Annotated in this window: 47 protein-coding genes (2 of these 47 only partly in view); 3 read left to right on the forward strand and 44 right to left on the reverse strand. The window is 43.9% G+C overall.

What is annotated here, in order from left to right:
* On the reverse strand, nucleotides 1-191 hold the start of the coding sequence (locus DW251_RS01900; RefSeq protein ID WP_021868949.1) for a LysR family transcriptional regulator. The gene continues 727 nt to the left of window position 1, outside the view; 191 of the gene's 918 nt are visible here — the first part of the coding sequence; its start codon is at nucleotides 189-191; its stop codon lies beyond the left edge, outside the window.
* A 426-nt stretch (nucleotides 192-617) separates the two neighbouring features.
* Nucleotides 618-1,964 (reverse strand): amino acid carrier protein, encoded by a 1,347-nt coding sequence (locus tag DW251_RS01905; RefSeq protein ID WP_118300050.1) that lies wholly within the window; start codon nucleotides 1,962-1,964, stop codon nucleotides 618-620.
* Between the two features lie 164 nt (nucleotides 1,965-2,128).
* Between DW251_RS01905 and DW251_RS01910 the strand changes: the two genes are divergently transcribed.
* Complete coding sequence (locus tag DW251_RS01910) at nucleotides 2,129-3,115, forward strand: zinc dependent phospholipase C family protein (RefSeq protein WP_118300051.1); 987 nt, start codon at nucleotides 2,129-2,131, stop codon at nucleotides 3,113-3,115.
* A 21-nt stretch (nucleotides 3,116-3,136) separates the two neighbouring features.
* Here the strand turns inward: DW251_RS01910 and DW251_RS01915 are convergent, their stop codons facing one another.
* The 11 genes from DW251_RS01915 to DW251_RS01965 all read right to left on the reverse strand — a co-directional run bounded on the left by DW251_RS01915 (nucleotide 3,137) and on the right by DW251_RS01965 (nucleotide 16,403).
* On the reverse strand, nucleotides 3,137-3,829 hold the full coding sequence (locus DW251_RS01915) for an L-ribulose-5-phosphate 4-epimerase (protein WP_021868946.1): 693 nt from the start codon (nucleotides 3,827-3,829) through the stop codon (nucleotides 3,137-3,139).
* Entirely contained in the window at nucleotides 3,830-5,437 is a 1,608-nt protein-coding gene (locus DW251_RS01920; RefSeq protein WP_118300052.1) for an FGGY-family carbohydrate kinase, read from the reverse strand.
* Nucleotides 5,438-5,457: 20 nt separating this feature from the next.
* The gene (araA, locus tag DW251_RS01925) at nucleotides 5,458-6,957 is read right to left on the reverse strand and encodes an L-arabinose isomerase (protein ID WP_347474607.1); all 1,500 of its coding nucleotides are present in this window, start codon (nucleotides 6,955-6,957) and stop codon (nucleotides 5,458-5,460) included.
* A gap of 46 nt (nucleotides 6,958-7,003) precedes the next feature.
* Nucleotides 7,004-8,017: a hypothetical protein gene (locus DW251_RS01930; RefSeq protein ID WP_021868943.1), complete on the reverse strand. Its 1,014-nt coding sequence runs from the start codon at nucleotides 8,015-8,017 to the stop codon at nucleotides 7,004-7,006.
* A gap of 1 nt (nucleotide 8,018) precedes the next feature.
* Nucleotides 8,019-9,074 (reverse strand): ABC transporter permease, encoded by a 1,056-nt coding sequence (locus DW251_RS01935; RefSeq protein ID WP_118300053.1) that lies wholly within the window; start codon nucleotides 9,072-9,074, stop codon nucleotides 8,019-8,021.
* 2 nt (nucleotides 9,075-9,076) lie between these two features.
* The gene (locus DW251_RS01940) at nucleotides 9,077-10,591 is read right to left on the reverse strand and encodes a sugar ABC transporter ATP-binding protein (RefSeq protein WP_021868941.1); all 1,515 of its coding nucleotides are present in this window, start codon (nucleotides 10,589-10,591) and stop codon (nucleotides 9,077-9,079) included.
* 104 nt (nucleotides 10,592-10,695) lie between these two features.
* Nucleotides 10,696-11,775, reverse strand: coding sequence for an ABC transporter substrate-binding protein (locus tag DW251_RS01945; RefSeq protein ID WP_021868940.1), 1,080 nt, complete (start codon nucleotides 11,773-11,775; stop codon nucleotides 10,696-10,698).
* A 148-nt stretch (nucleotides 11,776-11,923) separates the two neighbouring features.
* A complete protein-coding gene (locus DW251_RS01950) occupies nucleotides 11,924-13,423 on the reverse strand; it encodes a sensor histidine kinase (RefSeq protein WP_021868939.1) in 1,500 nt (499 codons plus the stop codon).
* 15 nt (nucleotides 13,424-13,438) lie between these two features.
* Entirely contained in the window at nucleotides 13,439-14,548 is a 1,110-nt protein-coding gene (locus tag DW251_RS01955) for a response regulator (protein WP_021868938.1), read from the reverse strand.
* Between the two features lie 221 nt (nucleotides 14,549-14,769).
* Nucleotides 14,770-15,843 (reverse strand): MBL fold metallo-hydrolase, encoded by a 1,074-nt coding sequence (locus DW251_RS01960; protein ID WP_118300054.1) that lies wholly within the window; start codon nucleotides 15,841-15,843, stop codon nucleotides 14,770-14,772.
* A gap of 11 nt (nucleotides 15,844-15,854) precedes the next feature.
* Nucleotides 15,855-16,403 (reverse strand): hypothetical protein, encoded by a 549-nt coding sequence (locus DW251_RS01965; RefSeq protein WP_118300055.1) that lies wholly within the window; start codon nucleotides 16,401-16,403, stop codon nucleotides 15,855-15,857.
* A 206-nt stretch (nucleotides 16,404-16,609) separates the two neighbouring features.
* On the opposite strand from DW251_RS01965, the gene DW251_RS01970 reads away from it, so the two are divergent.
* Nucleotides 16,610-18,142: a BCCT family transporter gene (locus DW251_RS01970; RefSeq protein ID WP_021868935.1), complete on the forward strand. Its 1,533-nt coding sequence runs from the start codon at nucleotides 16,610-16,612 to the stop codon at nucleotides 18,140-18,142.
* An 88-nt stretch (nucleotides 18,143-18,230) separates the two neighbouring features.
* Here DW251_RS01970 and DW251_RS01975 read toward each other — a convergent pair whose 3' ends face one another.
* From DW251_RS01975 to DW251_RS02110, 29 genes are all read right to left on the reverse strand, one after another.
* Nucleotides 18,231-18,488: a hypothetical protein gene (locus DW251_RS01975; protein ID WP_021868934.1), complete on the reverse strand. Its 258-nt coding sequence runs from the start codon at nucleotides 18,486-18,488 to the stop codon at nucleotides 18,231-18,233.
* Nucleotides 18,489-18,739: 251 nt separating this feature from the next.
* Nucleotides 18,740-19,966 (reverse strand): TolC family protein, encoded by a 1,227-nt coding sequence (locus DW251_RS01980; RefSeq protein ID WP_021868933.1) that lies wholly within the window; start codon nucleotides 19,964-19,966, stop codon nucleotides 18,740-18,742.
* Nucleotides 19,967-20,046: 80 nt separating this feature from the next.
* Entirely contained in the window at nucleotides 20,047-21,264 is a 1,218-nt protein-coding gene (locus DW251_RS01985; RefSeq protein WP_021868932.1) for a TolC family protein, read from the reverse strand.
* A gap of 21 nt (nucleotides 21,265-21,285) precedes the next feature.
* Entirely contained in the window at nucleotides 21,286-21,924 is a 639-nt protein-coding gene (locus DW251_RS01990; RefSeq protein ID WP_021868931.1) for a TetR/AcrR family transcriptional regulator, read from the reverse strand.
* A 623-nt stretch (nucleotides 21,925-22,547) separates the two neighbouring features.
* On the reverse strand, nucleotides 22,548-23,498 hold the full coding sequence (locus DW251_RS01995) for a glycosyltransferase family 2 protein (RefSeq protein ID WP_347474608.1): 951 nt from the start codon (nucleotides 23,496-23,498) through the stop codon (nucleotides 22,548-22,550).
* A gap of 44 nt (nucleotides 23,499-23,542) precedes the next feature.
* Nucleotides 23,543-24,490 carry a LicD family protein gene (locus tag DW251_RS02000; RefSeq protein ID WP_347474602.1) on the reverse strand — a complete coding sequence of 316 codons (948 nt, stop codon included), beginning with the start codon at nucleotides 24,488-24,490 and terminating at the stop codon, nucleotides 23,543-23,545.
* A 341-nt stretch (nucleotides 24,491-24,831) separates the two neighbouring features.
* Nucleotides 24,832-26,178, reverse strand: a complete 1,347-nt coding sequence (rfbH, locus tag DW251_RS02005) for a lipopolysaccharide biosynthesis protein RfbH (protein ID WP_118300057.1) — start codon at nucleotides 26,176-26,178, stop codon at nucleotides 24,832-24,834.
* 78 nt (nucleotides 26,179-26,256) lie between these two features.
* Nucleotides 26,257-27,321 carry a CDP-glucose 4,6-dehydratase gene (rfbG, locus tag DW251_RS02010; RefSeq protein WP_021868927.1) on the reverse strand — a complete coding sequence of 355 codons (1,065 nt, stop codon included), beginning with the start codon at nucleotides 27,319-27,321 and terminating at the stop codon, nucleotides 26,257-26,259.
* Nucleotides 27,322-27,330: 9 nt separating this feature from the next.
* Nucleotides 27,331-28,107 (reverse strand): glucose-1-phosphate cytidylyltransferase, encoded by a 777-nt coding sequence (gene rfbF / locus DW251_RS02015; protein WP_021868926.1) that lies wholly within the window; start codon nucleotides 28,105-28,107, stop codon nucleotides 27,331-27,333.
* Nucleotides 28,108-28,169: 62 nt separating this feature from the next.
* Entirely contained in the window at nucleotides 28,170-29,615 is a 1,446-nt protein-coding gene (locus DW251_RS02020) for a hypothetical protein (RefSeq protein WP_118300058.1), read from the reverse strand.
* 31 nt (nucleotides 29,616-29,646) lie between these two features.
* Nucleotides 29,647-31,509, reverse strand: coding sequence for a hypothetical protein (locus DW251_RS02025; RefSeq protein ID WP_118300059.1), 1,863 nt, complete (start codon nucleotides 31,507-31,509; stop codon nucleotides 29,647-29,649).
* Between the two features lie 17 nt (nucleotides 31,510-31,526).
* The gene (locus tag DW251_RS02030) at nucleotides 31,527-33,944 is read right to left on the reverse strand and encodes a hypothetical protein (RefSeq protein ID WP_118300060.1); all 2,418 of its coding nucleotides are present in this window, start codon (nucleotides 33,942-33,944) and stop codon (nucleotides 31,527-31,529) included.
* 23 nt (nucleotides 33,945-33,967) lie between these two features.
* The gene (locus DW251_RS02035) at nucleotides 33,968-34,753 is read right to left on the reverse strand and encodes a glycosyltransferase family A protein (RefSeq protein WP_118300061.1); all 786 of its coding nucleotides are present in this window, start codon (nucleotides 34,751-34,753) and stop codon (nucleotides 33,968-33,970) included.
* Complete coding sequence (locus tag DW251_RS02040) at nucleotides 34,743-35,384, reverse strand: SIS domain-containing protein (protein ID WP_021868921.1); 642 nt, start codon at nucleotides 35,382-35,384, stop codon at nucleotides 34,743-34,745. Before DW251_RS02040 ends, DW251_RS02035 begins: the two co-directional genes overlap by 11 nt.
* A 41-nt stretch (nucleotides 35,385-35,425) precedes the next feature.
* Nucleotides 35,426-36,010: a D-glycero-beta-D-manno-heptose 1,7-bisphosphate 7-phosphatase gene (gene gmhB, locus DW251_RS02045; RefSeq protein ID WP_021868920.1), complete on the reverse strand. Its 585-nt coding sequence runs from the start codon at nucleotides 36,008-36,010 to the stop codon at nucleotides 35,426-35,428.
* Nucleotides 36,011-36,047: 37 nt separating this feature from the next.
* Entirely contained in the window at nucleotides 36,048-37,121 is a 1,074-nt protein-coding gene (locus DW251_RS02050; protein WP_021868919.1) for a hypothetical protein, read from the reverse strand.
* Nucleotides 37,122-37,156: 35 nt separating this feature from the next.
* Nucleotides 37,157-37,864 carry a nucleotidyltransferase family protein gene (locus DW251_RS02055; RefSeq protein WP_021868918.1) on the reverse strand — a complete coding sequence of 236 codons (708 nt, stop codon included), beginning with the start codon at nucleotides 37,862-37,864 and terminating at the stop codon, nucleotides 37,157-37,159.
* A 166-nt stretch (nucleotides 37,865-38,030) separates the two neighbouring features.
* Nucleotides 38,031-41,945, reverse strand: coding sequence for a glycosyltransferase (locus DW251_RS02060; protein ID WP_021868917.1), 3,915 nt, complete (start codon nucleotides 41,943-41,945; stop codon nucleotides 38,031-38,033).
* Nucleotides 41,938-43,341, reverse strand: coding sequence for an ABC transporter ATP-binding protein (locus DW251_RS02065; RefSeq protein WP_021868916.1), 1,404 nt, complete (start codon nucleotides 43,339-43,341; stop codon nucleotides 41,938-41,940). The genes DW251_RS02060 and DW251_RS02065 overlap by 8 nt, the downstream gene beginning before the upstream one ends.
* A gap of 214 nt (nucleotides 43,342-43,555) precedes the next feature.
* The gene (locus tag DW251_RS02070; protein WP_118300063.1) at nucleotides 43,556-44,590 is read right to left on the reverse strand and encodes an aminotransferase class I/II-fold pyridoxal phosphate-dependent enzyme; all 1,035 of its coding nucleotides are present in this window, start codon (nucleotides 44,588-44,590) and stop codon (nucleotides 43,556-43,558) included.
* Between the two features lie 40 nt (nucleotides 44,591-44,630).
* Nucleotides 44,631-46,316 carry an AAA family ATPase gene (locus tag DW251_RS02075; protein ID WP_118300064.1) on the reverse strand — a complete coding sequence of 562 codons (1,686 nt, stop codon included), beginning with the start codon at nucleotides 46,314-46,316 and terminating at the stop codon, nucleotides 44,631-44,633.
* A gap of 165 nt (nucleotides 46,317-46,481) precedes the next feature.
* Nucleotides 46,482-47,630: an amidohydrolase gene (locus DW251_RS02080; protein ID WP_118300065.1), complete on the reverse strand. Its 1,149-nt coding sequence runs from the start codon at nucleotides 47,628-47,630 to the stop codon at nucleotides 46,482-46,484.
* A gap of 12 nt (nucleotides 47,631-47,642) precedes the next feature.
* The gene (locus tag DW251_RS02085) at nucleotides 47,643-48,998 is read right to left on the reverse strand and encodes an APC family permease (RefSeq protein ID WP_118300066.1); all 1,356 of its coding nucleotides are present in this window, start codon (nucleotides 48,996-48,998) and stop codon (nucleotides 47,643-47,645) included.
* Between the two features lie 62 nt (nucleotides 48,999-49,060).
* A complete protein-coding gene (locus DW251_RS02090; RefSeq protein WP_118300067.1) occupies nucleotides 49,061-50,083 on the reverse strand; it encodes a branched-chain amino acid aminotransferase in 1,023 nt (340 codons plus the stop codon).
* A 45-nt stretch (nucleotides 50,084-50,128) separates the two neighbouring features.
* On the reverse strand, nucleotides 50,129-51,139 hold the full coding sequence (locus DW251_RS02095) for an aminotransferase class I/II-fold pyridoxal phosphate-dependent enzyme (RefSeq protein WP_347474609.1): 1,011 nt from the start codon (nucleotides 51,137-51,139) through the stop codon (nucleotides 50,129-50,131).
* A 3-nt stretch (nucleotides 51,140-51,142) separates the two neighbouring features.
* Nucleotides 51,143-51,322: a hypothetical protein gene (locus tag DW251_RS18135; RefSeq protein WP_243034842.1), complete on the reverse strand. Its 180-nt coding sequence runs from the start codon at nucleotides 51,320-51,322 to the stop codon at nucleotides 51,143-51,145.
* A 47-nt stretch (nucleotides 51,323-51,369) separates the two neighbouring features.
* Nucleotides 51,370-52,590: a PatB family C-S lyase gene (locus tag DW251_RS02100; protein WP_118300173.1), complete on the reverse strand. Its 1,221-nt coding sequence runs from the start codon at nucleotides 52,588-52,590 to the stop codon at nucleotides 51,370-51,372.
* 373 nt (nucleotides 52,591-52,963) lie between these two features.
* A complete protein-coding gene (locus DW251_RS02105) occupies nucleotides 52,964-54,373 on the reverse strand; it encodes an AbgT family transporter (RefSeq protein WP_118300068.1) in 1,410 nt (469 codons plus the stop codon).
* Between the two features lie 51 nt (nucleotides 54,374-54,424).
* Complete coding sequence (locus tag DW251_RS02110; RefSeq protein ID WP_021868907.1) at nucleotides 54,425-55,609, reverse strand: amidohydrolase; 1,185 nt, start codon at nucleotides 55,607-55,609, stop codon at nucleotides 54,425-54,427.
* A 317-nt stretch (nucleotides 55,610-55,926) separates the two neighbouring features.
* On the opposite strand from DW251_RS02110, the gene DW251_RS02115 reads away from it, so the two are divergent.
* Nucleotides 55,927-56,634, forward strand: a complete 708-nt coding sequence (locus DW251_RS02115) for a helix-turn-helix transcriptional regulator (RefSeq protein ID WP_118300069.1) — start codon at nucleotides 55,927-55,929, stop codon at nucleotides 56,632-56,634.
* Here the strand turns inward: DW251_RS02115 and DW251_RS02120 are convergent.
* Together DW251_RS02120 and aguB are read right to left on the reverse strand one after the other, a co-directional pair.
* Nucleotides 56,631-57,026 (reverse strand): pyridoxamine 5'-phosphate oxidase family protein, encoded by a 396-nt coding sequence (locus DW251_RS02120; RefSeq protein WP_118300070.1) that lies wholly within the window; start codon nucleotides 57,024-57,026, stop codon nucleotides 56,631-56,633. The genes DW251_RS02115 and DW251_RS02120 overlap by 4 nt on opposite strands.
* Before the next feature lie 141 nt (nucleotides 57,027-57,167).
* Nucleotides 57,168-57,671, reverse strand: the 3' portion of a protein-coding gene (gene aguB / locus DW251_RS02125) for an N-carbamoylputrescine amidase (RefSeq protein ID WP_118300071.1). The gene runs 369 nt beyond the window's last position; the window shows 504 of its 873 coding nt (coding positions 370-873); its start codon lies beyond the right edge, outside the window — the gene reads right to left on this strand; its stop codon occupies nucleotides 57,168-57,170.

Below are 57,671 nucleotides of genomic sequence, written 5' to 3' on the forward strand. Positions count from 1 at the left end.
AATTCCTCTCCTTCCGGCGTCACAGTAATACCACGGTTGGTACGCTTAAAAAGCTCCACGCCAATCTCATTTTCCAGCTCTTTAATAGACGCGGAAAGACTTGGCTGTGTGATAAACAGGCTGCGGGCCGCTTCGTTCATGGATTTGGTATCTGCCACTGCAATGGCATATTTCATCTGCATTAAGGTCATTTGTGAAAAACTCCTTTATCATTCGGGATTTAACATTCATACTGCGCCACTTGTTTTTCTTTTGGACAAATTATAGGCTAATCAGGTAACGTTGTCAACGCTCCTGAAATTCTCATTTATGATACCGGATTGCTACGTGCTTTTGACACTTGTATCATTCACATTTCGTTCATAAATCATTCAAAAAAGTGTTACACAATGAACACGATTTCTTCATCTTTTCTTTTTATACTTTAGTCATAGATGAGAGACAGAGAAAACAAACAAAAACCTCATCTCCTGAAAATTTTTAATACCTAACTAAGCTTACAAGATTTTTTTCATAATACTCGAGCTGGTAAATTTTATCAGCTCTCCTCCCTTTTAATAATACTTTTTTCCGGAAAAGGCACCTCAAAACGAGGTGCTTTTTCTAGTCTGCTCTTCCTAAATATACCGATCCGGATATTCAACTTCCCCTGTTAAAAATAAAAGAGCCGTCAGATTAAAAAATGCCATCAGTCCATTCCACAGATCCGACAGCATCCATACTGCTTCCAGCCTGATACAGCCTCCTGCAAATACTGCTCCTAAAAATAAGACCGGATAGATTCTGGAAAAAAGAGACAGATCTTCTATTGCCTGCTGTCCCAGGTAATACCATGCGATCACAGTGGCAAAAGCAAATACCACCATGGAAATACTGATAAACCATTCTCCTATGACTCCCAGTTTTGCAGAAAAACAGGCAGCAGCCAGGGCCGCTCCTGTAAGAGAAAGTGTTTCCGTATCTCCCTGTGTGGTACACAAGATGACCAGTGCTGTAAGGCTGCACAAAACTACCGTATCAAAAAACACCTCAAACATAGCCCACATTCCCTGTTCTTCCGGGGATGTATGTTCTGCCGGTCCATGAAGGACTGCCAAAGTGCCAAGCCCTGCCTCATTGGAAAAAACGCCTCTGGATATACCATAACGGATACTTTTACTGATGCCAAAGCCCGCTATGCCGCCTGAAACCTGCCGGATCCCAAAAGCAGACTGAAAGATCCTTAAAAATGCATCTGGTATACGGTCTGCGCATAATAAAAGTACCAGCAGGGAAAATAAAATATAGATCCCGGAAGCCAGAGGCAACAGGTATTCTGCTGCTTTGCCGATCCGTTTTATCCCACCTAAGATAACGGCTCCCGTAAGCAGCGCCAGAATACCGCTTCCTAACACCGACGGGATCCCCCAGGTAAATTCCAGTGTCTCTGCTGCTGAATTTGCCTGTACCATACTTCCCATTCCAAGGGCACACAGAAAGCAGAAAAAGCTGTAACATGCTGCCATAAAAGGGATACCCAGCCCTTTTTTCATATAGACAAAGGGGCCGCAGATCCATTTTCCCCTGTTGTTCTTAAAACGGTACCGGACTCCCAGATAGGTTTCCCCATAAGCAGTGGCCATACCGATCAGTGCGGAGATCCACATCCAGAACACGGCTCCCGGACCACCGGATACAAGAGCGGCTGCCACACCTGCAATATTACCGGTCCCCACCGTTGCTGCAAGGGCGGTACAGACCGACTGGAACTGTGTAATTCCATGGTGGGCCCCGGCAGCACCTGTACTTTCATCGCCCTCACGTTCCTCTCCCCATAAGCTTCCGGCAGTTGCCTTCCACCAATATCGAAATCCCCGGATCTGAAAGAAACGGCAGCGCACCGATAACACCAGTCCCACAACCAGAAACACCCCCACCGTCCACGGCCCCCATATGATCCCATGCACCATTTCCAGAACTTTCATATGCGCCTTATTTATGCCTCACTGCAACCTTCTTATGAGGTTTTTATGCACTGTTTTTCCCTTCTATGCCTGCTTTATCCACAAAAATATGGTATAATGTAAAGAGCGCAGGAACCTGCGTGGCCCCACAACGCCATCAACACCCGAAAGGAGGCCCCACAACCATGCCCGGCTTCACCACCCACTACATTCTCGGTATGAAGGCATACAATGACATGCCTCAGAACAACTTAAAATTCATCATTGCAAAATACCGCTGGCTCTACCAGCTTGGTCTTCAGGGACCGGATATGTTTTTTTATAATCTGCCTGTTTTGCGCCACAGGGATCACCGCAACGTAGGCTCCTATATGCATGAACACCATGTAAATGACTTTTTCCGCTGTGCATTCACCCGTCTTTCAAAAATTGAGTCCCGGCAGCAGCGTGAGGAAGGCCTTGCTTTCTTATGCGGTTTCATCAGCCATTATATTGGCGACTCTATCTGCCACCCTTATGTATATGGCCGCATCCACTATGACGCGGAGCATCCAACAGCCGCCTGTCACGGTTTACATGCCAAGCTGGAAAATGACATTGATGCCCTGTTATTGATGAAATACAAAAAGAAAAAGCCGTCCCAGTTCAACCAGGCGGCTACCATCTGTTTAAATGGCATGGAAACACAGTTTATCTCCCGTTTCCTCTCCTCCTGCTTAAATGACGCCTTCTATCCTTTAAGCAGCAAAAATCATTATCAGGTATCCCCGGGAATGATCCACCGTTCTATCCTTGCCCTGCGTCTGGGCTGCCGGACACTTTCCGACCCAAACAGCCAGAAAAAGAACTGGATCGAATACGTAGAGTCCCTGTTTTTAAGAAATCCTTTAGCTTCCAGTAAAATGGTAACCGATGTGGTAGAAGACCCTGTATGGAGCCTGAACCTGCGCCATGAGACCTGGTGCAATCCCTGGGACAAGAGCATTGCTTCCCAGACCTCTTTCCCGGATCTGTTCCGCCAGTGCCTTGCAAAACATGCCACCATCTACTATATGATCAACACTTTGATGGAAGAAAATAATATTCGCCCAGCATCCTTTGACCGGATACTGGACGAACTTGGAAATTATTCTTATCACAGCGGGCTTCCCTGCAACGACGAGGAAGACTGACGCATCATAATTCTTATAGCATTACCGCTGTCCATAATAAGCGCCCGGGCCATGCTTGCGCAGATAATGTTTATCCTGCAGGCACTTAGGCGCTTCTTTTACGTCTGGATTTAAACGCTCACAGCGGGCTGCCATTTTAGCAACTTCTTCCAGTACTACTGCATTGTGTACTGCCTCTGCCGCATCTTTTCCCCAGGTAAAAGGACCATGATTTTTACACAGAACACAGGGAACTGCCACCGGATCCAGTTTTCTTTCTTCAAACAGATCCGCGATCAGAACTCCTGTATTTCTTTCATAATCCTTTAATTCTTCCTCTGTCAGGTTTCTGGCACAGGGAACTGCCCCGTAAATATAATCTGCATGGGTGGTTCCGTAACACGGGATGTCTCTTCCGGCCTGTGCCCAGGAAGTAGCCCATGGACTGTGGGTATGTACGATACCACCGATCATCGGAAAACGGTTGTACAGTACCAGATGGGTCTTTGTATCAGAAGACGGATTTAATTTTCCCTCTACCTGATTTCCCTCCAGGTCCATAACCACCATATCTTCCGGTTTCATTTTATCGTAATCTACCCCTGAAGGCTTGATCACAAACAGTCCCTTTTCCCTGTCAATAGCAGAAACATTTCCCCAGGTAAAAGTGACCAGACCATACTTTGGAAGCTGCATATTGGCTTCATATACTTTCTGTTTTAATTCTTCCAGCATTTATTTCCATCCTTCCACTGCGCCCTTTTCAGCTGCCAGTCCTTTGATATAATCCTTTATAAAGCTGTCAAAGCCCTTTACATCCTCTGCATCCGGCTCCATTACTTCTTCTTTGGCATCCGCAAATACATACTGGTTCAGATAATCAGAAAGGCTTTCCCCTTCTTTCTTATCTTTTCTGTAAGCTGCTAAAAGAGCAATGCCCCAGGCGCCGCCCTCTCCTGCTGTCTCCATAACAGCAACAGGTACATCTGCTGCAGCAGCCATAATGCGCTGTCCAACACCTTTTGTCTTAAAGAAACCGCCGTGTCCCATTAATTTGTCCAGAGACACATTCTCTTCTTTAAACATAATGTCCATGCCATATTTAAGGGTTGCAAGGGAACTGTATAAATGAGTCCTCATAAAGTTAGCCAGTGTCAGTTTGCTGTCCGGTTTTCTCATAAACAGAGGACGTCCTTCTTCAAAACCTGTGATCGGCTCTCCGGAAAGATAACCATAAGACATAAGGCCGCCGCAGTCAGCATCCCCTTCCAGGGCTTTTCTGTAAAGATTACCAAATAAAGTATTTTTATCCACTTTCTGGCCCATCATCTCATAAAACTGCTCAAACAGTCCTACCCAGGCATTCAGATCCGAAGTACAGTTGTTGCAGTGGACCATTCCTACCAGATGACCGTCAGGTGTAGTTACAAGGTCGATCTCCTCATGGACCTTCTTTAAGTTCTCTTCCAGGACTACCATGGCAAATACGGAAGTACCGGCAGATACATTTCCTGTACGGACAGCTACACTGTTTGTAGCAGTCATACCAGTTCCTGCGTCTCCCTCTGGCGGACAAAGTGGGATACCTGCCTGAATCATTCCGCTTTCATCTAAAAGGGCTGCTCCTTCTTCTGTAAGACTTCCCGCATCTTCTCCTGCAGTAAGGACCTGAGGCAGGATACCGGATAATTTCCAGGAATATCCTTCCGGCTCCATCAGTGTTTCAAACTTGCGGACCATTTCTTTCTCATACTGGCCATCTGCCGGATCGATTGGGAACATTCCTGAGGCATCTCCTACGCCTAAAACCTTCTTTCCTGTCAGCTTCCAGTGGATATATCCAGCCAGAGTGGTGAAGAAATCCAGCTTTGACAGATGTTCTTCTTTGTTTAACACTGCCTGGTATAAATGGGCAATGCTCCATCTTTGCGGAATATTATAATCAAACAGTTCGGTCAGTTTCTTTGCAGCTTCCCCTGTAATGGTATTTCTCCAGGTTCTAAATGGCACCAGCAGTTCTCCTGCTTCATCAAATGCCATATATCCGTGCATCATGGCACTGATACCCATAGAGCCGATCCGTGTAAGTCCCACTCCATACTGCTTTTTTACATCTGCTGCCAGATCCTGATAGCAGGAACGCAGGCCTTTCCAGATATCCTCCAGGGAATAGGTCCAGATCCCGTTTTCCAGGCGGTTTTCCCACTCGTAACTTCCCTGTGCAACAGGGGCGGTGGTACTGTCAACCAGTACCGCCTTGATCCTGGTAGAACCAAACTCGATCCCCAGAGATGTTCCCCCGTTTGTTATGTCATTTCTTATTTCTTCTACACTGCGACCCATAGCTCCTTCTTTCTTCCTGATCAGTGGAACTTGTAATAAGCCTCATTCCAGCGCAGTTCATTGCGCAGCTGACGGATATTTGTATCTTTGTCAATATAAACGGTTTCAATTCCCATTGCATTGGCCCAGTCTCCCATCTGCTCTGCAGTCAGGTCATAGGAAAAAGCAGTATGGTGCGCGCCGCCTGCATAGATCCATGCTGCAGCCCCTGTTTCAAGAGATGGCTCCGGAGTCCAGAATGCAGTTGCTACCGGAAGTTTCGGCATTGGTTTTTCTGCCTTCTTTACTTCCACATCATTGATGATCAGACGGAAGCGGTCTCCCAGGTCAATAAGGGAAGTTGCAATACCATGTCCTTCCTTTGCAGTAAATACCAGACGGGCCGGATCTTCCCTGTTGCCCATGGAAAGCGGGCACTCTTTAATGGAGATCTTTCCATCTGCGATGGTCGGGCAAACCTCTAACATATGAGCCTGAAGGATACCTTCTCTTCCTTTTACCAGATTGTATGTATAATCTTCAAAGAAGCTGGTTCCCTTTGCATCCTTTGTTCCTGCTGCCATGATCTTCATCAGACGTACCATTGCCGCTGTCTTCCAGTCACCTTCTGCGCCAAATCCATAGCCTTTTTCCATCAGTCGCTGGATCGCAAGTCCCGGAAGCTGCTTTAAGCCGCCCAGATCACCAAAATGGGTTACGATCGCCTGATAATTGTTGGCATCTAAGAACCGTTCAAAGCCCAGCTCGATCTGTGCCTGTACAGCTACATGACGGCGGAATTCCTTTTCATCCCTGCCTTCTAAGAGGATGTCATATTTATCATAATATTCTTCTACCAGGGCATCTGTATCTGCCTGTGAAACAGCGTCTACCGCTTCTACGATCTCATTTACAGGATAAGCATCTACTTCCCAGCCAAATTTGATCTGTGCCTCTACCTTATCACCGTCTGTAACTGCTACGTTGCGCATATTATCGGCAACACGCATTACACGGATATGGGAAGACTCCATTACTCCGATGGCTGTACGCATCCAGGAAGCCAGCTGATCCTGTACTTTTTCATCTGCCCAGTGGCCTACGATCACTTTTCTTTCAATCCCCATACGGGTCACAATATGTCCATATTCTCTTCCGCCGTGGGCAGACTGGTTTTCATTCATGAAATCCATATCAATGGACTCATAAGGGATCTCCTGGTTAAACTGGGTATGCAGATGGCATAAAGGCTTGTGATATTCCTGTAATCCCAGGATCCAGCTTTTAGCCGGTGAAAAAGTATGCATCCAGGTGATAACGCCTGCGCACTCCGGATCCTGATTTGCTTCGTTAAATGTCTTCCGGATCACTTCATTGGTGATCAGAGTCGGCTTCCATACAAGCTCAAATGGAAGTCTTCCGCTCTTATTCAACTCTTCTACTATGATCTGTGAATGTTTCGCTACATGAGCCAGACACTCATCTCCGTAAAGATCCTGTGAACCGGTGCAAAACCAAAATTTATATTTTTTCTCCGTCATCAGCATAGCAAACTTCTCCTTATTTTTCTACATTTTTCTATTTTTTCTACTTCTTTTTCTTCATCATGGCAAGAACAGACTGGAGTACAATGAAGAAGCATAACAGAGCTGCAATGGTAATACGTGTCCACCAGGAAGATAAGGTTCCCTGGAAGGTGATAAAGGCTTCGATGGTTGCCTTGATCAGTACACCAAATAAGGTTCCAAATACATTTCCCACACCACCGGTAAGAAGGGTTCCACCGATAACGGAAGAAGCAATGGCATCCATTTCAAAGCCCTTTGCCTGCTCTACGAAACCGCCCAGTGTGTTTAAGCAGAATAAAATACTTCCAACGCCGCAGAGGAAACCGTCTAATACATAGGCTTTTAATTTGACCCTGCGTACATTTAAGCCCATCATCAGGGCTGACTGCTCATTTCCGCCTACTGCATAAATGCTGCGTCCAAACTTGGTATATTTTAACATGATAAATGCCAGTACCAGAAATACCAGGGCGATCACAACGGTAGGATACATATAAGGATAGACCATAACGCCCTTTTTGTTCAGGTAGCCGCCAAATGGCAGATACAGCTTCATTTTTGCCCATGCCATAAAGGTCTCATTGGTAATACTGATCATATCTTTGGAAATGATGGCAGTCATACCTCTGGCAAAGAACATACCTGCCAGTGTTACGATAAATGGCTGGATGTCCATGTAGGCAACTAAAAATCCCTGGACCAGGCCAAATACAATGCCTGTCACCAGAACAATGATCACTGCAGGAACTGCACCAATACCGCCTTTTTCCATCATCCAGGCAAGCATCATACAGCCCATAGCCACGAAAGAACCAACGCTGATATCAATACCGCCGGTGATCATAACAACAGTCATGCCGATACCGATAACGATCAGTCCTGCATTGGATATAAACAGGTTTAAGAAGTTCTGTGTCTTGGAAAAGCCCTGTGCGTTAAACAGCACACAGCCGATCCCGTACATAATAAAGAACAGCAAAATGGTAACAAGCAGCAGGAAACTGTTCTGTTTTAATTTCATTTTACCTTTCATGTCATGCTGCCTCCTTTCCTGCTTTTATCTCTTTCTTCTGTAACAGAGATTTTCTCCATCTTGCAAAACCTGGAGACTGGAGAGCTACAATGATAACAACTACGATAGCCTTATAAACAGGCACCTGGTCAGAAGAAACATGCATTGCATACAGGGTAGTTGTAAGTGCCTGGATGGTAAATGCACCGATCACGGAACCTGCCAGTGAAAATTTTCCGCCGCCTAAGGAGTTTCCGCCAATGGCAACTGCCAGAATGGCATCCAGTTCCATGTTAAGACCAATGTTGTTGGCATCTGCAGAATAAATACGGCTGGAAGCGATCAGGCCTGCAAGGCCGGAACACAGGCCGCAGTACGCATATGTAAGGAAAATGATAAGAACGGATTTAATACCTACTAACTGGGATGCTCTCTTGTTGATACCTACAGACTGGATGTACATGCCCAGGGCTGTTTTCTTTAAAAGCAGCGAAGTAAGGGCAACTACCAGCACTGCCACGATAAACGGGGTAGGAACCGGAAATCCCGGGAAAGAAGCGCCCAGTACACGGTAACTGTCTACACGCACATAGGTGATCTGTCCGTCTGTGATCAGCTGTGCAATACCTCTGCCTGCTGTAAACATGATCAGAGTTGCCACCATAGGCTGGATATTTAACTTTGATACTAAAAATCCGTTAAAACAGCCAATGGCTGCGCCTACTACCAAAGCTGCTATAAAGCCAAGGATCAGTGGATTTGCATAAGCAGTAGCTGCTCTCTCTCCACCTGTAAGGATGTTACAGCATACAGCTGCACTTACTGCCATAATAGCGCCTACGGAAATATCCGTTCCTGCTGAGGAAGATACTACCAGGGTCATTCCTACTGCCAGGATCACAAGTTCGGAGGCACGGTTGATGATATCGATCATATATCCATAGAGAACGCCATCACGGATCTCAATGGAAAAGAAGTTCGGTGTTGTGATGATATTTACCAGCAATACCAGTGCCAGGCAGAAAATAGGGAGAAATAATCTCTGGGATGTTATGTTTTTTAATGTTTTATTTTTCATGACTACTGCCCTCCTGCAATGGTTGACATAATGGAAGACTGGTTCATTTCATTTCCGGAAAGTTCTCCTACCTTTGCACCGTCACGCATAACCACCATGCGGTCACAGGTACGGAGCATCTCTTCGATCTCTGAGGAAATAAATACCACTGCCATTCCCTGGGAAGCCAGTTTTACTACCAGCTTCTGGATCTCTGTTTTGGTTCCTACGTCAATGCCTCTTGTAGGCTCGTCCAGAATAAGAAAATCCGGATTGGTCAAAAGCCAGCGGCCAATGATCACCTTCTGCTGATTTCCACCGGATAATGATTTGATCGGTGTTTCACGGCTGGCTGTTTTGATCTGCAGCATTTCAATATATTTATCTGTAAATTCTTCCTGCTGCTTTCTGCTTAATAAGTGGAACATGCCACGTTTTGCCTGAAGTGCCATGATCATATTTTCTCTTACAGACAGGTCTGCAATGATACCTTCATTTTTACGGTCTTCCGGAAGATAGGCCATTCCTGCATGCATGGAAGTAATTGGGTGTTTGGCTGTTATTCCATTTCCCTTTACCTGAAGGGTTCCTTCATCCGGACGTTCTGCCCCGTAGAGAACACGGACTGTTTCAGATCGTCCGGAACCTAACAGGCCTGTAAAGCCAACAACCTCGCCTTTGTGGATCACCAGGTCAAATGGCTTGATATAGCCTTTCTTTCCCAGTCCCACTGCCTTGATAACGATATCTTCCTCTGTATGTTCCTCTTCGTCCTTTGCTTCCTTGATGGCAGCCAGATCATCAAAATCTTTACCCATCATCTTTGCAACCAGCTGGACTCTTGGAAGTTCTGCTGTGGTAAATTCTCCTACCAGCTGTCCGTTACGCAGTACTGTGATCTTATCGCAGACTGCATATACCTGCTCCAGGAAATGGGTAACAAAGATAATGCCCACTCCCTCTCCTTTTAAACGAAGCATCAGCTTAAACAGCTTTTCTACTTCCCCGTCATCCAGAGAAGAAGTAGGCTCATCCAGGATCAGAACCTTTGCAGACATGTCCACTGCACGGGCAATGGCGATCATCTGCTGGATGGCGATGGAATAATTGTCAATAGTCTGTGTAACATCTGCATGTATGTCAAGATCCTGCAATAATTTTGCAGCTCTTTTATTCATAGTTTTCCAGTCGATCAGCCCTGCTTTTCTGGGCTCTCTTCCAATAAAAAGATTTTCTGCCACTGTAAGGTTGGGGCAGAGGTTTACTTCCTGATACACGGTACTGATACCGCGGCTCTGGGCTTCCTGCGGACTGCGGTTGATGATTGTATGGTCACAGCCATCGATCATGATCTCTCCTGTTTCAAACTCCTCCACACCGGTGAGAACCTTGATCAGAGTGGATTTTCCAGCTCCGTTCTCACCCATAAGTGCATGTATTTCCCCTTTTTTTAATGTAAAATCCACATTCTGCAGAGCTTTTACACCTGGGAATGTCTTATATATATGCCGCATTTCAAGGACAGAATCCTTTTCCATAAAAGCCATGCCTCCTTTTTTCTAAAAAAAGACACGGGAGGGGACTTTTGTCTCCCGCCCCGTGCCTGATCTGCTATGTATTACTGGTAACAGATTGCTGGTTATTAGTATGCTCTGGTCTTTAAGATCTCTTCCAGATCCATGGAGGTATCAAAGTAAGCTTCATCTACATACTGGATCTTTTCAACTTCTTCGCCCTTTTCCAGTTTCTGGATGATCTCAGCTACACGTGGTCCATGAAGTGGGTTGCACTCGAAGGTTGCGTTTAAGTCACCTGCGATCATAGACTCAAATGCTGCCTTTACAGAGTCAAAACTTACTACGATAATGTCACCCTCTGGTCCACAGGTCTTTCCTGCTGCCTTGATCGCGTCGATAGCACCGAATGCTTCGTTATCATTCTCACAGATAACTACGTCAATATCATCGTAGCTCTTTAAGAAGGACTCCATAACTTCCTGTCCTTTAGCCTGTGTAAATTCACCGGACTGCTTGTCTAACATATTCCAGTTGGAATGTTCTTTTAACTTGTTCTCCATACCTTCTGTACGGCCAACCTGTGCAGATGCACCGATGGTTCCCTGAATGGTTACCATATTGATCTCTTCGTCTGCTCTGCCCTGTTTCTCTAAGTAATCTGCCAGCCAGTCACCACAGGTCTCGCCTTCTTTTACGAAGTTTCCGCCTACCCATGCTTCATAAAGGCTGTCATCTGAAAGCTGCATCTGACGGTCAGAAAGAATAACCGGTATTCCAGCTTCTTTTGCTTCTTCCAGAACAGTTTCCCATCCGGTCTCAACTACAGGAGCAACTACGATATAATCAACATCCTGCTGGATAAAGGAACGGATCGCTTTGATCTGGTTTTCCTGTTTCTGCTGTGCGTCATCAAAGATCAGCTTATAGCCGTTTTCTTCTGTAAATGTGGACTTAAAAGATTCTGTATTCGCAGTTCTCCAGTCAGACTCAGCGCCTACCTGTGCGTATCCGACTGTGATCAGATCTCCGTCAGCTGCTGCTTCCTTCTTTTCCCCTTCAGAAGAAGCTTCTGCTGCTGTGGTCTCCTCTGCCTTTGTCTCAGCTGGCGCTGCAGTTGTTTTTGACTCTGCAGGATTGCTGGTGCATGCGGTTGCTGACATTGCTACAGCTGCTGCTAATGCTACGGATAAAAATCTTTTTTTCATATGATGGTTCCTCCTTTTTAATAACATCACATTTGTTTTTGCAGTTTTATTATACAAAATGCTCCGTATATTTTATACAGAGCATCTTTTCAAAAAAGTGTGTTTTTTATAGGTTTTCCACAAATTTTTGTGTTTTCTTTGGAAAAAGTTATGTTTTTTTATTGAGGAAGATCTTAAAGCAGGTCCCGATCCCTTTTTCAGACTCAACCAGTATCTCTGCCTGATCCCCATAATACATCCTAAGGCGCTGTGCCACATTATTAAGACCAAAGCCGCCTTTTTTCAGATCTGCCTGTTCCCCTTCAAAGGTTCCGGAAAGCTTTTTACGTACTTTTTCAAGAGTTTCCGGATCCATGCCGCTTCCATTATCCTCCACTTCAAAGATCAGGTTATCCCGGTCCTCATAGCCTCTTATGATAATACAGCCTCCGCCCCGCTTATTTTTGATCCCGTGGTACAGAGCGTTTTCAACTAAAGGCTGCAGCAGCATTTTTAAAACAATATGATCCTTTATTCCCGGTTCGATCTGAATGGAATAGTCTAAAATATCCTCATAGCGGATCTTCTGGATCTTTAAATAACTGCGTATATGAGACTCTTCTTCCTCCACTGTAATAAAATCTTTTCCTCCCGACAGCACGGTGCGGAAGAAATCACTGAGGTCTGTGGTCATTTCCACTACCTGACGGTTATTTCCCCCTTCTGCCATCCACACAATGGAGTCTAAAGTATTATAAAGAAAATGGGGACTGATCTGCTCCTGGTGGAGCCGCAGCTCTGCCTCCCGCAGATTTTTCTGCTCCTGGGTATTTTTCTCTAACAGCCGCCGGATCCGCTCACTCATATGATTAAAAGTACGGGCCAGTACATTGATCTCCTCTAAACTGCCAAGATCCGCCTTTGCATCCAGATCTCCCTTTCCCAGACGTTCTGCCGTCTGCTGCAGCCGTCCCAAAGGCCCTGTAATGGAATTTGTGATGGCCAGTGCAAGGAAAGTGCCTGCTGTCAGCACACAGGCCAGCAAAACCATATATTCCTGGATCCGTTTGGTCACCTGCTGTTCCAGTTCTTTTTGCAGCTGCTCCATATTGATCATCTCATAGTAGGTATACTGGGTAATATAATCCTGGATCATGGAACACAGCCCCTGGATATCATTTTCCCAGATATTTACATTTTCATCGTATCTTCCTGTAACAGAGGCATTGTCGATCATCCGGTTGACTGCCTTTTCCAGAGAGTCTAAACAGGATAAAATACCTTTTATCTTAATATCACCGTCTGATCCCGGTACCCGCTCAATGGACTTTCCAAAGGCATGACGGGCAGATGCAATCATGTTCAGGGGATTTTTCACCACTGTAGCATACTTGCTCTTCCCCTCTAAAATATCCCCGTTTTCAAATTTATCTACATCGATCAGACCGATCATGACCCGGTACATGGAATATTCCATATCGGATTTAAACTTGATATTGTATTCATTGGCCACTTTCAGGTTTGCCATGATCTCATTATAGGACCGGGAATAATTTTCAAACATACGCTGATAGCCGGCTACCATAAATGTAAGAGGGATCACGATCACAAACAGTAAAAAGAGCAGACGCATTTTCAGTGACAGGTAAAACTTCTTTTTCTTTTCCATGTCTCTATGCCCCTTTTATCCTTTTTGTCCTGCCCTGTAGTCTTTTGGTGACTGCCCCATCACTTTCTTGAAAGTAGCGCTGAAATAATGGGGATCACTGTAGCCTACCTGCTCCCCGATCTCTGCTGTGCGGCTGTTGGTGCAGCGCAGAAGTTCACAGGCTTTGTCAATGCGTACTTTCGTAAGATATTCCACAAAAGTCGTCCCAGTTTCCTGCTTGAAAATAGAGCTGAAATAGCTGGGACTGACTCCTATATGGGCCGCGATCCTGTTTAATGACAGTTCTCCGTTGGAGAAGTTCTTTTCTATGTACTCTTTGGCACTTTGGATCACACTTCCATAACGGTCATTTGAGACACTGTTCCTTGCCTCGATGGCTGCCTGAAACTGCTCTTTCAGATACATCTTGGTCGTATCCACGCTGACGATCACTTTTGGGATCCGCTTAATATCCGTAACTTCCGGTGAAATTGTTACATTTCCCTCTCCCAGTCCTTTTAAGAATTCCTGGATACAGTAGAAAATATCCATGGTAAGATACTGGCGCAGCAGCAATGACTGATAATTGTTCTCACCGATCGCAGCAAAATATTCTTCCACAAAAGGATCACATTCTTCCATTGCTCCTAACTTCAAAAAATCCAGGATCAGCTTCCGGTCTACCCCTGTATAATTGGTATTGTCCAGAAATTCCGTGTATTTTTCATAGCTGGCAAAATAGCGTTCCAGAAGCCTGGATTTTTCCTGCTCTTCCCTGATCTCATCTGCTACATGTTTTAAGGTATCCAGTAAACTTACAGAAGTTACCGGTTTTAATAAGTAGTCACTGATCCCGATCTTAATGGCTTCTTTGGCATATTCAAATTCATTATAACCACTGAGAATGATGATCCTGGTTTTAGGCAGACTTTTTTTCACCAGGCGGCTTAATTCCAGTCCGTCCATAAACGGCATCTTTATATCTGTGATCAGAATATCCGGTTTTGTATTTAAGATCAACGGATAGGCATATTCTCCGTCTCCTGCTTCCCCAACAAATTCAAATCCATGACTCTCCCAGGCAATATTGTCACGGATCCCCCGACGGATGATGGACTCATCTTCCACCAGAAACACCTTTACCATCTTAGCTTCCCCCTTAAGTTGTCTATCAGCTGTTTCCTATGTATGTACATGTATCATGTACCTGCGTATGGTCCGATTATCCCACATTTATGACAGCGGGTCAATGAAATGTCATATCAAAAAAAGATCAAAAATTCCCATTTTCTGGAATTTTCGATCTTTTTTGCGTTTTTGTCTAATTATAACGTTTCAATTTTACGGTTACTTTTTCTGTTTCCGAATTATTCGATCACCTGATCGCCATCCTTGGTGACATAATACTCTTTTACACCAAGACGGGTCATCCAGTTTCTGGTCTCCTGTGTCTTCCAGGAACCGCTTCCTGCTCCGCCGCCGTTATCATTATCCCATAACCACTGAGGAGTCGGCCATAAGCATACAGATGGTCTTAATGCCTTGTATACTTCGTAGTCTACACCATTCTGTCCGTGATGGGACATCTGGACCATCTTGCATTTTAAAGCTCCAAGATTTACATCTTGCATCAGATGTTCACCGCCGGTGCGTCCCAGGTCTCCTAAGAACACTACATTGGTACCGTTTAAAGATACCATATAAGCAACACTGCTGTTATTTACAAAGTCATTGTTTTCTTTGTAAGCCTGGTTTAAAACCTGGATCTTTGCAGGTCCTGCGTTGATCACCTGTCCTGCTACGATATCACCGTGAAGAACGGATGGAGAAATTTTTGCAAATGCGCCTTTTACATATGCCACCATAGAAGCAACATTTGCGTCCTTTTCTGCGTACCAGCTGTCTTCTAAGAAGGAGTAATAGATACCGTCAATGGTGATCTCTCCTGCATGCTTATAAAGAATATCTGCCAGGGCACCTACGTGATCAGAGTCAGGATGTGTGATCAGCCATGCCTGAACATGTCCGCCTTTTGCCTTGATCTGATTTAATACATAGTCGGTATTGTCTGTCCAGCCTCCGTCTACTACGATCAGGCCGCCTTCTCCTGTTTCAATGATCGCTGCCAGCTGCTGGGCTGCTGTATCATGATTTGCCAGAAGTGTCAGCCTTCCTTTTCCAAAATAAGAGGAAGAGTCTGTAACAGGAGTGGATACTTCTCCAAATCCGGCAACCTCTGCCTTAGTAGTTACCGTCTGTGTATTGGTATTATTCTGATTGCCTGTATTCTTATTTTCATCCTGTACAACGATCCTGTCTGGGGAATTAATAACCTGCGCATTCATAGCATAAGACTGCATGGTTCCCTGTCCCAGCATCAGTGTAACTGCTGCCAGCAGACATGCCCCGCAGCGTTTCCAGTATCTGTCGATCCGTCTCATTTTCCCTCTCCTTACTGTACCGGCTCAACGGCTCTGACATCCCCTGCTTTAATGGTGTCATTTACCAGATAAGAGCTTTCGTCCCCTTCTTTATCATAAGGGAATACCTGTACCTTTACATCATGATCATCGAAGAAGCTGCCGTAGCTGGTAGTAAATCCGTTTTCATTCTCCTCCGGTGCTGTATAATAGAAGTTCTGGGTTGCTACAGACTCACCAATGCTTCCTAAAACATCCTGTGCATAAACCACTGCTACATCGCTGGTAGTCTTGCGGGTAACAGGCAGCAGTACAGTCAGAAGACCGGTTTCGTCATCATAAACAACGTTTAAGTCCATTACATAATCAGCAAAAGCACCATATGGCTCTAAATACTGCTCTTCCAGGTCTGAACGTACTTCTTCCCAGTCGATCTTAATATCTTTATCGATCTCTGTATCCGGCTGTCCATCTCCCTGGATCTTTCCATCTGCTGGAGAAACAATATTACTCTGGGTACAGCCGCTTAAAAGAGCTGCTGATGCCAGAAGGATCAGAGAAACCTTTTTCCAGTTAAACATTACAAAAAACCTCCTTAATTTTCAACGGTACTATTATAACGAAGAAACCACAATTTTAACAGTGGTTTTTTCTTACAAAATTGTTACCTATATGAAACTTCTGTGAAATGTAGCTTGCTATTTGATCTTATTGGTGCTATCATGTTCAATATGATTTAATTTTTTATTTTTTTGAACATATTATTTTTTAACAGGAGGTCATTTTCATGAAACCGAAACAGAAATCATTTTTGCAGAACCTTGACTGGGTCACCACTATCCTGCCTTTCGGATGCATCACATTGTTATGCTGTCTGTTTATGATATTTCCGGAAGGCTCTGCCAATATCCTTGCTTCCATCCGTTTCTTCCTTGGCGACCAGCTTGGCAGCTATTATCTGTTAATGGGACTGGGGGCTGTGATCTGTTCCCTGTATATGGCATTTTCCCGCTTTGGTTCTATTAAACTGGGGGATGTAGAAAAACCACAGTATACTGCTTTCCAGTGGGGTTCCATGATGTTTACAGCCGGACTGGCTGCAGATATCCTTTTTTATTCTCTCTGTGAGTGGATGCTTTATGCAGATGAGTCTCATATTTCTGAGATGGGTTCCATTCAGGACTGGACTTCTGTTTACCCATTGTTCCACTGGGGTCCTATTCCATGGAGCTTTTACATCATCCTGGCTGTTGCATTTGGCTTTATGATCCATGTGCGCCGCAGGAATAAACAGAAATACTCAGAAGCCTGCCGTCCTCTTCTTGGAAAGAAAGTAGACGGAGTGGTTGGAAAACTGATCGACCTTACCGCTGTTTTTGCTCTCTTAGCAGGAACTGCCACTACCTTTTCACTGGCTACCCCTCTTTTATCCATGGCTTTAAGCAAGGTGTTAGGAGTTGCAGAGACGCCCCTTCTTACCATTGCTATTTTAGTGATCATCTGTATTGTATACACACTGGCTGTATATTTTGGCATGCAGGGAGTCACACGGCTGGCTGCTTCCTGTATCTATCTGTTTTTTGTGCTGTTAGCTTACTTCCTGTTTTTAGGCGGTCAGACACGCTACATCATTGAGACCGGGATCACTGCCATCGGACTTTTAACCCAGAATTTTATTTCTCTGGCTACCTGGACTGATGCCCTTCGCACCTCTTCCTTCCCACAGAACTGGACGATTTTCTACTGGGCTTACTGGATGGTATGGTGTGTGGCAACCCCGTTCTTTATTGGAACCATCAGCAAGGGAAGGACCATCCGCCAGACTGTTTTAGGCGGCTATTTCTTTGGTCTTGCTGGCACCTTTACTTCTTTTATCATATTGGGAAATTATGGTCTGGGACTTCAGACTCATGGGATCTTAGATTTAATGGGACTGTACCGGGAGACCGGGGATCTGTATCAGGCGATCATCGCTGTTTTTGAGACAATGCCTGCAGCCAGGTTTGGACTGATCTTACTGGCTGTTACCATGATCGCTTTTTATGCGACTACGTTCGATGCCCTTACCATGGTGGCAAGTTCCTATTCCTACCGCTCCCTGGATGCAGATGAAGAGCCGGATAAGAAGGTAAAACTGTTCTGGGCCATTACTTTAATGCTTTTCCCTATTGCACTGATCTTTTCAGAAAATTCCATGAGCAGTCTTCAGTCTGTATCCATTGTCGCTGCTTTTCCTATTGGATTTATTATCCTGATGATCGTGTGGAGCTTTTTTAAGGATGCGGATGCGTATTTGCATGATACAGGGTCAAAAGGTTAAAAATCTGGTATCATAACAAAAACAGGAGACGTCCCCTTCCAGGTCTCCTGTTTATACGTTACTGTGCATTTTTACACTTCCTTGTCTGTTACATGTAATACTCATCCTGCCATAGGATCTTTCTTATACAATTATCTGCCTCTGTTTCATCTCTCCCCTTAAAACATATGGTCAGAAAACCATATAAACTTAAATTTTTCATTTCTTCGTAGTGTTTTAAATTTGCTGTTTTTTTGTCATCGGTTACGAAAATGTCACAATCAAAACGGTTTGCGGTCTGAATCAGATAAGAGATCGGTATTGGATTCAGCGCCTTTTTTCTTACGTCCAAACTCCTGGTTACCATTCACATCACCTCAATTTCAGAAAACTACAGCATGTTCCACTCCCTCTACTGAATTATTATATTCCCCTTTTGTTTATAATAGCACCACTTTTTGTTAATAACAACCAGTTGTTACAAAATTTATCAATTTTTTATGTGCAATAGTTATATTTTCTTTTGTTTTGATAATTAAGAAGCGACAGTTGTTACTTTTTTGACAACTGCCGCTTTTTCTTTGGAAGATTTAGTTTATTTATTTTGAAATATGATCATTACTGGGTGTCCGCAGATACGGAAGCACCTGCTACTGCCCATTTGTAATTCTGGATGGCCTGCTGGAGAGCCAGGTCTGCACATTTATATCCGGACTGTGCCTGAAGCCATGCCAGTTCCTGCTGCATATACTGGATGTTGCTTAGCATGCCATTGGCCTTCTGCACCTGCGCTGCCTGCCAGGAGATCTGGCCGCTTTCGTAGGCTGTTTTGGCTGCTGAATAGGAGGAATTTTTTTCTTCCATTGCATCATACAGCGCCTGGATATTGGAACGGACATTTTCTTCGGAATATTCTACATTGCGCAGTTTATTGGCGATCTGTGTAGTTGTCTTTGAGGTACGGATCTGCAGATCTGTCATTCCGCCGCCTGTCTGTCCTCTGAGACTGATCAGCTCGTAGTTGTTATTTACTGCTTTTTCTTTATCTTCTGCTACATTGACTGTGGCAATGTAGGATGGATCTGCTGCCGGTACTTCTCCGAATACTGGATTAGATGCTTCGTCGTATCCGGTAAAGGAACAGAGCATTTTACGGATCTGCTCAATTCCTGCATCCAGTGTATTTAACTGGGACTGACCGGAAGAAAGGCTGGCTGCTGCGGAAAGTACATCTGCGTCAACTGCCATTCCCTGGGCCTGCATGGTGTTCTGCAGCTGTTTTGCTGCTGTAGCCAGTTCTACACCTTTTGCTGCTATAGTACGCTGGGACTGCAGCTGCTGATACTGGTTTAACATCATTTCTACATTAAGGATCAAACTGTTGGCCTGGCGGTCGATCTGTTTTTCAGAAGAGTTCTTCCGGGATAATGACCGGTCCATATTGTTGGCCATTGTACGCATCTGATTTGCAGTCTTACGCAGCGCTTTTGCCGTTGCCTTGTTGATCATCTGATCCATACCTGTCTGGTCTTTGGCAAGGTCTTCTGCTGCTCTTGCCTGGGAAATAAGATCGTCTGCCATGGTCCTCTCATTAACTGCGATCTGCCCCTGATCTTCTGTCATTCCCCGTACCATGTTGTAGGCACTTTTGATGGGACCGTAATATTCTTTTACTCTGGCACCTATTTCGTCATAGTCTAACTGATTATCTGTAAGGCGTTCCTGATCAACAGAATAGCTGCTGTCCGGGTTTGCTTCTTCTGCGAATGCCTGAAAAGGAGCGGACGCTGCCAGCAGGAATGCCATTGTGGCTGCTGTCATGGAGCTTAAATGATTTTTTTTCATCTTTTTTGTCCTTTCTCTCTATGTACTCTCGAAGTCTTTTTGTATTTGATCTTGCGAGAAAGCCTCCGGGAGTGCATCTATTAATTTGAGGTGGTAAGTCCTTTTACATTCCAGTCATAGGCCTCTAATGCGAGGAGAAGCTGTAATTCTTTGGTGTTTACATCGTTTTTGGCTGATGTATAGGTGTTTAATGTACTCTGGTACTGCAGTTTGGTCTGGCTTCCTACTGCAAGGTTTGCCTGGGCAAGGTTTAAATTTGCTTCTGCTACCTGCAGCTGTGCTTTAGCTGCATTTAAGGAGTCTCTTGTAGTAAGTACGGTGTTGTACTGTGTTTTTAAGGAACGGATGGCTGTATCTTTTGCATTTACAATAGCTGCCTGGTTGGACTCGATCAGATCCTGGCTTGTTAAGTTGCCTGCTTTTTTGGTGTAGTATCTTACATCATAGTTGTTGTCAATGGCTGTCTGGGCATCTGCGTTTGGATCTAAAGCATCTACACGGGATAAATCCGGCTGTGGTACTTCTCTGATCTCAGGCTGTGCATCTGCGCTCCAGCCTAACATAAGGCACAGATTTCTGTGTACATTTTCCTGGCTCTTTTTTGCTGTTAAAATGGCTGTATCCTGATCCTGTACACTCTTTAAAGCTGTAAGGACATCGGTCTGGGTTGCCATTCCTACGGACATCTGAGCCTGGGTTGCTTCGTACTGCTGCTGCAGAAGATCTCTGGTACTCTGTAAGTTTTCCAGGTTATATGCGGACTGCTCTAAGGAAACCATCATTTCCTGTGCCTGGTATACCAGTTTTGCTTCCTGCTGGTCATACTGGATCTTTTCCATTTCCGCGTCTTCGTAGTTATTGTCTGCCTGTTTGGTTAAAAGGCCTGCGGAGTAACGCAGGGAAGCCCAGGTTACATCGTTGTCTGCGTTGTCAGCCTGATCCCAGATGTCATCAATGTCTTTCATATAGTCGTCATAGATGTCATTTAAGTTTTTGTTTTTCTGGTCTTTGTAAGTGGAACGGTTGCTTAAAACGGTTGGGTTGTATTCGTGGATCAGGTCTGCTAATTCGCCGTATTCCATGATGTTGTCACGAAGGGTTGCCCATTTTTCTGCGGAATAGGCAAATTCCGGAGTTAAACTTTTTTTGTAGTCTACTGTCTGAACGTCTTTTGGCTGATAGGTATTATCATCCGGGCTGTTCTGGGCTGCCAGAGCTGTAAGTGGAAGGGCTGCTGACAGAATGGATGCTGTAAGTACAGTGGATATCCGTGTGATTTTTTTTGTGATATTTTTCATTGCTAAGTCTCCTCATTTCGTTTATGACTGCTGTGAAGTCTGGGTACACATTCCTCTTTCCAGGATCGTCATTTCTTCTGTTAATACCTGGATGATGGTTTCTTTTTCGGAAGGATTTTGGTAATACATTGCCATGGATTTGATCAGGATCATAATTGCCATGTCTACTATGTAGCACAATGTTTCTATTGTGGTCGGGTAGCGGTCTTTGTCTAAGCGGTTGTACAATTCTTCTACGAAGGATTTATAAAGTTCGTCTTTCATCAGAAAACCACGGATCCCAAACATCTGGTTCTGTCCTGTTACGCTTAGGTCTGCCAGAAGGTTTCTGTGGATCTGGAATGTAATACGCTCACTTCCTGTTTTTATCCAGTCTTTCAGAAGACGGATACACAGGCGAAAAGGGTTGCCGTTTTCTTCTTCTAAGAATTCAAATACTTTTTTTCTTAAGGTATCACGAAATCCTCTGAGCATGTAGCGCATCAGGTCGTCTTTGTCTTCAAAGTAAGTGTAGAAACTTCCTCTGGATATTTCGGCTTCTTTGATGATCTGGTTAATGGATACTGCGGAGTAGGGAACTCTGGCGAATTCGTGGGCTGCAGCTTCCAGGATCGCATTTTTTTTTGAGTCTTTTAAGTTTAAAAAACGCTGGGTTGGCATGTAGTTGCCTCCTTGTTGGCTTTTGTATGGTTGATATTATTTGTATAGATGACAGGGTGTTATTTGTGACATGTTGTCACCGTTGTCACTTTTGAGATTATATATATGTTGATTGGGAAAGTCAATAGGAAGAAGGATTAAAACTTTATAAACAAACGGCGAAATGGATGGGATGGGACACGGGGGATTTGCGCGGGGACAGACTAAGGATTTGAGAAAAGGGCTAAAAACAAGAGAGGGGCGGGCAAAACTCACTTCGTTCAAACAGTTGCCCGCCCCTCTCTTAACGCCCTTTTCTCAAACCCAAGTCTGTCCAGCCTGCGCATCCCATGTGTCCCATCCAATTCATTTCGCCTGAGGGGGCCTGGTATCCTCATTCTCCCGCCATCGGCGGGGGGATATCGTCTTAGTTAAAGATCATAATAAAAAATACCCCAGACCATGTGATATGTGAGAGCTGAGGCATTTTCCATTATGTTCCAAACCAGTTATACTTTACCTTGTATTAGCTGTCTGGCTTTGTGTTCGTCTTCTTTTTTTACGGATATAGAGTAGGTGTTTTTTACACGATAATATTTTTCACCGTCTTTCCGCCCCTTTTAGGGGCGGAAGATGTACCTTTCTTACATGTTCTCTGTCTTTTCTACAATATAAACTGGGCGGTCTTTTAGTTCTGTGAAGAGGATTGCAATGTATTCGCCGATGATCCCTATTAGCAGGAACATCATGGCAAACATGAAGCAGAGAAGGACTACTATGGTTGCATAGCCGCTTGGGGCACCTTGTCGGGTGAAAAGGGTGTATATCATAACAGCTACCCCAAGGGATGCTGATAGCATACCTGCGTAAATTCCCAGTTTTAGTGGCATATTGGAGAAGCAGAGTATCGTATTTATGGAGAATATGAACAGTTTTTTGATGCTGTATTTGCTTTCTCCTGCTACTCTGGCTCTGGCTTCGTATTCTATGTTGGTCTTTTTGAAACCTACGTTTTGTACATAGCCTCGAAGGAAACGGACTTTTTCACGATAGTTGTCTTTCAGGACCTGGGCTACGTGACGGCTGATGGCGAAAAAGTCGGAAGCGTTTGGCTCAAAGTGAACATCGGAGATATGGTTGATGAGCCAGTAAAAGCCGGATGATGTTATATTTTTTACAAGGCCTGCGGATTTATTTTGGGTACGTACCATATTTATTACTTCGTAACCATCGTTAAACTTTTCGATGATCTCTGGGATACATTCCGGGGGATGTTGAAGGTCTGCATCCATGCAGATGATCCCATCTCCGGTGCTGTAATCGATGCCAGCGATCATAGCTGCTTCATGCCCGAAGTTTCTTGAAAAACTGATAAGTTTTACATCATGGTCTTCATGAGCTATTTCTTCCAAAATACTCAGACTATTATCTGCACTGCCGTCATTTACAAATATCAGTTCATGTTCCCACCCAGATTTTTTTATCTGTTCCAGGATTTTATTTGTTTCTTTATAGAATTCTCTTAGTGCTTTTTCTTCATTATATACGGATACGACTACAGATAATTTACAACATCTATCGTCTTTTTGACTTATGCCATTATTATTTTTTTGTGTGTTATTTTCTGCTGCATTGTTCATTAGTCGTATACCTGTATCTGTAAACTGGAATGGGTTGGAACACGTTTTTCTTCCGGCGGAAGCTGCATATAGTCCCCATATACTTCTTTAAGGACCGGATCCCAGCCCTTCGGGATCATAAGCGTCGTATCTTCAAATGGTGCATCTATTACTTCCTCACACCAGTCTTTGTGCAATGTTACATAAAGATAATCCGGCTGATAATTGCTGTAGTAGCGCAGATCACCTTTACTGTGTTTGTCTTTCAGGGCAATGGCCTTCTGCATAAAGAAGATTGCTTTCATAGGAATGAATTTGCCTATTGTTGCAAGACCGCCTACAAAAACTTTATACATCAGGCTGTACTTTGTATAATCCAGGTCATGTCGGTGTCCCATGGCAAGGCCGTAAACTGCCTTATGAAGGAAACGTGTGATCTCCGCTGCAGCCTTTCCTTTTGGAAGCTTGTCCAGGATAAACAGATCTACCCACAGATGGTTTAATTTTCCATCATAGTAGTCCATCTTATTGCTATCCGGATGCATACGGCTTTTCTTATAGATAATACGTGGAGTAAAGTCAAAAAATGCTTTTCCTTCATGGAAACTGTCTGGTTCTACCAGTTCCATTGTATCTGGAAGTTCTCTTCTTACTACTTTTTTAAATGCTTCAAACTGATTACGCGTAAAAACAATATCTGCATCATCATCCCAGGGAATAAACCCTTTATGACGTACTGCCCCAATAAGTGTTCCCGCATCCAATGCATATTGGATCTTATACTTCCGGCAAATACGATCTATTTCCTTAAGGATCTTAAGGTTAGCCGAATGTACCCTACTCATGTCATATCCAACGTTATCCTTTATAGCACTAACTTTGTTACTACCATTCTGCGCACTATTTATGTCTTCCACCATGCTATTCACCATATCATTTACCGTATCACTTACCTTATTTTCTGCCATATAGCCATTTCCCCTCCTTTACTAAACGCATATACTTTTGCAGCCAGCGAAGCTGGCTGCACATATTATTTTTCCTCACTCACGCCTGCATTGTAGAACTGAGGGAAGGGGGACGCTTTCATTTTTGCAAGTGTCCACATCTTGAGCGCAGCTGTCCGAATGCAGCGGACATAGTCCGATGCAGGCGAACAAGTGCATGCCGAAAGCCAGTGGACAATGCAAAAATGAAAAAAGGACTCCTTTCCTCAGTTCGGACCCTTCGCGACATTTCCTTGGTCAGAAAACCTTTCACACCTCTCGCGACAGACTCTTGGCCTGAAATCAGCTCAGCCCTCTCGCGACTATCTTACCGCCTCCCGAATAGTCTTCGCCATAAAATCAATCATCTCATCATTCATTCCCGGATAAACTCCAACCCAGAAAGTATCCCGTAAGATCCTCTCCGTATTCTCCAGTTCACCCACAACACGATACCCGGTTCCGGAAGCTCTCATCTCATCAAAGCACGGATGCTTGATCAGATTACCAGCAAACAGCATACGTGTCTGTACGCCTTTGCTTTCAATATACTGAACAGCTGCATTTCTGTCTGTTCCTTCCTTGCAGGTGATCAAAAATCCAAACCAGCTTGGATTGGAATGTGGTGCTGCTTCCGGGAGGATGAGTTTATCGGTGCAGTCAGCCAGCGCTGCCTTTAATCTTGCAAAGTTATGACGGCGGCGTTCTACGAAAGACGGGAACTTATCCAACTGGGCACAGCCAATAGCAGCCTGCATATCCGTAGCCTTTAAATTATATCCAAGATGGGAATATACATATTTGTGGTCATATCCCACTGGGAGTTCGCCGTACTGACGGTCAAAGCGGTGTCCGCACAGGTTGTCATGTCCAGATGGACAGATGCAGTCTCTTCCCCAGTCACGGAAGGAGCGGATGATCTTATTTAAAAGTGGATTATTCGTGTAAACAGCGCCGCCCTCTCCCATAGTCATATGGTGAGGCGGATAAAAACTGGAAGTTCCGATATCACCTACTGTACCGCTGAAATGTACTACCTCTTTTCCATCTTCTTCCATTGTATACTGTGTTCCCAAAGCATCACAGTTATCTTCTACCAGCCACAGATTGTATTTATCACAGAATGCTTTTACAGCCCGCAGGTCAAATGGGTTTCCTAAAGTATGAGCGATCATGACTGCTTTTGTCTTCTCGCTTCTCGCCTCTTCCAGCATATTTACATCAATATTATACTGTGGAATTGTTACGTCTACGAATACCGGTACTGCGCCGTACTGGATCATTGGTGCTACGGTTGTTGGAAAACCACAGGCAACAGTAATAACTTCATCACCGCGGTTTACACGACGGTCACCAAGGAGTGGAGAAGTCAGTGCCATAAATGCGATCAGGTTTGCGGAGGAACCGGAGTTGACCAGGGAGCAGTAACGTACACCCAGATATTCTGCCAGTTTCTTCTCAAATTCATCGGTATAACGGCCGGAAGTCAGCCAGAATTCCAGGGAACTGTCTACCAGATTGACCATTTCGCTGTGGTCATAGACTCTGGACGCATATGGAATGCGGTCCCCCTCTTTGTATCCTTTCTTTTTATGGAAAGTATCGCAGTAATCAGCTACCAGATCCAGGATCTGTTTTCTTGCTTCTGCTTCTGTTGTATGTTCAAACATATTTTTATCTCCTAATCAACCAAATTAACGTCTTTACAATTTTGCAACCGGAACAGGATAACGCTCCCGAAAAATACCTTAAGCGAAAAATTCCCGGATCTGGCGGTCTGTTACTTCTAACATGTCTGCACCGTTTAAGTATTCTTTGGACCATTCTACTGTCTTTTCAACTGCTTCTTTTACTGTGTATCTTGGTTTCCACCCAAATACGGTTTTGATCTTGGAGCAGTCTAATTTCAGGAAATTTGCTTCGTGAGGTCCGCCTACCCAATGGTTCTCCCAGGTCATTCCTTCTCCCCAGGCATTACAGAATAAGTCTGTTAAGGTGCCTGTTGTTACACAGTCTCTGTCATCTGGTCCCACATTGTAGTAATCCTGATATTTGCTGTCTTTGTACTGTTCCATGGCAATGGTCAGATAAACTGCCAGCGGTTCTAATACATGCTGAAACGGTCTGGTGGAATGTGGATTTCTTACCATGATCGGTTTTCCGGCCGCTGCTGCGCGGACACAGTCCGGAATAATGCGGTCGCTTGCAAAGTCTCCGCCACCGATCACATTTCCGGCACGGGAGGTGGAAATAGCACAGCGTCCGTCTTCAAAGAAGGATTTTTTATAGCTGTGTGTTACCAGTTCGGAACAGGATTTACTGTTGGAATAAGGATCATAGCCGTCTAACGGATCACACTCTCTGTATCCGTATTCCCATTCTTTATTTTCGTATACTTTGTCGGTTGTTACGTTTAGGAATGACCGTACAGTGTCAGTAAGGCGGACACATTCCAGGATGTTGACCGTGCCCATTACGTTGGTCTCGTAGGTGTAGACCGGTTCTTTGTAGGACTCGCGGACGATAGGCTGCGCTGCCAGGTGGAATACGATCTCCGGCTTTACTTCATCGAACACACGGCGCAGATGAGCCAGATCCCGCACATCACCAACTACACTGTGAATGGTGTCTTCCAGACCTGCGATCTCAAAGAGATTGGGGTCTGTAGGCGGATTTAAGGCATAGCCTGTTACCTGGGCACCTGCCAGTGTAAGGATGCGTACCAGCCAGGAACCTTTAAATCCGGTATGTCCTGTGACCAGCACTTTTTTTCCGTTATAGAATGATTTTAATTCTTCTAATGTTAATGCCATAATTACTCCTTAGTCTTTCCAGATCTTCCATGGTGCTTTTCCGGACTGCCACAGTTCTTCCAGTTTTTTCATCTCTCTCTGTGTATCCATGCACTGCCAGAAACCGCCATGATAGAAGGACTTCATCTGGCCTTCTGCAGCCAGTTTCTGCATTGGTCCCTGCTCGAAAATAGTAGAGTCCCCTTCCAGATAATCGAAGATCTCCGGGTTCATGACCATGAAACCGCCATTGATCAGAGCGCCATCGTTATCGTCTTTTTCACGGAAGGAAAGGACTGTATTGTCCTCTGCAATGTTTAACACGCCTTTGGACTGTCCCAGATTGACAGTTGTGATCGTTGCGATCTTGCCATGGGATTTATGGAATGCTACCAGCTCATTTAAGTCTACGTTGGAAACGCCATCGCCGTAAGTAAGCATAAACGGTTCATTTCCAATATATGGCTGGATACGCTTTACACGGCCGCCGGTCATAGTGTTTAAACCGGTATCTACCAGTGTGACTTTCCATGGCTCGGAATAGTTGTTGTGTACTTCCATGCTGTTGTTTGCCAGGTCAAAAGTGACATCGGATGTATGCAGGAAATAGTCTGCGAAAAATTCTTTGACTACATACTGCTTATATCCCAGACAGATCACAAAGTCATGGTATCCAAATTCGGAATAATATTTCATAATATGCCACAGGATCGGCTTTTCACCGATCTCGATCATTGGCTTTGGTTTTAAATGGCTTTCTTCACTGATCCTGGTGCCGAAGCCCCCTGCTAAAATTACTACTTTCATTTTCAATCTTTTTCCTCCGAGAGTGTATCTATGTTCTCCCACATTTGTGGAAGGATATATTGTTACCGGTCCCTGAAGATATTCAGGTGGTTCTCTTCCAGGATACGGAATGCATCCCGGATCTTATCTGTTCCTTTACGGTATTCGTAAAGATCATCTATTTCTTTTGAATGTTCTTTTAATTCCTGATCTGACATAAATGGGATCTGTGGTGCCATTTCTGCCATTTTTTCAAAGTTCTCTTCTCTGTAAGGTGCTTTCTGTATCTCACGATAAGTAGTATACCCATTTCCAATTAGGATTGCAATACAGAAGACAGTTTCAAGAACAGGCACTGTCCGTTTTACCAGTCCTCCATTGATACGTTTCCTGCGTATTTGGGAAGCCAGGGCAAATGTGAGAAGGATCCCCAGGACTCCTACCTGAAACTGCAGGGCATATCGGGAGCTTAAGGCATAATCTTCTTTTTCAAAAATGTAACGTGAAAGGAAGATGAGAAGATGATTGGCTCCGCCGGATACAAGGAGTATTAACGGAAAGAATGTTTTTTTATAAATGCCAAGACTTATGTTCAGCCACAGGGACCACAGATAGCCAACCATAAGTATGACTCCCAGCAGATAGATGATTTTGTTGGAAATACAACCATTTGCGATCCACTGCTGTAATTCTTCACCGCCAACCATCATTCCTGCCAGGGATTTCAGGATAAAACGGATGGGAAATGTAGGGAAGTCTTTTAATATTTCCCCTAAGGATCTTCCTGTTGCCCCTGCATGTTCTTCTACTGCAAAGGAATTGCTGAGAATGTAAAGGAGCAGCGGGATCAGTGTGCAGATAAGAAAGATCACATACTGTTTTCTTTTTTCTCCTGTATCCATAAATGCTGCCGCACCGGATGCCAGTATCATAACAACTGCATAGATGGCGCAGTAGGGACCGGCTGTCCCCAGTATGATCAGCCATGGAAGCAGCATAAGTATCGTTTTGTCCCATTTTCGCTCTTGTCCCCGGTAATATCGGTCGAAAAGGATCTGGTGATAATAAAAGCAGGCAAAGGCAAAGAAATGGGACCAGCCGCTTCCATTTGTCAGCATCTCCCATTTGTTCAGACTGAACATAACGATCATGAAGGTGATAAACCATTTTATATTTATCTTCAGCTGACGGGAATATGCTGCAAAACACCAGGCTGCAAGACTGACGCTTACAGCACCTAATACCCGGTCAAAGGTAATGGAAAAGCCAAAAAATTTTACGTTTATGATACGGGACAGGTAATTGATGGGAATACGGGTAAGCACATCTGCCACGAAGAATTTTTCAGGGTTAAATACATCTGGCAGATAGCTGTTTACCAAGCGGATGTAGTCGGAATAGACTACATCGCAGGCTGCATTTTTAATATACCACAGGAGAAATGCCAGTCCCAGAAGAGGCAGAAGGTAAAAAACTATCCTGTGTGTACCGTCAATTATTTTTTTATCCCTGTTTCCGGGAAGTTCCATGTGATATCCTCCTGCGTATAGTTACGTTCTTTTACGGTGTTGTAATGTGAACGATGGCTGCCAGCCGGTCCTGTCCTCTTTGTTCTCTGGCATTCTGCATATAGAAATTATAATCAAACTGCAGATGGACCATCTGCCATGGTTCTGCCTGTAGGGTTGTTTCTACTACGCTGGAATGAAGAGGCAGTGTACGGACCGGTTCTTCATCTTTTGTAATGGAAATGGCTTCCCCGCCGCTCATTACTCCCGGATACATAAATTCCAGTTCTATTTCCCCGGTGGAACCTGCCATCACAGTGAGGGATGCGTGTTCATCCATCCAGCCGTCGGAATAGTATCCGTAATCGGTCTGCAGTTTCAGGCTGCGGACAAAATCTGTGATATCCTGGAATGCATTATGAGCAGGATCTTCTCTGAGGACTAACATCTGGTCATCTACCATTCCAATATCACGGATGCTGTCTATAAATTCTACCTTTGTGCCCTCTGCCTTCATTTTCGGGTCAAATACTTTAAAGAAGGTACGAGCTGTAAAATCGCTCATTTCGTAGCTGTTGCCAATGATATAAATGGTTTTTCCAAAAATCCCGTTTCCGTATTTTTCGTAGGTCTGTTCTGCTAATGAATTATAGCGCAGCTGATCCGGCCACAGATACAATTTTGGATAGCAGCTGCGGTAGAACAGTTCTGCCGGAAACATAAGTAATACGTAAAGTGCAAAGAGAATGCCCCAGGGATACAGGCGTTTTAAATACAGTTCTTTTTTTACTCCTTCTGTCAGTTCTCCGTAGATATAGGAAAGGAAGAGCAATGCACCAGCTAGGGATACATAGATCCAGCGCATTTCCACACGGATGGTCACACTGGAAGATGCAATGTTTAAAGCAATAAAACCGATAAAAAGCATGGTATTAAACAGCATGGAAAATTTACGCTCTTTCCGTTTTTCCATGATGAATTTTACCAGAAACGCCAGCACCATGATAAGGAGCATCCCGTCTGCCATACCGATCAGCCCTTTGACCCACATAGGGCTTTCACTCCATGGGCAGCCGTTTAAGTGTTCCGGTCCTGCGTTAATTCCAAAGACATAGGCCGCCTGACTGAAGGCAAATTTGATGGCCTGTAAAATATTTAAGGTGTCTGCTACCTGGGTTCCGCCGGTTCCTGCAGGAAGAACAGAACCAATGGTAAAGGCACGGATCAGCTGTACCAGTCCAAAAGAGACAATTGTACTGAGCCAGAGGGATATTTTTTTGCACTGTTTTAAGAGAAGGGCCAGAAGTAATAATGGCAGCAGTGCCATGTACCGTTCATGGACGAAACATACTCCAAAATACAGCAGGCTGGCAATGTAAAAACATTTTTCCCTGTTTTCTTCGTTTACATAACGATATAAATTCCAGAGAATGGAAATGGCCATCCAGAGAGCCATTGTCTCCATCAGTCCTAAAACCTGACCGATCTGATAATACGCCATCCGGCTGGCTAAGAACATGGCTCCTGTAAAGAAGCCGATGGCTTTTGCCCTGGAAAGCCGCCATGCTATGGAATACAGATACCAGGACAGTGCTGCATTCAGCAATATGTTAATAGGCACGAAAAGAGCTACGTGATTTCTTACCACTGCCATTTCAAGCCAGGCTGCAAGATAATACAGGAAGCGGAAACGGGTGCTTCCCATAGGAAATACATATTCAAAGAAACTTTGTTCACCATAACAGGACCAGAAATACAGATCATCCATATAAAGGCCTTTGATCTGTATTCCATGGTTCACCCACACAGCTAATGCCAGCAGAAGTCCCATGAAGATCACATGGTCCTTCCACTCATATTTTTTCTCCATTCTGGAAAATCCGATCCTGAATTTAATTCTTTCCCTGGTGTCCAAATTTCTGCCTCCTTAAACTAGTTCCCGTTTTTCTCCATGCTGTAATTGTCACGGAACAACTGTACTAATCGTTCATCCGGTTCTTTAAATGGATGATCCAGATCTACTTTTGCCAGCATATTTCCCCATTCAAAGGTAAGATCTCTTAAGGTCCCTTCTGCGATCATATCTTCGATGATCTGTGTGGCTCTGGGCTGGTCTGCCAGATATCCCGCCTGTACATATATATATTCGGTTCCGGCCCATTTTAAATATTCTTCAAAATATGCCAGTTTTTTTACAAGATACACATCCCCACCGCTTCCTGTTATATCATAATAACTCTGGACGCTGCAGGCCATATCTAACACCTGGGGGTGAAAGCCAAAGGCTACTACCCGGGTTTTAGGTGTAAAACGGGAATAAAGTTCCTTACAGCCTCTTCGTTCCCAGCTTTTATGTGTATGATGACGATGGTCATAATATCCTCTGTTTACCAGTTTAAAAGAGGTAAAGCCCGGGCATCCTGCCCAGCTGGTAGAGGATGCGATCAGGGTATTGAAGAGAAAGAATGGAACGGCCAGTAAACAGATGCCGGACCTGAGGATCTTTTTCGTTTCCACTGCTGCACTGCCTGTTGTAACTGCGGCAATGTTTTCTGTCTCTTCTGTTTTTAGCCAGTATCCTGTGATCCGCACGGTACTGATCGCCGCTACTGCATACACCAGTATGAAATAATTTCCATCTATCTGGGCAAGTGTGTAAATGCTGGCCGCGGAACCAATTAACAGTGTGATCATAAGAAAACCATCAAAGAAATCTAACTGGGAGATCTGCTGATGCTTTATAAACCTCGTTATTACCTGAAAGATCCAGAATAACAGGAGTGCTGTTACAAGCACTGTTCCCCAGGCAATGATCACGTGTTCCATATCTTCTCCTACCGGAGAGATCAGTACTCCCTTTAACCGTTCCAGCAGCCGGTGTATTTTTTCTCCCCTGGAAAGGACAGACGGATCACCGATCACATGGGAAAAGTTATAGGGATATTTTACTTTAAAACCTATCTTTTCAAAGAAATTTGCATATACAGAAGTTACCGGAACTCCTGTAAGCAGCCAGGTTCGATACCACAATCCTGCTGTTGCAAATAATGGCAGGATCCATGTTAAAAATGCTCTTTTTTCCGGTTTTCCTGTCTTTTTAAAGATCAGGAGACTGACAAGCCCCACACCGCCTAAGGCTGTAGAAAATACAAGAGCCGTTGGTTTGTAAACCAGTGAAAGAAGATAAACAGCTACCGCAAAGATGAGCCATATATTTTCTCTGACAACTGCCAGACAGAGAAAATCATAAATAATAAGCTGACACATTAAGGTAATACTGTCACTTTTAGCAGAAACCGCCATATTCATAATACCTGGGATCGCACTGACCAGCGCTCCTGTCCAGAAACCGACTGTTTTTCCGCTGAAACGCGCACCCATAACTGCGGCTGTCACTACACTGACTATGGTTGTCCAGAAAGTAAAGGAAAGGACAAATCCGTAAGTCGGTGTACCGGATAAGGGAAGCACCAGTACTTCTGCTCCCTTGCTGTAGGTATACACCAGATTGATCAGCCCCAGATTTTTATAAATACCGTTTCCATTATCCAGGACATAGGCGGAACGCAGTCCATAGTGGAGAGAGTCATAGTCCAGTTCATGGTTTGAACGGCCTGCCTGAAGAAAGAACATGGTGAGGATGAATGCAAGAAGAGCTGCCTGAAGCACGGTTTCCGGCATGACTGCACGGAATAGATTGCTGCACTTACTGACCACATTCTGTTTTTTCATCCCTGACATATCTGCAATCTGTTCTGTTTTCAGACAGTTATCCACAGACCTGCCAAAATTTTTTTTATTTTTCCACAGGAAAATTGCCGTAATCCCCAGAGCAAGCAGCAACGCCAGCTTTCTCCAGAGCCCGATTCCCCCATGTCCTGTAAGAGATACTGCACATACAAGGACCATCCATGCTGCGCTTCCGGTGGTCAGCCCCAGAAGGATCTTCTCCCAGACAGGAAAAACAACTTTGTTTTTTCTTCCAATATTTTCCAAAAAACAGTTGTTGATGCAAATGCCATATCCAGCCAGCGTTCCCATCCACACACCAGCCCCTATCAGCGGGATCAGTATCCTGTGTCCCCAGAGGAACAAAAGCCAGCCGGGTATCAGACAGGCTATAGCCAGTCCTCTTTTTTCCCTGCTTTTTACTGCCAGGCATAACCACCATAAATTCCATAAAAACAGGACAGACAGTTCCATTAGCATCCGTCCTGTTTCTTTCTTTTGTAATGTTCTCCCCAAAGGGCCATGAAGTATCAGTCTGTTTGCAGCTGTCCCGATCAGAGCAATTGCCACCACCCAGAATACAGCCAGCAAAAGACCTTCTTTCCCTCGTCTACTCCCCATTTTAACTTGTTCCTTTTAACTCTTTACTCGTATTCCTTATAAGCGGAAGAATATCCCTTCATGATGAGTTTTACTACCGCTTTAGGCCAAAATCTGGCAAACATTTCTGCCTCTTCCCTGGCTCTCCGGTTGTCTTTGATGCAGGCATTTGTAGTAGCGCCCTCATGGACCCGGTAATAGATCAGCGGCTTTTCCACACAGATAAACCTGCCTTTTTCTCCTGCCAGCTGTACCATGTGGTCCCAGTCTAAGGCAAACTGATACTCAGACTGGACAAATGGTTCTCCCAACCGCTTTTTGCTGTAGGTTGTTGCCGGACAGCAGATGGGATTGCCAAGTACCAGGGGCATTATTTTTATCCATTTTAAACCGCAAAGAATATGAAACCGAAGGGGAAGACGTAAAAGACGCTTCACCCACAGCATTTTATCCCCGGTAATTACCTTTTTATTTTTCACAATGGCATAATCAGAGGTAAATACAGTCATATCCGGATATTTTTCAGCTGCCTTTAACAGTTCTTCCCCATAGTTTTTGCAGTACATATCGTCCTGATGGGCAATAGTGACAAACTCTGCATCTGCCATGGAATAAGCATAGTTCCAGTCATCCCGGATATTGCTTTTTCCTTCCCGGATGTAGTAGGGCAGATCATATTTTTCTGCCATAGCTCCCAAAAACGGGCTTGGTGTGGAAGTACAAAGGATCACCGGCGAAGTTACATTCTGGGCTTTCAAAGACTTTATGCAGCTTTCCAGATAAGGAGAATCCCCATAGGCAGGGATCGCATATACATGCTTATGACTCATAAAAATGATCCTCCAGCATTAAGCACAGGGCATGGTATACAGGAAGATGCAGTTCCTGGATCTTAAAGGTTTCCTGTACCGGAACGATGATAGATACATCTGAAAATTCTTTGATCCGTCCGCCGTCACGGCCGGTCAGTCCGATCACAGTCACACCTAATGCTTTTGCTGCAGTTGCTGCATAAAGCACATTTTTAGAATTGCCGGAAGTCGTAATTCCCAGGAATACATCTCCTTTTTTAGCGTAGCCATACAGCTGCTGGGCAAATACCATATCTCCGTTTACATCATTGGAAAAAGCGGTAGTCAATGCCCCATGGCCGGTGAGTGCAATGGCCGGAAGTCCGCCCTGGAGATTTTCTGCCAGTTTTTCCCCCATCTGAGGGTCTGCTGCCTTTAAAGCCTGGGCTAGTTCTGCTGATACAGGACGGCGTTTTACAAAGCCTTTCATCAGCTCTCCTACAATATGTTCGCTGTCAGAGCAGCTTCCGCCATTGCCTGCGATCATCAGTTTCCCGCCCTTTTCATAGCAGTCTCTCATGATCTCATATGCCTTAAGGATGTCTCCTTTTACCGGCTCAAGCACCGGATAACGCTGTACTAATTCATCCAAAAATCTAAGTTCTTTCATATACGATTTTCTCCTTTTGCCAGAACTTCTTTTTCCAGGTTTTATTTTCTTTCCAGTATCCATTGTGCTGCCTGTTCAAGATCAGCTGCATAGTGGACATACGGCGGTTTTTCACCATTTTCCTGCTGTTCTTTATGAAGCTCTGCCCCATATCCGGTTCCTACTAAAATAGAGGTGACTCCAAATTTCTGTCCGGCTTCTGTATCAAGAAGCTTGTCCCCGATCATATAGGAAGCAGCCCTGTCCACCGGAAAATCCTTTTCTGCCATTTCAAACATGCCGGTTCCCGGTTTGCGGCAATTACACACTTTTTTGTATGCACCGATACCATGTACCGGATGATGAGGGCAATAATAAAAGGCATCAATTTCTGCTCCCTCTTTTTCTAACAGCTGGTTCATATACTGGTGAAGGATTTTTACATCTTCTTCTGTATAATACCCTCTTGCCACTCCCGCCTGGTTGGTGACTACGATCAGCTTATATCCGGCATCTTTCAGCTTCTTTAAAGCCTGGGGCACTCCCGGAAGAAGCTTCATATCTTCCGGTTTATGAAGATAATTCACTTCTTCGTTTAAAGTGCCGTCCCGGTCTAAAAATACTACTTTATTTAATGTATGTTCCACGATATTGTTTCCCATTTCTATAACGATTTATAGTTTTTTATTTCAGATTAAAACAATATTCTCCGTTTGGCATCTGTACTTTTACCTTGTCATACTGCCAGCGGTCTTCGTCTGCTACCCAGCTCTGGGCGCCGCGAAGTTCAAAGTTCCAGTCAGCTAACTGTCCGCCCATAGCTTCCATACGGGCTGCTACTTTATGGCGCACATTGTATGGGCAGTACATTAACAGGTATCCGCCGCCGCCTGCTCCTAAAAGCTTTCCGCCTAACGCCCCGGCCTTTAATGCCTCTGCATACAGCTCGTCGATCTGCGGATTGGAGATCTTATTGCTCATACGCTTTTTGCTCTGCCAGCCATAGTCTAACAGCTTGCCAAAACTGTGGAGATTGCCTTTTAACAGTTCATCCTTCATGGCATAAGCCAGTGCCTTTACCTCGCACATCGCGTCAAAAGCATCTTTCTTCTCATAGTTCTGCACCTGGTCTTTGATGATATTGGCAGAAACATGGATCTTTCCGGTATAGCATAACAGCAGGTTATACTGCAGTTCATGGATAATGTCTTTTTTAATACGCAGCGGGTTTACCACTACATTGTTGCGTCCATGGAACTCAATGAAATTAAAGCCGCCGAAGGTTGCCGCATACTGATCCTGGTATCCGCCATCGATCTTTAAGTCTTCTCTCTCTACCTCATATGCCAGATCAGCCATTGCATAGGCATCTAACATAATACCTTTCCACCGTGCCATAGCAGTAAGCATAGCAACCATGACGGTAGAAGAGGTTCCAAGGCCGGAGCCTGGAGGTGCATCACACTGTAAGTAAACTTCGCAGCCCTGCTTGATATCCATTGCCTTTAAGGCTGCTGTTACCAGGTCTAAGCGTCCGTCATAGACATAATTTTCATTTGTGTTGTATTTTACTGTCATATCGAAATCCAGAGAGTGGACGATGATCTGGTCATCCTTTCTTGGTACGATAGAACAATATGCGTATTTATTAATGGTACTTCCGATAATAGCGCCGCCCTGCTGCTCACAGAATGGTGCTACATCTGTGCCGCCGCCGCCAAAGCTGACGCGAAGGGGCGCTCTGCCTCTGATCACCATAGTTTTTCTCCTTTCGGACCCATGTATGCCGATAATTAATGTACAACTCCCGTTTTTACATCTTCCTGGAACTGGAAATATGCTTCCGGAATACCGATGTCAATGAAATAGCCGTCATTTACAAAACCGCCCAGTTTCTTTCCTTCAGAAAGCCACTTGGGGATCATCTCATTTTCAAGAGATACTTTGCCCTCCGGAATCTCCTCTAACAGGCTCTTTTTCATAAGATAAATACCGCCGTTAATGGTTCCCGGCACCGGATCTGCTGTTTTTTCATTAAATCCGGTGAGAATGCCATTTTCATCTAAAATGGCTTTGCCATAGCGGGACACATCCGGCACCTGGCGCAGCACCAGAGCCATATCCAGGTTCTGATCATCCTGCTGTTTTGCCAGACGGGTATAGTCGATCTGGTAAAAGGTGTCTGCGTTTAACACATAAAAACGGTCTTCTGTAATAAACTTACCTGCATTTTTAATAGCGCCCGCTGTGCCTAAAAGAGTTTCCTCATAGGCATAGGAAGCCTGGAAGCCGAATTCACTTCCGTCTTTAAAATATTCTTCCACCATGGAACCTTTGTAACCTACAGCGAAAATGATCTCTGTAATGCCGCTGCGCACCAGCTCCCTGGTCACATATTCCATAAATGGTTTATCCTCGATCAGTGCCATTGGCTTTGGTCTGTCGCTTACTACACTGCGAAGTCTGGTTCCCAAACCTCCGGCTAATAAGATTGCCTGCATTTTATTCTCCTGTTCTGTTTTTCCCTTTTTTGCAGTGCTAACCTCCAAAATGCTACACATTTTCTCGGTCGCGGGCATTCGCCCTATGAAAAAACTTCTCAGCCGTATCTTCGGAAAGTAAACTTTTCTCAGTTTCGTCTGAGAAGTTTTTTCGCATTGCTCATTGCTATCGCGAAAAGTCTTCCTCTATTACCTTCCATGCCCCATCCATGCTGAAGTGTTCCCTGATATACTTCTGGGTTCCTTCGCACATCTGGCGGCAGCGGTCATTATCCTGATACAAAGCTACTGTCTTATCTGCAAATGTCTTTGGATCATCTTCTACTTCAAGAACCTGCTCTACCTGCGGTATGCCTTCGGCACCGGTGCTGGTGGTAATGATCGGTGCGCCGTTATAGATTGCTTCTACCACTTTGCCCTTTACACCTGCACCGTAACGCAGGGGAACTACCACTACCTTGCAAGAAGCATACAGGTTTGCCAGCTCTTCTTCACTGACAAAGCCCTTGATGATGATACCGTTTCCAGGCTGCTCTAAGGCTTTGATCTCATCTGTTACCTTGGAACCGACTACATAGAATTTAATATCCGGCAGCTGCTCCCTGATATACGGGAAGATTTCCTTTGCAAACCAGAGCACAGCATCTGCATTCGGCGGATGGGCAAAACCGCCCACAAACAGCAGTCCTTCTCTCTTTGCAAAGTCTTCCTGGATATTTGTCAGGAAGTGATCGTATACATACGCAGTAATGGCTTTTGCCTTGATTTCTGGATCAATAGCATGAATGGCGTTGATCTCCACATAAGACGGATAATAGGAAATAGCCGCCTTGCGCATCATGGAAAGTTCAATGGCCCTCCAGTAATCAGCCTCTCTCTTAATATTAATATCCCCGGTCAGCTCATATTCACGGCCCAGACGTAAGAAGTGCAGGTCATGACCATAGTAGATCACCTTGATATTGGTATTTTCCTTGATGAAGTCTACATATTTGGTAGCAATATGAGGTCTGTTCAGATAAGCAACGTCGATCTCATCTTTATTTAATTTCAGCCAGTCCCAAAGACCGGTAGCCCAGTGATCCCCATAAAGGATCTCAATTCCCATCTGCTGAAGAGTGGTAGAATATGGCTCTTCATGAAGGAAGTTATCTCCCAGGAACTTGACAACATAGCCTTTCTTTAAGAACATTTTCAGATACTGATAGGTTGTCTTGGAACCAGCGTCTTTATCAAAGGTAGGAACATAATGATCCACTACTAAAATGACTTTCTTGCCCTGACTGCGCTCTCTTGCACGGAATGGGTTTGGATTTCCGTCATTGACGCACTGCTTCTTAAACTCATCCGCCCATTTTTCCTTTAATTTCTGGCTGTTTTCCACCTGATAACGCTTTAGTCCGGTACCGTTTACATCCGTACCATTGGAAACGCCCTCAAAATGAATGACTTTGGAAAGGGGCTGGTAAACCACTCTGTAACCGGCTTTTCTTACCTCAAATGCCAGGTCAGAGTCTTCGCAGTAAGCAGGAGCAAAACGTTCATCAAAGCCGCCGATCTGCTTCCATAAATCTACTGACAGCAAAATGGCTGCACCTGAAATATAGTCTACATCTTTTACATAGTTATATTCTGCCTTATCCGGATCATCCAAACGGCCGTAATTCCAGCCGGAACCATCGCTCCAGATAATACCGCCTGCTTCCTGTAATCTTCCATCCGGGTAAACCAGCTTGGAACCAACCATACCAATGGTATCATCTGACTCGATCAGGTTCACCAGGGAAGAAAGCCAGCCTTCTGTAACCTTGGTATCATTGTTTAAGAACATGATATACTTGCCTTTTGCAGCCTTGGCAGCCTGGTTGCAGTTGCGAAGGAAGCCCTGGTTGGTCTGGTTGCGGCAGATCACAAGGCCGTCTACAAAACGGCTAATCTCTGCAGTAGCATCCGTAGAAACATCATCTGCAATAATAACCTCATACGTCACATCTTTGGTAAATTCCAGAATGGACTGTAAGCAGGCATAGGTATAATGGATCTGGTTATAGCACGGAATTACAATAGAAACAGTCGGGTTCTCATATTGCGGGAAAGAAAGATGTCCGCCGGTAAGATAACCTTCTCCGATCTTAAAGTCACCTTCGATGAGGTTGCGTCCCTCTTTGGTGGCATACATTTTTCCGTATTTAACCGGATGCTTTACTGTATTAAAACTGTAATTTAAAAGTTTGCGTTTTCTGGTTCCCTTTGGAAATGCCTTGTTTACCTGTTCTCCCAGTTTCCGGCGCATTTTAAAGATCACTGCTTCATGTCCATTTAAATAGGTAGCCAGCTTGCCCAGTTCATTCACCTCATGGCGCAGGTCTTTGATCATCACTTCCAGGTTGGTCACATGGTTATTGGTAAGACGCAGGATCTCCTGGTCTTTCTTTACCTGGATATTGCGCTCTTCTACCTCTGCCTGAAGCTGGTTGATCCGCTCTCTTGCCTGAGCCAGTTCCTTTTCCTGGGCCTTTAATTCTTCCAGTGTCACCAGACGCTGCTTGTAATTGCCAAGGTATCCCTGAGTACCGTCTCCATGTACCCAGGTCTGGAATGCTACTTCCATAGAAGCATAGGTTTCTGCCAGCTTCTCATCCATTCCAAACTCTTTTAAGAACTGGGTTGCATTTTCATACTCCATCAGTCCTTCATATTTATAATAGAAGTAAACCAGATTGCGGTAGCGGACAAAACCGGATGGAATTGGGAAATCAAATACCCATTCATAATCCATACAGTAAAGTCCGTCCTCAGTCTCCATCAGATTTTCAAAGAGGCCATCAATGTTGCTGACTTCATAGGAAGTATCCTGTAAGGAAAGAACATCTTCACTGTCACCAAATACCTCTTTAAACGGGTCTGTTGGAGCAAATGGCTCATTTTTAAGAACTGCCTGTCCAAATACCTGATCGATCGCTGCTTTTAAAGCTTCTACCGGTGCTTTCTTTCCCCGGATCTGTTCTCCTAAGATCTCTGCCAGTGTTCTTCCCTTTAAAAATTCAAAGCGGACTGCCTTTTTATCTTCGGAATACACAGGTGCCAGCACTTTTACCCCGGAATTTACCTTTGATAATTTCTCATATTTTTCACTCATGGAACTGATATGCCCTGCCGCCTTTTCTGTAAGAGGCGTCTTTTCCACATATCGTTTTCCATTTTCTTCCAGAATTGCAGTCCGGATCTGGAATTCTTCTTTTCTGGTACTGTTGTATTTTGCAAATACTGTCTTAAAACTCTCTGCTCCCTTAGATGCTACTGCCAGATATGCATTGGAAAACAGACCGAAGGCCTTTTCCTGCACCAGTTTATCGGAGATCTCGTCTTCATGGATGCAGGCCCAGCGCTGTCTGTCATATACTGCCGTCACATGAGGGATATCTCCCTTTCCCGGAAGATACCGGTCAGAATAAACAGATACTGCCCGCTTATATTCCGGCATAGGATAATAAAATTCCACTTTGGAAAGTCCTGCTTCTTTCAAAGCTTCTTCCAGTTCTCCCTTTGTAAATGCAGTCTCATCCTCATCATGGACAGCACCGGAAAGGAAGTTTAAACCAAGGGCATTTTCACATGCAAAGATCAGCTTGCCGTTTTCTGAAAGATATGAGGATAACCTTGTAAAGCATTCCTTAATATCCATATCCGGGCGGTCTGCACGTAAAACTACCAGATCATATTTTCCTTCTTTTTCAACTGCTTCCATTTTCTGGAAATCAGCTGCTTTCATATAGGAAATATTGGTGTGTGCTTCATTCATCTTCTGGTTCACTACCAGATTTTCGTCTCTCTCATCTACAACTGCAACACTGGCGCAGCGCTCTGCAAGCAGACCTGTGATCACGCCATAGTCAGAACCAAGCTGCAGTACATGTTCCTGTCCTGAAAAATCCATCCAGTCCATAAGATTGCGACGGATGTCTGAAAGGGCATAAAGGACTTCCGGGCGGCTGTCTGCCTCTAAAATTTTTAAGATTCCCTCTTTATCTGCGCCGTATTTCTTAAATAAGTCCAGAATTTCATAACTTATGTCATTCATCTGCGTTCCTCTTTTCCGCCTTTACCTGTGATTCCATATCGTAAACGCCAACGGTATTTTTATTGGAAATAACGGTAATATTGGTTACGTCATAAAGTCTGTGGTACACCACATGTTCTCCCTGTTCAAAGCCGGTACAGCTCATGCTTAACAGGTACTCACCACCCTGAAGGTTCATTTTCTGGGTAAATTCTACGGTATATTCATCTCCGTTCTTCACCGGCTTGATATCTGCCCCTTCAAACATGGTATTGGTTCCAGTCAGTTCTGTTCCCTTTTTATCTTTGATGGTATAGGTAAAAATAGGAGCCTGGATGTCCGCATGGAAACGGATGCACTCTTTTATGGTGAACATTTCCCCCTTTAACAGCAGGTTGGTCACATTTCCTCTGGCATCTAAAAGACCCAGATCATAGATCTCCGCTCTTCCATCTCCATATTCGGTGCGGTCAGTGTTAATAGCCAGCTGGTCACGCATAAGGCCTGTATGGGATAAATTCATTCCGCCGGAAAAATCGGACATTTCTGTACCGTCGGTATTTCTGTCTCCCGTTTCTGCACTGCTTTTTCCATCTGGGAGTTCTGCTGTTTTTCCCTCTTCTGCTGCCTTTTCAGCCGCCAGTTCTGCACGCAGGTCATCTAACTTTCCAGCCAGTATCTTCTTATACATATCTACCACTTTTCCAGCCGGACCTTCTGCAATAAATTCACCCTTATGCAGCAGTACAACTTTATCGCAGTACTTGATGATACTTCCCATATCGTGGGTAACCATCAGAATGGTGGTGCCCTTTTTGCGGATCTCTTCCATTCTCCGGTAACATTTGGACTGGAAGAATACGTCACCTACAGAAAGCGCCTCATCTACGATCAGGATCTCCGGATCTACGTTGATGGCCAGCGCAAAAGCCAGACGCACAAACATACCGCTGGAATAAGTCTTTACAGGCTGGTATACGAAATCTCCGATCTCTGCAAAATCCAGGATATCCTGCAGCTTTGCATCCATCTCTTTTTTCGTATATCCCATCATGGTACCGTTCATGTATACATTTTCAATTCCTGTATAATCCATGTTGAAACCGGCACCCAGTTCCAGAAGGGCTGATATTTTTCCGTCTACATCCACCTGACCGGAAGTAGGTGTAAGCACGCCGGTAATGATCTTTAAAATGGTAGACTTGCCAGAACCATTCGTACCGATAATACCTACGGTCTCTCCCTTTTTTACCTGGAAAGACAGTCCTTTCAAAGCATAAAAGTCACGGTGATAATTTTTATGGGAAATACTTACAGATTCCTTCAGCCGGTCGATGGGCTTGTCATAAAGGCGGTAAACCTTAGTCACATCCCTGACACTGATGGCATTTTCCTTTCCCTGTTCATTCATTGACATATGTTTCTCCATCTCTATCGCATAGTTTTCCACTTTAGGGTTTAGTATAGCATAAAATAGCTTTGTTTCATACTATTTCTGAGCAGATAGACACATTTTACATGAGAAAATACAATAATAACGTGAAAATGGGAACCCTGTAAAATCATCTTTTTACAGAATTCCCATCTTTTATATTACTTACTTTCTATTGCTTATTTTAGGGGTGTAAATATTATAATGCCCGGATGTCCCGGATCAGCTGATCTTTCTCTGCTTCGGTTGTGGCCCAGCTGGTACAGAAACGGACTACCTTACTTCCATCAGCCAGATCCTGCTGGTGTTCAAAGGTATATTCTTTTCCCAGTACCTCTGCCTGTTCTTCTGTCAGGATCACAAACAACTGGTTGGTATAGCTGTCCACATATTCCCGGATCCCTTTTTCTTTAAATGCAGCCTTGATCTCCAAAGCATAGGCATCTGCCTGGGCTGTCATTTTTTCGTAAGTATCATCCTCTAACAGGGCACAAAACTGCATCCCAAGAAGCCATCCTTTTGCCAGAACGGCTCCGTTCTGTTTCATATAAGTACGGAACTTCCGCGCCAGCTTCTTGTTTGTGATCACCAGTGCCTCGCCAAATAAAGCGCCGCACTTGGTCCCTCCAATGTAAAATACATCCGTCAGTTCTGCCATTTTTTCCAGTGTCAGGTCATTTTTCACAGAACCAAGGCCATAGCCCAGTCTGGCTCCGTCTGCAAACAGGTACATTTCGTACTCATCGCAGACTTTGCGGATCTCTCTTAATTCCTGCTCTGAATAAATGGTTCCCCATTCTGTAGGAAATGAAATGTATACCATCTTAGGTTCGCAGATATAATTAGGCTCACCGCTATTGTAATAAGAAGCTGCCACTTCCCGGATCTGCTCTGCGCTGATCTTTCCGTCTGTTGAAGGAAGAGGCACCAGCTTGTGTCCGGTATTTTCAATGGAACCAGCTTCATGTGCATATACATGACCGCTGTCCGGACAGATCACACTCTGGATAGGGCTTAAAGCTGCCGCGTGGACAATGAAGTTAGCCTGTGTAGCTCCCGGTAAAAAGTGGATAGCAGCTTCCGGTGCCTTACATTTTTCCCGGATCAGCTTAGCCGCCTTCTCACACCATGTATCTTCCCCATATCCATCATAGCTTTCCCCATTGATCTGTGCCAGTTTCTCTAATATCTTTTCGCATGCACCACGGTTATAATCATTGTGTAAACGGATCATATTTGATTTTTCCCCTTTGCTAATTTAATGTACTCTTTTTTCAAACTTTAGCATCTTTCAGTTTTATACAGCAGCGTTTCTTAAAAAAGGAAACACCATAGCACAAAATGTGATCAAAATCATCTTCATATTCTTTTGCATACATTTTTTCATTGATCTGATCTAATGCTTTTTGACAGTCTGTATCCATAGTTTCCAGCGTTTTTGAATATTTAGCCTCAAAAATAGCCACACGGCCTTCCTCAGGATCATAAACCACCACATCACTGCGGCCTTCTCCATGTTCTTTATTGGATTCTACCACATAACCCGCCCCTGCAAAAATACCTGCAAGAAAAGCATGATAAAAGTCTTCCCTGTAATCATGATAGCTGATGGTTTTTCGCAAAAGCCGGTTCATTTCTTCCATTACTGTCCTGCTGTCACCCTTCCACACTGCCGAAAACATTTTTTTCCTGTCCCATGCTTTTGCGCTGTCATCAAACCATTGGATCACTGTTGTTTCAAATATTTCCCGTATTTCTGCATTTGGTATCATAAGTGCAGAAATCCCATCTGGAAGTTTCTCTTTCAATTCATTTTCCCGTATACTGGTAAGATAACCGGTAAGATAAAGGATGCTCCACAGATTGTCCTCTGATGAATGAAGATAATCATAAGTCAGATTCTCATCTATACGCTGTAAAATATACCCACCATTCAATAATGTTTCCAGTTTTTTTGTAATATTACTGCCTGCAATATCGATAAAGGAACGAATAATTCCATTATCACTTGTGTTCATCCAATAACTTTTTGGCCTCGTATCTGAATCTCTCTGTATATCCCTGATATAATTCATTACATCCCATGGACAATATACATCCATCCGCCCAAAATGATAACCATCATACCAGCTTTTTACACGTTCCAGATGATCTATGCTCCCGGCATCCCTCAGGATCTGCTCTACATCTTTTTGAATAAATCCAAAATATTCATTTAACCGGGTATCTGTGATCGTATCAGAAACCAGATTATTGGTTCCAGTAAAAATGCTTTCCTTGGCAATTTTAAGACAGCCAGTAATAATCGCAAATTTTAAAAATGGATTGTCCTTCAACGCTGTACTCATCATTCCTTTGATCACAGACAGCATTTCTTTATAATACCCGTTACTGCTTGCTTTTGCCAGTGGAACATCGTATTCATCCAGTAAAAGAATAACTGGCTTCCGATAATAAGACTCCATCATGCGCATTAATGTATTTAAAGAAAAACCGACCTGTGCTTCACTGGCCGTTCCTGCTTTCAATTCCAGAAATACTTTCTTATCATCCGGATCGATTGCCTCACTCTGTAAAAGATATACATGCATCTTACAAAGATTAGAAAGCTGGACCACCAGACGATCATATGCGCTTTGAAAATCCAGACCATCTATATCCTTTAAAGAAAAAAATATAACTGGCCACTGATTCATCCATTGATCGCACAATTCTCTGTTTCCTGAAATTTCCAGATTCTCAAATAGTTTTTCACTGTTTTTCCGAATATTAAAAAAATTTTCCAGCATACTCATACCAAGGGTTTTTCCAAACCGTCTTGGTCGCGTGATAAGCGTCACTTTAGCTGCCGATGAAGTCAACATTTCACGGATCAGACCCGATTTATCTACATAGTAATATCCATTGCTGCGAAGTTCTGCAAAATCCGAAACTCCTACTGGAATATTTAACTTTGCCATAGATCCAGCTCCTTTCCATTTTATGTGTACGCAAAATTTTTCTATAACTTCTATAACTAATGATACCATGAAGTGTTGATTTTTACAAATATTCTAACCATCACTATTTACAGAAAAATGGCTGTCCACAAATCAGCAGACAGCCATTTTTATAAATATATTTTCTTATTTTTCTACCACGATCCTGCCATCGATCAGGACATACTTCACTTTTCCTTCCAATGTTAAAGGTGAGCCTTCTGTAATCACAATATCAGCATCCTTTCCTTCCTCCAGAGAACCAACGCGGTCCTGGAGACCCAGATGTTCTGCCGCATTAATAGTGATTGCTTTTAATGCTTCAAATGAATCCATCCCCGCCTGTATTGCCATTCCAGCAAACACTGGAAGTCCCTGAAGAGGAACTACCGGTGCATCTGTGATCAGGCACACATGACAACCTGCTTTTGAAAGAATTCCTGCTGTAGCCGGATCTACATTTTTATACTCCAGTTTAGAACTTGAATTATAGAACGGTCCTACTGCCATATACACACCAGACTGTCCCAGCTTATCTGCATTTAATTTGCCTTCTGTTACATGTTCCAGTGTAATATTTACATCAAATTCCTTTGCAATACGCAAAGCCGTCTGGATATCATTCGCCTGATGTACATGTGCTTTTAAAGGGATCTCTTTTCTAAGGACCGGAAGTAATGCTTCACATTTCTGATCATAAGCCGGATATTTTGCAGGATCTGTCTGGGCACGTTCTACTTTTTCCAGATAAATCTGCGCCTTTCTTAAAGCTGCGCGTATCACAGCTGCATTGGTCATACGGCTGGCAATTCCCTTATTCTGATAAAATCGTTTGGGATTCTCGCCAAAAGCACATTTCATTGCCACAGCCTTTTTCACCACCATATCATCGGTCCAGGTCCCTACTGTCTTAAAGGCTGCAAAAGTGCCTCCAATCGCATTGGAACTTCCTGGGCCAGTTGCGATACAGGTAACTCCACCTTCTCTTGCCAGTTCCAGATGATGATCAAATGGATTAAATCCATCCACTGCTGAAAGCTGAGGAGTAACCGGGTCATTGGTTTCATTAAACTCCATACCCATAGGACCACCTGCAAATACATCCAGACCCACATGGCAATGAGCATCTATAAAACCAGGATATACCTCCAGTCCTTCTGCCCGGATCACCTGATCAGCCTGACCATCAAGATCTGTACCAATCTTAAGGATCTTTCCGTTTTGGATCAGGATGTCTCCTTTAAAAGTCTCTTTTTTAACTGCTGTATGTATAGTTCCGTTTTTAATACAGATCATGTATTTTTCCTCCTACTGTTTACCCGCCTGTTCTTCTTCTCCCATATTTTCTTCATAACTTGGAGTAATATGGGTATATTTATGGCGTGTGAGAGCAAAGATCACCGCACCTGCGATCATCAGCAGATTACCAATAAACATTTTAGGTGAAAGCTGGCTTGCATTCAGGTAAATATTAAACAGTTCTGCACCTGTAGCATATACAGCGATCAGGATCAGTACCGGCTTAGAGCAGCGAAAACGGGAATTCTTCCAGCCTGTAGGGCATACTTTTGGAAGTCTTAAAACAGCTACGCAGGTGATCAGGATCGTAATACCGCTGCAGATAATAGTCAGGTTTGCAATGGTACGGATCTTAAGTCCGGATAAAATAGTAAAAACAGAAATCAGGTAAAACATGGTAAGAAGGACTACTGGTGTACGGAACTTAGGATGTACATATCCCATCCATTCTGGAAACCATCCGTCTCTGCATGCCTGAAGAGGAGGTCTGGAGGCAGTTGCGAACTGTCCGTTCAATGTAGAAATAATAGCAAACATAGCGCCGCATACCATAAAGAATACATATAAAGGTTTTGGAAGAATGATCTTGGCTACAACTGACAAATTCTCACCTGCTACCTGGTCTACAGGAAGAACATCTGCCGCTACAACTGCGATCACCGAATATAATGCAGCAACTGCCAGTGTTGCGGTAATGATGACCATAGGAATATCGCGGGTCGGATTCTTTGCCTCGCCTGAAAGGGCGGTGATCATAGAAGCACCTGCTACTGCATTGGTCATCAGCGCACCTGCCTGGAGCAGTCCCAGCCAGCCGCCTGTCATAAAATCATGATCCATATATCCCGGCTGAACATGAACAATTCCAAATGCTGCAAATAAACCAAGGGCAATACTTAACATCAGTACAATAGCATTCTGTGCCTTTGCCATTTTATCAATTCCAAATACATTTAATAAATAAAAGATCGTAACTGCGATCAAAGCGATCACTTTCTGGTTTCCAAAGCCAAAAAAGCTCATAAAGTAAGAAGCCAGTGATAAACCATACATTCCAAGACCAAGATTTCCCAGAATATTCATAATACACTGTACGCCTGTTAATTTTGTTCCTGCCAGCATACCGATCATTGTATAAGTACCGCCTTTTACTCTGGCAGTACTACAGATCAGTACATAAGGCAGCGCATAACCTACTACAATAAAAGTTGCAACAAGAAAAGACAGCGGAAGAGACCGCCCTGTAAGAGCGATTGCAGATCCTAAAAGAGTCATAACTCCTGCTCCGATTATGTTACCAACCGCCTGGGCCATTAATTCTCGAAAGCCCAGAACACGTTTTAATTCAACTTGTTCCTTTGCCATTTTTTATCCCCTCTAATTTTATTTTTCATATATATTTGCTTTCTACACTTTGTACCTTACTATTACATGATCTTATGGATCCAGCCTTCCGGTGCTTCGATCTCGCAGTGCTGCATACCTGTTAATGTATCATAAAGCCGCTTTGTAACAGGTCCCATGGTATGTTCTGAGTCCCTGAATACGATCTCTTTTCCATGATCTGTGATCTTGCCTACTGGAGAGATGACTGCTGCAGTTCCGCACAGTCCGCTTTCTACAAATTTTCCAATTTCTTCCAGTTTTACAGGACGTTCTGTTACTTTAATTCCCAGCATACCAGCTACTGTGATCACAGAACGACGGGTGATAGACGGTAAAATGGAGTCGGACTTCGGGATCACCAGCTCTCCGTCTTCTGTTACAAAGAAGAAATTAGCTCCGCCGGTCTCCTCTACAAAGGTTCTGGTAGCCGGATCAAGGAACATATTTTCATCATAGCCATTTTTATGTGCATCTACATAAGCATGAAGACTCATTGCGTAGTTTAAACCAGCCTTGATATGGCCGGTTCCATGAGGTGCTGCACGGTCATAGTCACTGACGCAGATGTGAAGAGAACGGACACCACCCTTAAAATATGGGCCTACAGGTGTACACAGAATGCGGAACTGGTATCCTTCTGCCGGTTTTACTCCGATCACAGGTGTAGAAGCAAACATATACGGCCTGATATAAAGAGAAGCGCCGCTTCCATAAGGCGGCACCCAGGCCGCATTTGCCTTTACCACCTGATCTAAGGCATCCAGGAAACGTTCTTTTGGAAATGGGGGCATTTCCATGCCTTTAGCAGAATTTATCATACGTTCTGCATTCTGATCAGGTCTGAAAGCAACGATGTTTCCGTCCTTTGTCTCATATACTTTCAGTCCTTCAAAAACCTCCTGACAATACTGAAGGATACCTGCGCACTCACTGATCACCACATTAGCATCTGCAATAAGTCCTCCTTCATCCCAGGCGCCATTTTTGTAATTTGCCACATAGCGCATATCCGTCTGATGATATGCAAAACCGATATTTTCCCAGTCCAGATTTTTCTTTTCCATAATTTTTACTCCTTTGCAGATGCTATTGCGGTAATCTTTTTATTTTTACTTTTCTTTTAATTTCTTAGCTTCTCTGATGATCGTTTCAGCTGCCTGCTTTACAAAAACAGGATCTGTTGCCAGGTTCATACGGATAAAGCCTTCATATCCGACTCCAAACCATTCACCATAATCTACTGCCAGACGGCATTTCCCCTGGATAAAATCATGAGTTTCTTCCGGTTTTACCCAGGCTCTTAAGTCGATCATTGGAAGATAGGTTCCTTCCATGGAGCATACCACAACTCCCGGAAGCTCTGTTTCCAGTGTTTCTTTCAGATATTTATAGTTGTCGCCGATCACTTCCAATACATTGGATAACCATTCATCACCTGTCTTATAACCAGCCATAGTAGCAACCATACCCATAACGCTTACTTCTGTACGGTTTAAACCGCTGGCAAACTGGTCATATTTCTCCCGAAGTTCTTCATTAATAATAATGATATGAGAATGGATCAGGGAAGCTAGGTTAAATGTCTTGGAAGATGAGTTAAGCACCAGCAGGATATCCTGATATTTGCCTTCTGCAACTGCTGCAGCCGGCACAAAATGGTTTTCTCCAAATACAATATCCTGGTGGATCTCATCTGCAACCACCAGAACATTGTGCTTTTTGCAGATAGCAAGCACATGATCCAATTCTTCCTCTGTCCATACTCTTCCTGCCGGATTATGTGGGGAACACATAAGGAACAGTTTCACATCATTTTCTGTGATCGCCTGCTCAATTGCGTCATAATCCATGGAGAAATAGCCATTTTCATATTTTAAGTCTGCGGTTACAAGCTTACGGTTATTGTTGGTTACAACATTGTGAAATGGATAATACACAGGAGTCAGGATCAGACATGCATCCCCAGGCTGTGTATATGCATGGATCATCCATGCAATGGCTGTTACACAGCCGGTGCAGAAACGTACCCAGTCTTTTTTTACGGAAAAACCATGGTGTCTTTCCATCCACTTTGAAAACAGTTCATAGTATTCATCTGGAACTACACCGTATCCGAAGATTCCCTATTTTGCACGTTCAACTAAGGCATCTGTGATCCCGTCACATGTCTTAAATTCCATGTCTGCCACCCACATAGGCAGCAGACCGTCTTCCCCAAATTTTTCCTTTAAACCGTCCCATTTACTGCAGTTTGTGTTGTGACGGTCAGCTATATATTTTTCTAAAAATTCCCGCTTTTCCATTTTCCTTTTTCTTCTCCTGTTTCTGAAAGTTTTCCTGAAATAAGCTTTTATTTCTCTCCCAGATACTTTTCTGTATGTTTTGTATTAACTGCTTCGCAGATTCTTCTTAAACCTTCTGCCAAAGTTGCCTTCGGGCAAGCCAGGTTCAGACGGATGAATCCATCAGAGTTCTGTACGAACATGTTGCCTCCTTCCAGAAGGACTCCGGCCTTGTATGCGAAGAACAGAGGCAGGTGCTCATCTGGCTCAAAGTAGGCATTTAAGTCTACCCACGCAAGATAGGTTGCTTCAGATACTCTGTATTTTGCCTTTGGCAGATGCTCCTTTAAGTATTCTCCGGTGAAGCGGAAGTTCTCATCCAGATATGCCCTTAATTCTTCCAGCCATGGCTCGCCCTTTTCATAAGCTGCCTGTGCTGCTGCAATACTTAACGGGTTGTCAAAGTTATAATGACGGCCTAACCAGATTTCTTTTAAGCCTTCATCACGGATGATCACGTTGGAGATCATCATACCTGCCAGGTTAAAGGTCTTGCTTGGTGCCATGCAGGTGATCAGGCGCTTGTAATCCGGCATTACCTTGCCCATTGGGATATGCTTTTTATCGCAGCGGATCAAATCACAGTGGATCTCATCAGAGATGACCCACATATTGTTCTTTTCAATGATCTCTGCCATCTTCTTTAATTCTTCTTCAGTCCAGATACGTCCACTTGGGTTATGAGGATTGCACAGGATAAACAGTGTAGTCTTCTCGTCTGCTGCCTTCTTGGCAAGATCATCAAAATCAATGGTATAATATCCGTCTTCATCATGAAGGTCACTGCATACATAGCCTCTCTTGCTAAAGTCTGCTGCATACTTGAAATATGCATAAGAAGGAGTTAAGAATAATACCTTTTCATCTGGTTTGCAGATGTATTCCACCATTTCATATAACGCTGGAATGATACCATTTGACATTACCAGTTCTTTTCTGTCAAAGGTCCAGCCATATCTTCTCTGGCACCATGCGGAAAATGCTTCGTAATAGCTCTTTTCAAATACTCTGGTATAGCCGAAGATACGCTTGTCTAAACGCTCTCTCATTCCGTCAATAACAACATCCGGTGTGGCAAATTCCATATCTGCTACCCACATACGGATAAATTCTTCATCCTTGTATGGGAATTTCATAGTCTCATCTGCATGGAAAATGTAATCACGGAAACCGTCTGTGTTCATGGCATTTGTATGCCGTCTGTCAATGATCTCATCAAAATTGTACATATTTTTTACCCCGTTTCTCTGATTTTCCAGGCTTGCGCCGGCCTGGTCTGTTATTTTTATTTCAGGTACTGGATGCATCTCATGCCTGGATTGTACTAAAATAAGTACCCGAAATCAAAGTGCTTTAAGTTTCTCTACAGTGGAATTTTACAAATTAAGTTTCCTGAAAATAGATTTTTCTTTTTTCTGTGCAGAGACTTTAGAAAAAGCAGGTAAACCAGAAAAGAAATCGTTGATTTATTGATTTATACGAAACTTTTCAGGGCTTTTGACCGGTGAATATGTCACAGATCCCTTCACCATATACACAATAAAAAATGAGAGATAAAGCCTTTTCAACGCAGGCTTATCTCTCATTTATATCACTGTATAACTATATTACGCCGGTCCATCCGGTAACAGTCAGCAGGAAAACGATCACACATGCCAGTAAAATAAGGGTGATAACCTTTGGGAACACCCACTTAAACCATCTTGGAAATGGCACTTCCGCCATAATGCAGGACCCGATCATCCAGCCTAAAAGCGGGGATAACAGGTTGGTAAAGCTGTCGCCCATCTGATAAGCTACAACTGCAAGGTTCAGATGTAAGCCCAGTGCTTCTGCTACCGGCTTCATAATAGGAACCAGGATCGCAGCCTTTGAAGTAGCAGACGGGATCAGCGGGTTGATAACAGAAACGATCAGTGTAAGTCCTACACTGGATACGGATTTTGGAAGACTCATAAGCGGCTTGGTAAGAACATACACAATGGTATGGATCACATTTCCATCTGCCAGCACCAGAGAGATCACCTTTGCAAGTCCGATAACAAAAGCTACAAAAGCCATAGAGCCAAGGCCTTTTGCAAAAGCATCAGCCAGCTTTTCAGCAGACATACCGCCGATAATGCCTACTGCGATCATAGTAATGATCATAACTGCAAGCATAAAGTCAAAGGTCAGGTTACTGTCTCCGCCCATAAGAGGATAAATGGCAATGATCAGATACTGAAGTACAAAAAGAACAATAACTGCTACTTTTCTCCAGTTCATTTCCACATGCTTTAACAGTTCTTCCTCTGAACCGTTCACAATAGCATCCGGTCTCCAGCCATCCTGATACATTATAGATGCAGCAGGATCTTTGCGGATCTTTTTGATATACTGCATAGTCATAATGATCGCAACAAATAAAAAGAAATTCATGATGACCAGCCTGGTAAAGAAACCAGAATAAGGAGTGACGCCCATAAGCATCTGTGTAGTTGCCTGCTGCGCAGGACCTGTACCAAAGCCCACTAATGCTGCAAAGGTGGTTACTACAAGGGCACAGATTGGATCCAGCTTCAGCTTTTTAGAGAACATAACACCAACCGGTACTACAGCGATCAGGGCATCCGTTCCACCAAATCCACCTAAATAAGCCATAAGGATCATCATCATGGATACCAGGATACCTGTTCCTTTATCCTTTAACTTATAAACACCCCAATTCATCAGATCGTCCATAACGCCTGTTTCCAGTACAACGTTGATATTAGCTCCTGATATCATAACAACAAACGCTATGGTTGCTGCTCCTACCATGCCTGACTTCACACGCATCAGTGCGCCCCACGGACTGACCGGTGTCTGATGTCCCAGGAAGTGGAAATCAGTACCTGTGATCTGTCCTGCTTCATTTACTGCAAACTCTCCTGCCGGGATCAGATAGGTTGCCAGACAGGCCAATACTATGATCCCAAACATGATCCACAAAAGATGCGGCATTTTAAACGGTTTCTTTTCTTTTTTTCCCATTTAGTTTTTCCCCTTTATACTCTTACGTATTTTTCAAACCATTCCCTGTTTTTATTTTTCAAATGCAAAGGCTGCTTCTGCACACACTCCCAGCCAGAATCCTGATTCATCTATATCGAATTTTCCATTATGGTGTGCTGCACCGCTGCCATAAGCTTCATTGCGGATCCCTAAAAATCCCAGCACGCCTGGATATTTGTTCTGATATGCACTGTAGCACTCAGAAGCAAACCACTTATCACAGTCTCCTAATACTTCTTCTCCACAGATCTCACCTACTGCTTTCTGGATCTTAAGAGCTGTTTTCTCATCATTTACAACAGGATATGGGCTGATATTATTTCTCTTTTCAAATTCAATGCCGCATCTGTAGGAATCTGCTGTATTTCTTGCGATCCGCTCAATGATCTCTAATGCCTTTTCTCCTTCTTCTTTATTGAAGAAACGGGCAGTTCCTCCTACATAAGCATCATCCGGGATAATGTTGGTAGCTTCTCCAGCTTTTACCATTCCAAGACCAAGTGTAACTGTTTCTTCTACATTTAACTGGTTCATAAAAGCAGAATTCAGCTGTGTGATAATATGGGCTGCCGGAATGATCGGGTTGATCGCCTGATCCGGTCTGGAGCCATGTCCGCTCTTTCCTTTTAGGTGGAAACCAATTCCTACTGTTCCTGCCATTCTTGGTCCCGGAACAATGTTGACCTTGCCTGCATCCAGTTCGTTATATACGTGAAATGCAAAGCACTCATCAATAGGATATTTTTCCAGTGCCTCTATCATGGTATCAATTCCGCAGTTTGTTTCCTCTCCTTCTTCAAAACAACAATATACAGTTCCTGGAAGTTCTTCTTTGTTCTGCACCAGTATTCTCATTGTTCCAAGGAGCATTGCCATATGGGCATCATGGCCGCAGGCATGACATCTGCCTGGAATTTCAGAAACGCAGACCTTAGGCTGCTTTAAATTTTCAGTTTCTTCCTGTAATGGCAGAGCATCTATATCTGCACGCAGTATTTTATTCTTCCCAGGCTTTCCGCCTTCAATGATCGCAATAAGGCCTGTTCCTGGAAGCTTTTCATAGGGAACACCCATTTTTTCGATTTCTTCTATCAACCGTTCTCTTGTGTGGAATTCTTTTCCTGAAAGCTCCGGTGAACGGTGAAATTCCCGCCTCATAGCCACTACGTAGTCCTGCTGGTCCTGTGCCAGTTCTTTTATCTTACTGGATTCCATTCATTTCCTCCTGCTTTTGTTTGTCAGGCTGCGCAAACCTGTCATTTAACTGATTTCCTGGATGCATCTCATATCTGCATTGTACTAAAAAAATACGCTGAAGCAAAAAGGCATTTGTTTCCTCTTAATGGAAAAATCTAAAACTTGTTTCCTGAAACTGGATTTTTTTCTTTTCAACACCTGCTTTTGGCCCCGCCTGAAAAACTGCAGAAAAAAATCGCGGTTTTGTTGATTTATACGAAACTTTTTGCTATCATAAAGTCACTAAAAATACAGTTGGATCCTTACTTTAATCTATAAAAGGAGTGGCTTAATCTATGTCCCAGATCAGTACAGAAATCGGAAAACAGATCCGCACTTTCCGCAAAAAACGCAAAATGACACTGGAAGCCCTTGCGGCTGTTATCTGCAAAAGCAAATCTACTGTTTCCAAGTATGAAAACGGGGAGATTCCGGTAGATATTGAAACATTATATGAAATTGCCTCTGCTTTGCAGATCCACGTAGAGCAGCTGCTCTACTGTCCGCCACGCCATGCCAACCTGCCGGACAGCAAAAACAGTCCCGCCTTTTTCGCAGGCTGCTCCCAGTTTTATGCCTATGTATATGACGGAAGAAATAAGCAGCTGATCCGCTGCGTCTTTGATGTGCTTTCAGAAACTGATACATCAAGTTATAAGATCATGATGTATATGAATTTTAAAGATTTTGAAAATTACAAGCTGTGTGAAAATACATACTGGGGCTATATTGAGCATTTTGACGCCCTGACCAATATCCAGCTGACCAACCAGGACAGCCCGGTAGAAAAAGCCAGCGCACAGATCCTTGCTTCCTATCTGGATACAGATACAAAACGGGGACTGTTTAATGGTTTTTCCAGCCGTCCCATGATGCCCATCGCTACTAAAATGCTGTTTTCAAAAACAAAACTCCCGGAAGACGAAGCTCTGTTGCAGGGCCTTAAAGTCTCCCGGGAAGATATACGTTTGTTAAAGCTTTATAATATGTTTACAGTGCTTTAGATTTCTTTCTTGTTGTCAGCACCAGGTGTGGTAACGATCACTTTGGCAGGTGTGATGATAAGCGCCCCCTTTGCAGTTGCAGCACCCTTAAACATGCTCTCTACCATAGCCTTAAAGGTATCTACAACATCGCCCTCTGTTACGTACTCAGCAGTTCCCTTGATCTGATATCCTTCCAGGCTCTGTGCGTCATATACAGAAATAGCAATTTTTCCGTCATTTGCCTTAATGTTGTTTAAAATTGTTTCAAGGAAAACATCACCTACAACCAGCTTTCCGTCCTCTGTTACATTCTTAAATGCAACTGGAACTACGTTTGGCTCTCCATTTGCGCAGGTAGCAAGATCCCACATACTATTTTTTAAAACTTTGATCACTGACTCATTTAACATTGAATATACCTCCATTCGTTGCTTTTGCATGTCTGCATTGCTTATTGACAGTACTTATCTTATCGGATCTGCTACTGTTCTGGAAGATATTAGTCAATTTATAAGTCACTACTATTTTTCATAGTGTTATCTGTGATCTTTTTACAGAAGCTTTCCATACATCTCCGGCCGTCTGTCCCTGAAAAGTCCCCAGGAAAGGCGGTCTTCCATCAGCTGGTCCAGATCAAAGGTAGCTGCTATAAAACCTTCTTCCTGTCTTCCCATGGATATCTGGATCTCTCCACAGCCGTCGGTGATAAAAGATGAACCGTAGAAAACAAGGGAAGAACTCTGTCCTGCATTTTCTGCACATGGCTCTACCCGTTCCTCGCCTACCCGGTTCGCTGCAACCACAGGCACCAGATTAGATGCGCTGTGTCCCTGCATACATCTTCTCCAGTGAGGCATACTGTCAGTGGAAAGAATAGGTTCACTTCCAATAGCTGTTGGATACAGAAGGATCTCTGCGCCTTCTACTGCCATAGCTCTGGCAGTCTCCGGAAACCACTGGTCCCAGCAGATCCCAACGCCCACTTTTCCATAGGCTGTGTCAAATACCTTAAAACCGGTATCTCCCGGTGTGAAATAAAATTTTTCCTGATAGAA

Origin of the sequence: Clostridium sp. AM22-11AC (genome assembly GCF_003473545.1) — a bacterium.
In the GTDB taxonomy this organism is placed as follows: Bacteria; Bacillota; Clostridia; order Lachnospirales; family Lachnospiraceae; genus Enterocloster.

Bases quoted from the DNA above. Each gene is read 5' to 3' on its own strand.
- DW251_RS01905 (WP_118300050.1), bottom strand. From the start codon at position 1,964: ATGAAAGTTCTGGAAATGGTGCATGGGATCATATGGGGGCCGTGGACG.
- DW251_RS01910 (WP_118300051.1), top strand. From the start codon at position 2,129: ATGCCCGGCTTCACCACCCACTACATTCTCGGTATGAAGGCATACAAT.
- DW251_RS01915 (WP_021868946.1), bottom strand. From the start codon at position 3,829: ATGCTGGAAGAATTAAAACAGAAAGTATATGAAGCCAATATGCAGCTT.
- DW251_RS01920 (WP_118300052.1), bottom strand. From the start codon at position 5,437: ATGGGTCGCAGTGTAGAAGAAATAAGAAATGACATAACAAACGGGGGA.
- araA (WP_347474607.1), bottom strand. From the start codon at position 6,957: ATGACGGAGAAAAAATATAAATTTTGGTTTTGCACCGGTTCACAGGAT.
- DW251_RS01930 (WP_021868943.1), bottom strand. From the start codon at position 8,017: ATGAAAGGTAAAATGAAATTAAAACAGAACAGTTTCCTGCTGCTTGTT.
- DW251_RS01935 (WP_118300053.1), bottom strand. From the start codon at position 9,074: ATGAAAAATAAAACATTAAAAAACATAACATCCCAGAGATTATTTCTC.
- DW251_RS01940 (WP_021868941.1), bottom strand. From the start codon at position 10,591: ATGGAAAAGGATTCTGTCCTTGAAATGCGGCATATATATAAGACATTC.
- DW251_RS01945 (WP_021868940.1), bottom strand. From the start codon at position 11,775: ATGAAAAAAAGATTTTTATCCGTAGCATTAGCAGCAGCTGTAGCAATG.
- DW251_RS01950 (WP_021868939.1), bottom strand. From the start codon at position 13,423: ATGGAAAAGAAAAAGAAGTTTTACCTGTCACTGAAAATGCGTCTGCTC.
- DW251_RS01955 (WP_021868938.1), bottom strand. From the start codon at position 14,548: ATGGTAAAGGTGTTTCTGGTGGAAGATGAGTCCATCATCCGTCGGGGG.
- DW251_RS01960 (WP_118300054.1), bottom strand. From the start codon at position 15,843: ATGAGACGGATCGACAGATACTGGAAACGCTGCGGGGCATGTCTGCTG.
- DW251_RS01965 (WP_118300055.1), bottom strand. From the start codon at position 16,403: ATGTTTAACTGGAAAAAGGTTTCTCTGATCCTTCTGGCATCAGCAGCT.
- DW251_RS01970 (WP_021868935.1), top strand. From the start codon at position 16,610: ATGAAACCGAAACAGAAATCATTTTTGCAGAACCTTGACTGGGTCACC.
- DW251_RS01975 (WP_021868934.1), bottom strand. From the start codon at position 18,488: ATGGTAACCAGGAGTTTGGACGTAAGAAAAAAGGCGCTGAATCCAATA.
- DW251_RS01980 (WP_021868933.1), bottom strand. From the start codon at position 19,966: ATGAAAAAAAATCATTTAAGCTCCATGACAGCAGCCACAATGGCATTC.
- DW251_RS01985 (WP_021868932.1), bottom strand. From the start codon at position 21,264: ATGAAAAATATCACAAAAAAAATCACACGGATATCCACTGTACTTACA.
- DW251_RS01990 (WP_021868931.1), bottom strand. From the start codon at position 21,924: ATGCCAACCCAGCGTTTTTTAAACTTAAAAGACTCAAAAAAAAATGCG.
- DW251_RS02000 (WP_347474602.1), bottom strand. From the start codon at position 24,490: ATGGCAGAAAATAAGGTAAGTGATACGGTAAATGATATGGTGAATAGC.
- rfbH (WP_118300057.1), bottom strand. From the start codon at position 26,178: ATGTTTGAACATACAACAGAAGCAGAAGCAAGAAAACAGATCCTGGAT.
- rfbG (WP_021868927.1), bottom strand. From the start codon at position 27,321: ATGGCATTAACATTAGAAGAATTAAAATCATTCTATAACGGAAAAAAA.
- rfbF (WP_021868926.1), bottom strand. From the start codon at position 28,107: ATGAAAGTAGTAATTTTAGCAGGGGGCTTCGGCACCAGGATCAGTGAA.
- DW251_RS02020 (WP_118300058.1), bottom strand. From the start codon at position 29,615: ATGGAACTTCCCGGAAACAGGGATAAAAAAATAATTGACGGTACACAC.
- DW251_RS02030 (WP_118300060.1), bottom strand. From the start codon at position 33,944: ATGGGGAGTAGACGAGGGAAAGAAGGTCTTTTGCTGGCTGTATTCTGG.
- DW251_RS02035 (WP_118300061.1), bottom strand. From the start codon at position 34,753: ATGAGTCATAAGCATGTATATGCGATCCCTGCCTATGGGGATTCTCCT.
- DW251_RS02040 (WP_021868921.1), bottom strand. From the start codon at position 35,384: ATGAAAGAACTTAGATTTTTGGATGAATTAGTACAGCGTTATCCGGTG.
- DW251_RS02050 (WP_021868919.1), bottom strand. From the start codon at position 37,121: ATGGTGATCAGAGGCAGAGCGCCCCTTCGCGTCAGCTTTGGCGGCGGC.
- DW251_RS02055 (WP_021868918.1), bottom strand. From the start codon at position 37,864: ATGCAGGCAATCTTATTAGCCGGAGGTTTGGGAACCAGACTTCGCAGT.
- DW251_RS02060 (WP_021868917.1), bottom strand. From the start codon at position 41,945: ATGAATGACATAAGTTATGAAATTCTGGACTTATTTAAGAAATACGGC.
- DW251_RS02065 (WP_021868916.1), bottom strand. From the start codon at position 43,341: ATGTCAATGAATGAACAGGGAAAGGAAAATGCCATCAGTGTCAGGGAT.
- DW251_RS02070 (WP_118300063.1), bottom strand. From the start codon at position 44,590: ATGATCCGTTTACACAATGATTATAACCGTGGTGCATGCGAAAAGATA.
- DW251_RS02075 (WP_118300064.1), bottom strand. From the start codon at position 46,316: ATGGCAAAGTTAAATATTCCAGTAGGAGTTTCGGATTTTGCAGAACTT.
- DW251_RS02080 (WP_118300065.1), bottom strand. From the start codon at position 47,630: ATGATCTGTATTAAAAACGGAACTATACATACAGCAGTTAAAAAAGAG.
- DW251_RS02085 (WP_118300066.1), bottom strand. From the start codon at position 48,998: ATGGCAAAGGAACAAGTTGAATTAAAACGTGTTCTGGGCTTTCGAGAA.
- DW251_RS02090 (WP_118300067.1), bottom strand. From the start codon at position 50,083: ATGGAAAAGAAAAATCTGGACTGGGAAAATATCGGTTTTGCATATCAT.
- DW251_RS18135 (WP_243034842.1), bottom strand. From the start codon at position 51,322: ATGGAAAAGCGGGAATTTTTAGAAAAATATATAGCTGACCGTCACAAC.
- DW251_RS02100 (WP_118300173.1), bottom strand. From the start codon at position 52,590: ATGTACAATTTTGATGAGATCATTGACAGACGGCATACAAATGCCATG.
- DW251_RS02105 (WP_118300068.1), bottom strand. From the start codon at position 54,373: ATGGGAAAAAAAGAAAAGAAACCGTTTAAAATGCCGCATCTTTTGTGG.
- DW251_RS02110 (WP_021868907.1), bottom strand. From the start codon at position 55,609: ATGGAATCCAGTAAGATAAAAGAACTGGCACAGGACCAGCAGGACTAC.
- DW251_RS02115 (WP_118300069.1), top strand. From the start codon at position 55,927: ATGTCCCAGATCAGTACAGAAATCGGAAAACAGATCCGCACTTTCCGC.
- DW251_RS02120 (WP_118300070.1), bottom strand. From the start codon at position 57,026: ATGTTAAATGAGTCAGTGATCAAAGTTTTAAAAAATAGTATGTGGGAT.